The sequence below is a fragment of the Plantactinospora siamensis genome (assembly GCF_042434095.1).
Taxonomy (GTDB): Bacteria; Actinomycetota; Actinomycetes; order Mycobacteriales; family Micromonosporaceae; genus KBS50.
The window spans coordinates 1-42146 of record NZ_JBHLUE010000019.1; the positions used below are offsets into that span (position 1 = coordinate 1).

Below are 42146 nucleotides of genomic sequence, written 5' to 3' on the forward strand. Positions count from 1 at the left end.
CGACCAGCGTCCCCTCGTACAGCGGAATCGCCTCCCCCAACCGACCCGCCGCCCGGTACGCGTAGGCGAGGTTGTTCCGCGACGCCAGCGTGTCCGGATGCTCCTCACCCAACACCCGCTCACACGCGACCAGCGTCCCCTCGTACAGCGGAATCGCCTCCCCCAACCGACCCGCCGCCTGGTACGCGGCGGCGAGGTTGTTCCGCGACCTCAGCGTGTCCGGATGCTCCTCGCCCAACACCCGCTCACACGCGACCAGCGTCGCCTCGTACAGCGGAATCGCCTCCCCCAACCGACCCGCCGCCTGGTACGCGGCGGCGAGGTTGTTCCGCGACGCCAGCGTGTCCGGATGCTCCTCACCCAACACCCGCTCACGCGCGACCAGCGTCGCCTCGTACAGCGGAATCGCCTCCCCCAACCGACCCGCCGCCCGGTACGCGAAGGCGAGGTTGTTCCGCGACGTCAGGGTGTCAGGATGCTCCGCTCCTAGTCGTGCCGTGGCTGCGGCGACGATCGCTTCGCCCGACTCGATGGCCGCCGGATACGAGCCGCGCGCGGTGAAGTGGCGGGTCAAAGCGTTGTTGAGACCGAACACTCGGGCACTCAACTCATCGTCCAGCTCGTTGATCAAATCTAAAGCTTGTCTCGAATGCGGGGCGAGCACCTGCCATGCATCCCAGTCAGCGGGGTCAGCCGGATCGATCTGCTCTTTAGCGGTCACGACCAGACCCGCCGCCGCCGTCATCAGACGCGTTCGCGGCCCGTCCCGGTCAGCCCACCACCGGCACACTTCGGCCACCAGGGGGTGCACCAACAACCCGTCGCCCGCGTCCGCACTGACAGACAGCCCTTCGACCACGCCCACCGCCCGCAGGCCCGACAACCCCGCCGCCAACTCCGCACGGCCCTCTTCTCCGCCGGAGAGCAGCCCGGCATCCGCCAGCACTGCTGGGTCCAGCATCGACACCGGCACCACCGACCCTGGCGCTAGATACGACAGCACCCGAAGCACGGTGCGTGCCCGTACCCGACCCTGCCGCTCCAAGGCATCCAGAGAGATCTCCCAGGTCGACATGACCAGCCGACGCGGATCCCGCTCCCCCCACCCCGGCGCACCCTCATCCACGAGGCTCAACGACCGGTCCGTCAGCAAACGCAGATAACCGTCCAGCCCAACTGCGGCCAGCCCCGAACCCAGATACGACCCCGCCAGGTGCACCGCCAACGGCAACCGGCCCAACCGATCCGCCACCGCCACCGCCGCCCCCATCAAACCCGGCTCGTCCGTCCGACCCATCCGGTCCAGCACCATCAACGCCGCCGATCTCTGATCCAACTCTCCCAGCGGAAACCACCCCACCCGATGCCCCCACACGCGCCGATCCGCCACCCGCGTGGTCACCAGTACGACTCCATCGCCGGCAGACCGCAGCCAACCGCCGCCTCCCGCCACACTCGTGCCGCCCGGGGCCAACACCGCCGGATCATCAGCGTTGTCGACCACCAGCAACCACCGGTCCGACACCCGCTCCAACCACCGCCACACCACCCCGGCCAACGCCAGACCCGAATCGGCCTCCGTCACCTCCTGAGCCGACGCACCCGCCTCCCGGGCCACCGCCGACATACCAGCCACCAACGACGGCCGATCCACCGCCGACACCCACCACACCCGCCACCCGGCAGCCCACGCCTGCCCCGCAGCCGCCAACGCCACCGTCGTCTTCCCGCACCCACCCATCCCCGCCACCACCCGCACCCCCGAACCAGGGGTTACAGGTGCCAACACATCCCCCACCATCGCCTCACGACCCCGCACCACCACGGGCAGCTCACCCATAGGTGGATCCACCATCCCAGTCCGGACGGGCTCCGCATGCACCTGTATGGACGCCGAATCGGGCACGTCATTCGGCATCGAGACAGCGGGAGACGTATCCCGTGATCGCTGTACCGACAGCGCCGAGACCGCCAAGACAAGCAGCAGCACCGTGCCCACCAACAACGACGGAAACGGATACCGCTGAACGACGTCCAAGCCCCAAGCCCACCGCCTTTCTCCGCTCGCCGCGTTGACCGTCAAAGCGACCACCTGCGTCACGAGGATGGTGAGCATTAGCAAGGCCGCCGACAACAGCGCGGCCAGCGAAACGGACCGCCTACGCCGACCCCGCACCACCACAGTAGATCACGCTCCGCCACGATCAGGTCACCAAGCCAGACCGCCCATTGAACCGCACCCGCGCACGACCAGCCATCCCACTCACCGGGCGTACACCTCAACCGTCAATGCCACCGGTGATAGTTCGGCTGCCGATTAACCGAGCCGATCAGCTGCCGCGCCGCTGCGCGGCTTGCCATCGGCTACCGGGGCCCAGCCGCGCGGAGGACCGGCGGCACGGCAAGCCGCCCCCGGCCGGAGAGGCCGGGGGCGGTAAGCCGCACACGGCCGGACAGCCGCGCCCAACGCGCAGCCGTGCCAGCCACGTGCCAGTAACCGGTGTCTCAGACGGTCCCGAACGGTCATGATCGGGCAGCTCGACATTGTCGCTGACCAGACACTACGGACAGATCACGACAGCCGTAAACGATCTTCCTCCTCGCGGCTACCCGACGACGAGGCTGATCACCAGGCCAAGCACGGCCGTGACCGAGGCGCCGACGCCGAACCGCCGACGGCTCTCCGGTTGGGCGCCCCAGCTGCCGTCCCGGAACGGGATGGGCTCGCCCCTGAGCCGGGCGCGCAGCCAGCGCACCGTCAGGAAGCCGAGGGTGAACAGCAGGACGCTGAACAACGCGCTGGCAGCGCCGAGGATCAGCGCCTGTCCGGCCGGGGTGCCGGCGGCGGCCTCGTACGCCTCCCCGGGGTGCTGCCGGAACACGGTCGGGACTTCGACCGCGACCAGCAGGCCGAGGACGGCGACAAGCCCGAGCCAGGGCTGGCGCATGGACGGGGCCGTCAGGTCCATCGCGTCGGCGAGCAGGCAGAGGATCAACAGACCGAAGGGAAGCCAGCCGAGCACCGTCACCAGCGGCACGGGCACGCCGGACAGGACGTCGGTCAACCAGAGCATGACGCCGTCGCCCGCGAAGATGGCGCTGGCGAACAGCAGAAGCCAGAGGATCAGGTACGCGCAGCCGATCCGTCCGACGCCCGGAGCCGTCATGCCCGGTCAGGCTAGCCGGTGCGGGCAACCGGCCTGGAGCGCAATGCCGCTACCGTTCCCGGCGGCGCGCGAGGTGCGCCACGATCTCGGCGGAGAGGTCAACCGCCGCCGGCAGCACCCGCCGGATCTCACGGAACGCCTCCTCGCGGACCGGGGCGGGCAGTTCCAGGTAGGCCGAGATGGTCGACAGGTGGCCCACGTAGTCGTCGGCGCTGATCGTCAACCGCCGATCGAGCACCGACTGCCGGACGTCGGTGAACCACTCGGACCGCTGCAGCTCGGTGCCCGGCCACTGCATGGCGTGCTCCGGCGGCGTGCCGTCCGGCGACGGGATCTCGTCGGTGGCCAGGAACGGCGCCCGGGCCGCCTGGACCGCCCGCTCCACGGCCGGATCGGCCAGCCGGACGGGTCCGCCGAACGAGGCGAACACCCCGCCGGGCGCCACCAGCGCGGCCACCCGCGCCCACCGGCCTGCCGGGTTCGTCCAGTGCAGCGCCGCGGCCGCGTACACCAGGTCGTAGCTCTCCCCCGGCGCAAGGTCCTCGAACGCGGCCCGCAGCGCGGTGACGGTCGGCGGCGCCTGCCGGCGCAGTTCGGCGAGCATGGCCTCGTCCGGTTCGGTCGCCGTGACGGCGATGCCCCGGGCGGCGAACAGCCGGGTGGCCTTGCCGGTGCCGGCCCCGATCTCCAGGGCGGTCCGGACGGGCCGCTCCGCGTACGCCAGCACCAGGTCGGCGAGCGCCGGAGGGTATCCGGGCCGGAACCGCTCGTACGCCTGCGCCACCGCTCCGAAGCTCAGCGCCCGCTGCGCTGACCCGGTGCGGTGATCGTGGTTTGGGTCGACATTCATGGCCGGGGAGCGCCGTCCCAGGTCCAGCCCGTCTGGGCGGGTAGCCCCGGCAGGTCCGCGCGGCCGGTGGCCCACAGCAGGGTGGGCCAGGGGGCGTCGCCGGAGGGCGCCGCGGGGAACAACCGGCGCAGCGCTACCGCGCACAGGTCGGCCGGCGGCGACCAGGTCAGTCCCAGGCCGGCGGCCACGTCGTGCATGTGTACCAGGACCTCGACGACGCCCATGGCGGCGAACCCGGCCGGATCGGACGCGCCGTAGTTGTGGAACGACAGCCGGTCCGGCGGCGTGGCCGCGACCATGGCCGCGAGCAACGCCGCGCACGTCTCGAACACCTGCAGCAGCCCGGCCGGTCCCTCGGCGGGATCAACGAAGATCGTCAGAGCCGGGCCGCCCGGACGGCGTTGCTGCCAGCCGAACGGGACGTGGGTGCTCGTGGACGGGTTCGCCGGACCGAGTTGGGCGGCGTAGGCGAAGAGGTCGTCGCTCATGTGCTCGACCGTCTCCCAGCAGCTCCACGCCAGGTCACCGGCTGGCTGCTGCCAGTCGAGGTGGCTGGCTGTCGCCAGGGTTTCCAGGGCAAGCCCGGCAGCACGCGTCACGTCGTCGGCCCTCATCCCCACCATTACGGGGCCTCGGCGGGCCGGACGCAACGCATTTCATGCCCAGCGCCCTGGCACGGCGTCACCCGGGCGAGTCGGCCGCGGTGGCGTAGGTCGCGATGATCGCCCCCGTGCCGGTCAACCGGCTGCCGACCAGCCGCAGCGGGCTGGGGCCGCCGCCGTCACCGAACAGCCGCTTGCCGCCCCCGAGCACCAGCGGGTCGATCATCAGCCGGAGCTCATCCACCAGCCCCAGCGCCAGCAGGCTCCGCACGAGCCCGGGGCTGCCGATGAGGTGCAGGTCCCGGCCCGGCTCCGCCTTCAACGCGCGTACGGCCGTACCGAGGTCGCCGCTCAGCAGCGTCGAGTTCGACCAGCCGAGCGGCGCCCGCAGGGTCGTCGAGGCGACGTACTTCGGCAACGTGTTCAGCGGCTCGGCGAGCACCTGCTGCTCCTGCGGCGCCGCCGGCCAGTGGGCCGCGAAGATCTCGTACGTGCCGCGCCCCAGCAGGTAGCCGCCCGCGCCGCGAACGTTCTCGATCACCCAGTTCATCGACACGTCGTCGAAGTAGCGGGCATGCCACCCGCCGTGCCGGAAGCCGCCGGTCGTGTCCTCGTCGGGATAGCTGGGGGCTTGCACCACGCCGTCCAGGGTCATCCATTCGTTCGCGATCACCTTCCGCATTCCGCGGCCTCCTCCGCTCGTCGCCCGCCGCTCCACGTCAAGCGGAACGATCCGTCACCGGCTGGGACGGAGCCGGACGGCCGTCCTCGACAATCCCAAGAGAGGCGCCCCGCGCGATCAGTACGTCGGCACGGGCGGCGCGGTGGGCGGTCCGGTCAGCACCACGGCGGCCGCTGACCCACCTGATGTGAGGGACCCTTCCGTTCGGACCGCCCGGCGGCTACGGTCCACAGTGCCAGCGTTCGCTGGTGATCCGCTCGCTGTCCGCCGCAGCGCCGCGGCGGTGGAAGGGGTCGCCGTCATGACGATCAGCGACAGCAGCGCCGGCGACTCCCCCACCGGCCCGGTCAGCGCCGGCGACTCCTCTACCGGCCCGGTCAGCGCCGGCCAGGGACCGCGTAGGGTGCTGGCCCTGCACGGCTGGTTCGGCTCGGCGCGCGGCTGGGGTTCGCTGCCCAACCTGATCGACGGAGACCGCTTCACCTGGGCCTTCCTGGACTACCGCGGCTACGGCGCGCGCCGGGAGGTCACCGGTGAGCACAGCATCGGGGAGATCGCCCGCGACGCGCTCGACCTCGCCGACTCCCTCGGCTGGGACACCTTCTCCGTCGTCGGGCACTCCATGGGTGGCAGCGCGGCGCAGCGGGTGCTCGCCGACGCGCCCGACCGGGTGGAACGGCTCGTCGGCATCAGCCCGGTCCCGGCCAGCGGCGTGCCCTTCGACGACCAGGGCTGGGCGCTGTTCGACGGCGCGGCCACCAACCCAGACAACCGGCGCGCCATCATCGACCTCACCACCGGCAACCGGCTGTCCCGCCGCTGGCTGGACGAGATGGTCCGCTTCTCCCTGGAGCACAGCACCGCCGAGGCGTTCGGGGCGTACCTGTCGGCTTGGGCGCACTGCCGGGCGCGATGATCGCCCTGCTGGAGCACCCCGAGCAGCTGGCGCGGCTGCGCCGCGACCCGGCCCTGTTCGACACCGCCGTCGACGAGCTGCTGCGCTGGTGGACCCCGGTGATGGTGTTCCGGCGCACCGCCACCGCGGACACCACCGTCGCCGGGGCGCCGGTACGGGCCGGTGACAAGGTGGTGGTGTCGTTCGCCTCGGCCAACCGGGACGAGCGGGTCTTCGCCGACCCCGATCGGCTCGACCTGGCCCGCCAGCCCAACCCGCACCTCGTCTTCGGGTACGGACCCCACTTCTGCCTCGGCGCGCACCTGGCCCGGTGCCAACTCCGGGCACTGCTCGAGGCCCTGCTGAGCCGCACCACCAGCATCGGGTACGCGGGGCCGCCCGCGTACCTCCGCTCCAACTTCCAGCGCGGCGTGAAACGCCTGCCGATCCACTGGAAACGCCGCTGACCCGCTGACGGGGTCGCTCCACGTAGTCAGCCGCGGGAACCCGGCCGCTCGATCCTCCCCAGCGACATTGGGCCGACGCATGGCCAATGAGTGGACATCCGATCATGCCGATGCGCAAGGTAGCCTCTCGGGATGGTGGCCGGGCATGGGCAGGACAGCGTTCCCGACGGGCCAGTGCGGGAGAAGCGATTCGGCCAGGTCGCTCGCGCCGTGCGCGAAAATCTCAGCGTGGGAGTGGACCTTGTCTTGGTCCACAACGAGAGAGTGGTGCGGGGTCGCCAGCCGCGCGCAGCGCTGAACAGATCGATCGTCGTGACGGCAGTGGGAGCTTGGGACCGCTTCATCGCCGACACGCGTTCCGCTTTTCTTGCGGATCCGGCCGACGATTCGTGGGGCGACGGCTCGGAAGATTCCAAGACAGGGCATCTGTACGCCTTTGAGTCGCAACGCGTGCTGATGGAGGCCCGTGCATGCGAGCGCAGCTTTCTCGATGAGCTGCGCGTGTCGGCGGCCACGAGCTGGAGTGGCGTGCGGATGCAGTCAATGGAAGACCTGGTCGGGGTGGCTCCCGGTCGACTGTCGGGGCTGACTTTCGCACAGCATCTCAATCAGTGGATCACCCTGCGCAACGCGTTGGCGCATGGCAGCCTACGTCGACTACTCGCCAGAGTTGACGACCCAACAAGGTGGACCGATTCACGCATCGGGGACCCCTACGCCAGTGTGATCTACGGACGCTATCGACTGTGGCGTTCCGATGCCGAAGGGAATTCGAACGCTCCAGAGGAGCAGCGGATGGTCGGGGCGACGATCCAGTCCGGGTGCGCTCGGTCGTGCCTCGCCCTCATTGTGCAGCTCGTCGACTGGCTGATAGTGGAGGTCGGCTCATCCTTTCAGCGACACTGGGACGTCGAGGAGCTTCGGCTCCCGGCAGCATGGTTTCAACGGGGTCTGCCGGGATCGTTCCGCGGCGCCGATGAGGATGATTATGCCCATTGGACGCTCTGGGGCGGCCCGCAACTTCTCCGCCGATGGTGACTCTCGGTCGATCCCGTTAGCTTCTGCCCACGATTGTGGGCGTAGCCAGCGCCACGGCGTCGCGCCGAGCGGGCACCACGGCAGGCTCTCGAGGGGGCACGATCGGCGGTATGGATACCGCAACGTCGGCCGAGCACCCCGCGTGGTGGCGGGGGCGCACTCCGGACCTCGCGCCGGTGTGGGGACCACATACCGTGGTGCTGTCCGGTCGGGTGTCCGACGTCGACCTGACGGCCGCTCCGCTGGACGAGTCGCAGCTTCGCGCCGTTCGGTTCGATCGCGCCGAGGTGACCGGTGTCGATCTAAGCCTGGACGAGCTCGCCCTCACCACGATGTGGTCCTCGTTCGACGGGTGTGTGTTCCGGCAGCGCGGCAGGCGGCTGCATCGGGACGGGTACGAGCCGCAGGGTTCGTTCGGGAACCGGCCGTGCATCTACCGTTCATGCACGTTCGTCGGCGTCCGTCTCCGGATCCGGGCCGGCTTCCACGTGGGTGAGGCGCGCTTCGAGGACTGCACCTTCGAACGCTGCCGGTTCGAGGAGTTCTTCTCCTTCTCCGCGGATTTCGTGGGCTGCCGGTTCGTCGGCCCCATCAAGATGGCGGCGATCTACGGCACGGATCCACATACGGGGCGACGCAACGAGATCCATGGCAACAACTTTCGAGCGGCAGGGCTGTCGGACAACATCGGGCTACGGGCAGACTTTCCCGTCGAGTCGCAACTGTGGCCCGAGGGGTTTCCCGTGGGGCACCCGCCCCGAGCCTGATCTCCTAACATGCCGGACCCGTCCGGCGCGGCGCGCTGGGCAGCCGTCGAACGGGTGCATTGACCGGTACGGCCCCGCGGTGCGTCCGCGGCACCGGTCAGGTACCGGTCAGCTGACCATCACGGCGAAGACCGACGACACCGGAACCGCACCGGCGCACCGGGAGTCGTTCGACCGCGCCCGGTTGTCGCCCATGACGAAGACGGAGCCGGCCGGCACCCTTACCGCGGCGAACCGGCGCGGCCCGCAGAAGTCCGGGTTCGGCGGCTCGTCGAGCGGCGAGTTCTCCATCACGTACGACTCGGTCAGCGGCTCGCCGTTGATACTGACCTTGCCGGCGGAGTCGCAGCAGGCGATGGTTTCGCCACCGACCGCCACCACACGTTTGAGCAGCGTCTTCCCGTCTCCCCAGGCGCCGCCGGGGGAATGGATCAGGACGATGTCCCCGCGCCGAGCCTCGTACGTCCCGTTGACTCTTCTCGCGTTGACCACCTGGCCGGCCTTGACCGTGGGTTCCATGCTGACGCCGCCCTGGGTGAACTGTTCGGTGGTCTCCTTCTGGGTCGCGGCGCCGTCGCCGCAGCCGGTGACGGCCATGACGAGAAGGAACGCCATCAGTTTGCGCATTCGGCGGATCCTGCCAGAGGCGACGGTGCCATGTGGTCCGCCGTCGGGGCCGCCGTCAATTCAACACGGGCCAAACCCGCAGCTCGTCCATCGTCAGGTCGGAGTCCCCGGGTGTGGTGCGGGTGCTCCGAGCCATGTGCGTGAGGCTGTCCGCCAGCGCTACGGCGCGTTCCCCCACCGCCGCGGGCCCGGCTGAGGAACGTCGAGGTCGACCAGGAAGCCGCGGGGTTGCCACCGCGGTGCCGTCAGTCGGTCGCCAGCCCGACCGGCGTACTGGGCGGGGCTGAGGAACCGGATGCCGCCGGGTACGCGCTCCTGTTCGGGCGGCGCCGGATCCGCGCCAGAGGTGTCGGTGCGCAGACGCCCCGGGGAGGCATCGGGGACGTCGGTCAGCCGCACGTGCCCGGGGCGGCGGACCCACCCTTCGGTATCCAGGTCGCACAGGTCGTGCACCACCCGGACCCGCCGTACGACGCCGGTCGTGGCGGGCAGGTCGCCGATCAGCCCGAGGTACGCGTCGACGCCTAGGCAGCCGTCCAGGGCGACCTCACCACCGCGGTGGTCGCCCGCCCGGACCGCGAGCAGGTCGCCGGCCGTGATGAGCTGTGCCCACGGGCGGCCGTCGGCGTCTTGCAACGGGCTGACCCGGAAGACGACCTGACGCAGCACGAGATCGTCGGGCAGTTCCGGGTGGTCGAGCCAGCTAAGCCGGGTCGTCACCCGCTCGCCGAGAGACCAGGTGGCCGCGCGGGGGTGGGCGTCGAGCAGGACCGGCCAGGGCACCACCTCATCGTGCCATCCCGCCGCGCCGGCGCGCGGTGCTCCGGCAACGGAACCCTCGCTGGCACCCATCGCCGGGCAGACGGAGCTGGCGGAGCTGGCGGCGGCGGGGGCTCGACGCTGCGGTCAGGACGGCGGCGGCGCCCGGTGACCGGTGAGCCGTCGCCACAGCCAGCTGTCGGGCACCCGCCGGCCCGACACCACGTACTCGGTGACGGCGTCCACCGTGAGGGTCGTCTGCAGCGCGCGCCGGGCCTCCGGCCGGCCGACGAGCAGCAACTGGTCGCCCTCGGCCAGCGTGAGGTCGTCATCGGGGGTGAGCATGGCCTCGCCGCCGCGCTGGGCCATCAGGACCACCGCGTGCAGCCGGTGGTCGCGGTCGGCGGGACTGCGCAGCAGGTCACCGAGCCGCACCTGCCCGCCGGCCAGCCGGTGGACGACGGCGGGGGTCTCCCCGGCGTCCACCGCCACCTTCCACAGCGCCGGCAGGCGGTGGCCGCACCGTTCAGCGAGGCGTTCGATCAGGGCGGCGGCCCACGGGTCGCCGCGGTCGGGCAGCTGGCTCAGGAACTGCCACAGCAGGGGGGTGCTCAGCCGGGCGTACACCTCCTGGGCGACCACCTCTGAGGGCACCAGCAGCGCGTCGATCTGCATCGCGGAGAACAGCGCGGCGTTGGCCGAGCTGTTCTGCCGGGCCACCACGAACAGGTCCGGTGCGATGTCGCGGGCGGCGGCCAGCGCCGACAGGTTGGTGGTGTCGTTGTCGGTGGCCGCGACGAAGCCGACCGCCTCGGTCAGCCGGGCGCGGGCCAGCACGTCGGGGTCGGACGCGTCGCCGACCAGGGTCGAGTCCTCCTCGTGGCGCGCGGTATCGATGACGGTCACCTCCCACCCCTCGGCGCGCAGGTCGGCGGTCAGCTCCCGGCCGAACCGGCCGTAGCCGCACACCACCCAGCGACCGGCGTCCGGTGGCGACCCGCGCGGGGGCAGCTCGGCGCCGGGGCCCGCCTCCAGCCAGGACCTGAGCTGGTGCGCGGCGGGCGCGCGCAGCGCCAGCCGGAGCCGGTCACCGAACCGGTCGAAGGGGTTGACCACCGTCGGCGAGCCGAAGGCCAGCATGCGGCGCCCGATCGCCCGGGAGACGGTACGGGCCACGACGGGCAGCTCGGGTCGCAGCAGGGCCGCGGCCATCGTGACGGCCAGGTTTGCCTCATCGTCGTCGGTGAGCGCGAGCACCCCCTCGCAGCGCGGGTGTTGCAGCCCGGCCACCCGCAGGTGCCACGGGTCGCGCACGTCACCCGCGAGGCCGGGGACGTCGGCGTGGTAGGACTCCAGGTCCAGCCCGTCGATGTGCTGGGCGGCCATGTCGACCACGACGAACCGGCGGCCGAGATCGTCGAGGGCGCGGCCGAGGGTCCGGCCGGCCCGCCCGTACCCGGCGATCAGCAGGAACGGCTCGCGCAGCCGTGCCACCGTACGGGTGACCTGCTGCACGCCCAGGGCCTGGCGGAACCCGCGGTCCTGCAGCAGGTTCAGCAGCGAGCCGATCGCGTACGCCCAGCCGACCACGGTCAGGTAGATGGTGACGGTCACCCACAACCGCTGGGCCGTGCTGAACGCGTGCGGGATCTCCCCGAAGCCGATGGTGCTGGCTGTGTAGCTCATGAAGTAGAACGCGTCGAACAGGCCCATCCGCCACGGCTGGCCGGTTTCGGTCCGGCCGGGGATGAGCGTCAGGCCCAGCACGCTGATCGCGAAGATCACAATGAGGCTGACCAGCGGGGCGCGCAGCCGGCGCAGGATCAGGAAGATCGTCGTCGACGGGTACAGGGTGGAGTCGGTCGGGATGTCCCACCGGGCCCGGCCGCGCCGGCGCCCCCCGGCGGACCGACCGCGGCCGGTCTCCCCCGCGGCCAGGCCGGGGCGGGTCTCCCCGGCGGCCGGGCCGGGGCGGGTCTCCGCGGCGGCCCGGCGACGCCACCCGGCCGGCGAACGGCTGTTCACGGTGGCCTACCTGCGGTAGAACGACACGGTCTCGGTCACCAGCAGGACCACGGCGACGAGGTTGGCCAGCAACGCGCCCCCGGACAGCGACACCACGGCGGCGGTGCCCGCGCCGGTCAGCCCGTGCGAGGAGACCTGCGAGGCGATGACCCAGGTGACGGCCGCGGCCAGCAGCTGGAGGTCGGCCACCAGGCTGGTGGCCAGGTGGACCGCGCCGATCTGCGTACGGTCGCCGAACTTCAGCGCCGTGGCGATCAGGTTGACCACCACGGCGGCGAACAGCTCGTACACGCTGTGCAGGGCGGGGTTCGAGATGTCGCCGATGAAGAAGCCGAAGTTCAGCGTCGCCGCGAGCACGACGAAAAACCCGAAGATCACCTTCTCGAGGCTCATGAACGCTCCACAGGTCCGGAAAGGGCGGCCGGCGGCCGCCGGTGCAGACCCTACGGCCGTGCTGGCGCCCCCGCCCGGCCAACCGGGCCGGCGCGCACGATCACCCGCACGCCGCGTGGTCACCGCCGCCGCTCGGGCGCCCACAGATCCCGGGAGACCGGCCCCGGTGTTCGGGGTCGATGAACCACTCCCAGGCGAAGAGCAGGTCGTAGACCGGGCGGGGAATCCGCAGGAACGCGGCGAGGGTCCGATCGGCGCCGCCCTTGGCGGCGGTCTGGCTGGTGTGGGTCCGCAGCGCGGCCCGCTTGCGCCCGGCGTATCGCAGCACCGGGATGCGGTGGGTGATCTCCGCGCGGGCGCTGTAGGCGCGGTCGAGGCTGCCGGGGTCGAATTCGGATGGGAGGAGACGCACCTTCGATGCGAGGTCGACGCCGCGGCGGATGATGTCCCGCGGCAGGGTGGCCTCGAGGGTCCGGGGTGTCCCGGCGAGTTGGGCGGCGCGGGCGGCCACCGCGTGGACCCGGACGTGGTCGCGGTGCCCGTAACCGCCGTTGCGGTCGTTGCTGAGCAGCAGGTTTGCCCGCTCGTCGCGCAGGATCGCGGCGAGCCGCTCGGCGGCCTCCTCGACGGGGGCGTTGACAAAGCGGGTCCGGCCGGGCGGGTTGGGGTGGTTCTCCGGGCCCATCCCGCTGTCCGCGTAGCCGAGGTGCTCCACGCTGGCCACCCCGAGCGCCCGCGCGCTCTCGCGGGCCTCGGCGCGCCGCCGCACCCCGAGCCGCCGCGCGCCGGAGTCCCACGCGCCGCCGAGCCGCCCGTCCGCGATGCCGGGCGGGCCGCCCAGCTCGCCGTCGGTGGCGAGGACCATGACGACCCGGTGGCCCGCGGCGGCGGCCCGGGCCAGCGTGCCCGCGGTGAGCAGGGCCTCGTCGTCGGGGTGGGCCTGGAAGGCCACGACGGTACGCGGCGCGGGCGCGCCCCGCCGCCGTGGCGGCGCGGCGCTCACCGAGCCCGCAGCCGTCGATACCGGGCGTCGGCGCCGGTCCCCGCGGCGAGCCGGGCGGCGCCGCGGACCACGACCCTGACCAGCCGGACAGGCAGGAACGGGGCGCGGACCTCGGCGGCGAACTCGTCCATGAACAGCAGCAGGTCGACCGGGCGGGGCAGCCAGCGCGGCCGGCCGTGCTGGTCGCGCGCCAGTTCGGCGGCGACCCGGAGCAGCTCCGCCATCTGCATGGCCGGCCGGGTCTCCACCAGCACCACCGCCTCGGTGGGCCCGGCGTTGGCGAAGTGGTGCGGTACGCCGGGCGGCACCGTGACGCTCTGGCCGGGCCCGACGACCCGGCGGCGCCAGCCGAGGCGGAACCGCAGGCGTCCCCGGATCACGCTGAAGCGCTCCTCCTGTCCCGGGTGGACGTGCCCGCTGGGTACCCGTCCGCCGGGGGCGAGCCGGAGTTCCCACGCCAGCAGCTTTCCGCCGGACTGGGCGGCCGAGACGCGGATCCGGATCCGTTCGCCGCTGACGGGGTTGTCGATGACGGGCCCGGTGAAGTCGTCGGTGCTGGACATGCTCCGATGGTGCCCAGGCCGGGCGGCGCACCGCGTCCCGCGCCCGACGACAACGCGGGGACACGCTGTTCGTAGCCGTGCCGGGCGCGGTGACCGGCGCGTACGCCGGTGGACGTAGCCGGGCTGCGACCGCGGGCGTACCGGCGGAAACCGCGGCCGCCGACGCAACCGCCCGGCCGGAGCGTACGGGTCGTCCCCGCCGGCGCCGCAGGGCGACAACCGACCGAGCCGTCAGGACCGGGCGAGGATGCGGGCGAAGGCGTCCAGGTAGTCGCTGTCGCCCTGCCGGTCGCGCAGCACCCAGTACTCGGCGCCCCAGAACAGGTAGGCGCTCAGTTCGGTGCCGGCGCGGCGCGCCCAGCGCAGGCAGTCGGTGTAGGTGTGGATGAGGCGTTCCGGCGGGCAGCTGGCGGGGGTCCCGGCGTCGGGGCTGGGTGGCACGGTCACCGATTCCCACGGTTCCGCCTGGCCTTCGGTGACCATCACCGTCCGCCCGGAGCCGATGACCCGGGCGAGCAGGCGACGCCGCCGCCACGCCGGCAGCACGCCGGTGGCGCCGTCTAGGTAGGCGCTCCATCGGCCGATGCTGCCCACGGCGTGCCGCGGGTAGTGGTCGATGCCCACGATGTCGGCCAGCCGTTCGGCCACAGCCACCGAGTCGCCCTGGTCCCTGGTTCGCCACCACTGGTGCGCGAGCACCGCGGTCGAGGTGGGCAGGAAGCCGTTCAGCAGGATGGGCCGGGCCGGATCCGCGGCCCTGACCGCGTCCACCTCGTGCCGCACGAAGGACTCCGCGAGCCGCCAGGAGTGCTCCATCCCGAGCGGGTCGACCCCTTCGTGCTCGACCTGCCAGGCGACGATGGCTTCGCGGTCCCGGTAGCGCCGCACCAGCCGGGTCAGGTGTTCGGTGGCCGCTGCCAGCAGGGCCGGGTGGGAGGCGCCGTCGATGAGGCGGCCCTCGGGAAGGTCGCCGTCGAGGCGGTGGCGGGGGACGAAAAACTCGGGGTAGCCGAACGATTTGACCGGGCCGAGGCAGACGATCACCCGTTTGCCGGCGCGTTCGGCCGCGTCGACCTGCCAGTCCAGCTCCGCCGGGTCGAAGCCGCCGGGCGCGGACTCGACGCGGTCCCAGTAGGCGCTGATCCGCAGCATCTCGAAGGGGTAGGCCAGCAGCGTTTCCAGGGTCTGCCCGGGATCGAGGCCGAGGTCCTCGCACTGCCTGGGCCGGAAGCTGATGCCGAGCTTCGTGCCTGCGCGGCGCCCCACGGGCGCCCGGCGCCACTGCCCGGTCGACTTCCGGGCGGTCGGACCCACCCGCAGCTCGCTCAGCAGCGGGACCGCCGCCCCGAGCAGGCCGGTCGCGATCGATGCCCGGCGAAGGGCGGTGGTGCGGCTCATCGCCGATCCTTTCCTGGTTGGGCCTGCCGGAGGTCGCCGGGGCGGGTGAGTCGGGCAAGGAGTTCGGCGATGTCGGCCGCGGCGGCGGGGCGGCCGAGGCGTGCGGCCGAGGCGCGCATCCGGTCCAGCGCCGCCGGGTCGGACCGCAGCTGGTCGACCTGGGTTCGAAGCTGCCGCCGGCCGCGTACCGGACGCGCCGCGCCGGCTCGTACCGTGATCTCGGTGTTGCCGTTTTCCTGCCCGGGCAGGTGGCCGGCCAGCAGCATGGGTGTCCCGCAGGAGGCAGCCTCGGCCACCGTCCCGGGCCCGGCCTTGGTGACCAGCAGGTCGGCGCCGCGCAGCCAGTCGGCCATGTTGGACACGAAGCCGGTCACCGTCAGCCGGCCCCCGCTGGCGGCGACCAGGCCGTCGAGGCGAGCCCGGGTCCTCTCGTCGCGGCCACAGACCGCCACGACGTCGACGTCGGGGACACCGGTGATGATCGTGCGGGTCCACGCGGTGATCCGGCGGCCCCCTTCGCCGCCGGCCGCGACCAGGACGACGAAGCGGTCCGGGCGCAGTCCCAGCGACGCGCGCAGCGTCGCCCTGGCGTCCGGGCCGGCCGGGCCGGCGCGAAACTGTGCGCCTACCGGGATTCCCAGGGCCGCGCACCGGGCGGGCGCCGTTCCGGCGTGTCGGCCGGCCTGCCGCGCCAGCGCGGGGGTGGGTGTCACCACCCGGTCGACGGCCGGGTGCCACCACCCGCGGTGGGCGGTGCCCAGGTCGGTGACGACGCTCACCAGCGGTGCCCCGGAGGCGCAGTCGCGCCGGGCGGCGACCGCGGGTGAGACCAGCAGCGGGTGCAGCAGGATCACCGCGAGGGGCCGGTGCCGGACCAGCGCCGCGGCGATCGGCGCCCGCGCGTACCGGGTCAGCGCGCGGCGCAGGATCGGCAGGGTCACCGTGGTGTTGGTGGCGTGGAACAGCAGCCCCCACAGCGGAGGGCTCCAGCGCACGAGCGGGCCGTACCGCCGGCAGGTCCACCGCAGCGCCCGGTGGGCCTCGACGCCGGTGAGCGGATCGCAGACGACCGTGACGAGCCGGCCGGAAAATCGACTCTGCAGCGCCTGCCGGAGCGCCTCTGCGGCGGCGCGGTGACCGCCACCGGTGTCGGCGGTCAGCAGCAGGATCGTGCCCGGCGCGGTCGGGTATGGACCGGTGGTGGCCGGCGTCGGCGGCGCGACCGGGCCGGGCCGGTCGCGCCCGGTTGGTCTCGGCCGGAGCAGGTGTGACACAAGCCGCGACGCTATGCGGCGCCGGGCCGCCCCTCATCCGCGCCGGCGCGACACTTCGGGTACGCCGCCGGGCGTACCCGGGCACGGCCGATGGGAGACGTTCGCGCTCGGCCGGTGGCTCTTCCCAGCCGGCGGGTCAGGTCGGTCGCCCCGGCCGGTCCCGGTCGCGCTGACCGGGGCCGACGGGGCGTACCGGCAGTCCGTTTACCCGCAGTTGCGGATCCACTCGACCGGGGTCCAGTCCTGGGTGCCTACACCGGTGGCGGTGAACGACCTGATGACGTTTTGACCGACGTCATAGAAGGTCACCCTGACGTTGTCCACCTGAGCGTTGTTGTAGAAGCCGCCGGAGGGGCCGGCGAACCAGTTGTACAGGTGGTACTGGTGGCAGGCGAACAGGTCGAAGACCTTGTAGCCGCCGAAGGGCAGGGTGGGATCCCACACCATGGCACAGAAGTTGCCGCTGTCGCAGGGCGTGTGGAACGGGTCGGTCGTGTACCGGATCTGGGCGGCCGCCGGGCTGATCGTCGGGGACACCGCGGCGCCTCCCGGACCACCACCGCCGCCCGGCCGGCCCGGCCGCCCGGGCCGCCCGCCCGGACGGCCACCGCCGCCGGGATGGCCGCGGTCCGCGAGGGTTACGCGGCTGGCTGACGCGCTGCCGAACTGCGTACGTTGGTGGGCGGAGGCCGGGACCGCGAGAATTACCATGCCGGCCAGGAACACGCCCAGCAGGGCGAGTCCACGGGTCAGCGCGAGGAGCGGCCGGACCCCGGGTTTGGGTGCGGATCTGGTGAACATCTGATGCTCCTTCCGCGGCGCGTTCGCCGCGCTGGCCGACCTTCGTCCACGCATGCGTCGACGAGCCGGATGATTCGACACGGGGGCGAGACGGAACGCCGGTCCGGCCCCGATTACTCGACCGGGCCCGCCGCGCAACGCGGCTGATCCGCTATTGACAGTTCACGATCGACCAGACCGGAAACCAGTTCTGGGTCCCGATACCTTTGGCAGTGAACGACCTGATCGGCGGTCCGCTTTGAGGATAGAAATACACGGTGGGGGCGGGGGAACCCGTCTGCTGATTGTTGTAATAGCCGGTGCCCAGCCACTGGGTCAGGTAGTAACGCTGACAGGTGAACAGGTCGAAGACCTTGTAGGTCCCCGCGGGCCTCGTGGGGTCGAGCACGAAGACGCAGAGGTTCCGGCTGGCGCAGGTCGTGCGCGTCGGGTCGGTCGTGTACCGGATCTGGGCGGCCGCCGGATTGATCGTCGGGGACACCGCGGCGCCACCCACCCCGCCGCCGCCCGGCCGGCCGGGACGGCCGGGACGCCCACCCGGACGGCCCCCGCCGCCCGGATGGTGTCCGCGGTCCGCGAGGGTCACGCCGCTGGCCAGAGCGCCGCTGGCCTGGGCTCGCTGGTGCGCGGAGGCCGGGGCGGTGAAGGTGAGAACGCTGGCCAGGACCACGCCCAGCAGCGCGAGAGCGCGGATCAGCGGGATGACGGCCCGGGCCACCGGGTTGCGCGAGGATCTGGTGAACATGTGACGCTCCTTCCGCGGCGCGTTCGCCGCGCTGGCCGACCTTCGATCCACATGCATCGAACAAGCCGGATAATCGACACGGTAGAGCGCCGGAAGCATCCATAACCAGGCTCTCTCGCAACCCTGATCGGACAATTTCCAGATTGCCGAAAAGTTACAGAAGTGGGCCCGAGTCGGCCTCGCTTTCACCATTCCGGGGACGTGACCGTGATCCTGCGGAATCAGGAGTCTGCGATTGGTCGCCACGCTGTTTGTTGGGTTAGCCGCGGCCGCGAGCCACGAAATAGCGGGGCGTCCGGTCGCCCCGGTCGCGCGTGCGGTCCGGGCACCCCCGGCGGCGCGCCACTGGGTGCCCGGTCAGACCGCGTCACCCGTGGCCGTGACCGCTCACCTGACGATGCGAACGCGAGAAGGGGTCAGCACCGGCGCCTCACCGCGGCGTGGCCGGCGCCGCCCGCATCGGGTCGACGGCCATCGGCGACAGCGCCTGCCAGGTCACCGGCACGTCCCGCATCACCAGCGCGCTGTCGAGGAGGGCCGTGCCGGTGGGAAACAGCCGCTCGTCGTCGAACAGGCTGGACCGGGCGGCGATGATCTCCAACGGTTCCACGCTCCAGTGGTCGGTCCGCAACCGCATCCCGTCGAGGCGGTCCCCGCCCCGGGTGGCCGAGTAGCCGTCCGCACCCCGCTGGAAGAAGGCGGACGCCTCGGCGAGATCGGCGAACAGGCCGCTGCCGGTGAGCCGGTCGCTCAGCCGGCCGTACACCTGCACCTGACCGGTCCGGTCGACGCTGGTGAAGCCCACCCGCAGCTCGGCGCGGCTCTCCCGGACCTCGAACCGGGCCCGGTGGTGCTCCCCCGGGAACACCCGGCCACCGGCCAGCACGTTGACGGTCGACGCCGTGTCCCGGCGCGGAATGTAGACGCCGCACCGCGTCCCGGCGGGGGTGTCCCACTCGACGGCGAACCGGTGTGCGGCGTTCTCGCTGCGCAGCCCCAGCCTCTCCGGCACGCCCCGAGGGCGGATCCGGCCGAGACGCAGCAGGCAGACCCCGCCGACTGCCCAGCCGTTCACCACCTGCGGCCGCAGCGGCGCCGGCAGCATCGGGGCGACAGTCCCGGGGTCGACGCGGTAGTTGAGCAGCAGCCGACGCTCCACCACCCCGACCAACGTCGGCGGCCTCACGCCGCACCGCCCTCGCTGGCGCGCCCGCGACGGTGCCGCAGCAGCACCTGCTCCGGGCAGACGGCCGACAGGAACCGGTTGAGGCAGGCGGCCAGCCGCTCCTCGACCAGCGAATAGTGCAGCCGGTTGGCATCCCGCCGCTCACGCACCAGGCCGGCCGACTTCAACACGCCCAGGTGCCGAGAGATCGACGGCCCGCTGATCGGAAAGCGGGCGGCGATCTCGCCGGCGGTCAGCTCGCCCGGGCGCAGGTCTTCGAGGATCTGGCGACGGGTCGGGTCGGCCAGCGCCCGGAAGACGCCCGCCTCCTCCTCGGCACTCAACGCGGTCATGCCCTCGTTTTTAGCACATTAGCTAAATACCGAACAAGCCCCGCTCTGGCACTGTCAGGCGGTGGCGCAGGAGCCGCCGTTGAGCGTGAAGCTCGTCGGCGCGGCGTCGCTGGCGGTCCACGTGCCCTGGATGCCGAACGAGACGCTCCTGCCGGCCGCGATGCCGCCGTTCCAACCGGCGCTGTGGACCGTGACGGCGTTGCCCGACTGCGTGTAGCTGGCGCTCCAGGCCGAGGTGATCCGCTGGTCGCCGGGGAAGCTGAAGTCCAATGTCCAGCCGTCGACCGCGGCGCCGGTGGTGTTCTTGATCGTGACGGTCGCGATGAACCCGCCGCGCCATTCGGACAGCCTGTGGTAGCTGACGGCGCAGGTGGGGGTCGGCGGTGGCGGGGTCGTCGGCGTCACCTCGGGCGCGTCGACCGCGTTGGACGCGATCGACAGGTTGCCCGCCGCGTCCCGTGCCCGTACGTAGAACTGGTTGCGCGGGCCCGCCTTGGGTGCCGGCGGCACCGGATACGTGGTGGTCGTGGCGGTGCCGACCAGCGTGGAGGTGTACCAGCCGTCGAAGTGATAGACGTTGTAGCCGGTCACCGCGATGTTGTCGGTGGACGGTGTCCAGGACAGCGTCCCGTTCTGGACGCTCAGGGTCCCCGGGGCGGTCGGCGGCACGGTGTCCGGGCCGGTGTCGGTGGCTGGGGTCATCACGGTGAACTCCTTCGACCAGGACGAGGTCTGCACCTCGTCCCTGGCCTGCACCCTGATGTGGTATTCGGTGGTCGGCCGGAGTTGGAGCGTGGCCGTGGTGACGTTGCCGACCATCGTCATCGGGATCGTGTCCAGGAAGGGCTGGGCGTACATGATGTTGTAGGCCTGGATGGGGCAGCAGCCGGGGGTCGAGGCGGTCCAGGTCAGGGTGACCGAGGTCGAGGTGACGCTGGTCGCGGTGAGGTCCGTGGGCGCCGTCGGTGACAGCGGCGTGCTGGGTGGCGTCGACGGCGGGGCGCTGGTTTCCATGAGCGTCGATCCGGTGTCAGCGCCGGCCGCGGGGGCGGTGGCCAGCCCCACGGCCGCGACCGGTAGCGCGACGGCGGCCGCGACGAACGGCCACATGCGACGGAACAACGATGCGCGACCGGTCTCCAGCATTCGTCGACAGTCCCGCAATAAATCGATGTACGTCAAGGTAATGCTCGACAGCTGAGACGCGCACGGGTGTCGCCGCCCGTTCCGGTGACACGGGCCCTGACCATGAACGGAGTGTGGTATGCAATGCCCTAGGCTCCGCGCGCCGGCTCGCCCATTGGAAGGGGTGGGCCCATCCGCTCCCCTTGCCCGGACGGGCCCACCCCCGCCCTGCGACCGCAGCCTCTGTGGAGCAGTACGGCGGCAGAGCGGAAAGTGATACGTTTCTATTCGATGCTGGTCGCCGGCACCTGGACTCCCGATCGAGCGCCGGTGCCCGTGGCGTGTTCGCCGAGTCCTCCGGGCGGCGCCGTCACAGTGGGCGGCCCAGCGACGTCCCAGCGGAGACGCAGTCACGGTTCAGGGGAGGCAACAACCATGCGGAAACTGAAGCTCGTCGCGGCCGCCGCGCTGTCCACGGCGCTCGTGGCGTTGAGCCCGACACCGGCGCACGCCGCCACCAGCGCCACGTTCTACAACGACTACCTGCTGGTCTACGTCGACGCCGGACAGACGTACCCGTACGTGAAGGTCTGCGACCGCAAGTCCGACGGCGAGCGGGTGGAGGTCGAGGCCTGGGGCGCCTGGCACACCCTGTTCGCCGCCGCGGAGGACGCCAACGGCAACAACGGCACCTCGGACTCGGCCTGCGGCATCGGCTACTTCTCCGCCCGCCCGGACCACAACGAGCGGATCTACATCCAGGGCTGGCGGCAGGACGGGGCGAACGGCACCCCGCACAACTGGCTCGACGGCGCGTTCACGTTTACCGGCTGACCGCGCCGCCGGCCGACCGCGCCGCCGGCCAACCCGGCATGACCCCGTGTGCCCCGCCCGCGCCGCGGGCGGGGACGTCACCGGGCACAGCCAGATCGGCGCCGCGTGCGGTCGGCAGGTAGTGACGACTGTCTATGCTATGGTGCGATATCCGTGGGACGTGGTTGCCGCCGTCCCGCGGCCTGCCGGGGTGACCGGGCCACCCCGGCCGTCCCCGTATCGTCACCGGCGCCGCGCGCCGGGGACGAAAGCATGTGTCAGGAGTCCGAAATGCGCATCACCCCACTCCGCCCGCCCGCGCGCGCTCGTGCGCGGCGCGGCCTCGGCGCGGCCGTCGTGCTGGTGGTCGGCGTCGGCATGGTCGCCGCCACGGCCACCCAGGCATCCGCAGCGACCGGATGCCAGGTCACCTACCAGGTCGTCAACCAGTGGCCGGGCGGCTTCCAGGCCGGCATCACCATCAAGAATCTCGGCGACCCGGTCACCAGTTGGCGGCTCGGCTTCGCCTTCGCCAACGGCCAGACCGTGCAGAACGGCTGGGGCGGCGTGTTCTCCCAGTCCGGTTCCGCCGTGACGGTGGCGAACGAGGGCTACAACGGCGCGCTCGGCACCGGCGGCACCGTCAGCCCCGGCTTCAACGGCGTCTGGAACGGCGCCAACCCGGCGCCGACCGCGTTCACGCTCAACGGCGTCACCTGCGGTGGCGCGGCGCCCAGCAGCGCCCCGCCGTCGAGCACGCCGAGCGGCCCGACCCCGTCGCCCACCCGGTCGACCACGCCCAGCCCCACGCCAACCTCCAGCACGCCGCCGACCGGCACTCCCGTCTCGATCCACGGCAAGCTGCACGTCTGCGGCAGCGGGATGTGCGACGAGCACGGCGCGAAGGTGCAGCTGCGCGGCGTGAGCAGTATGTGGCTCAACTGGGAGAGCCAGCCGTACGCCGAGAACCTGTCGGCGCTGCGGTGGATGCGCGACAACTGGCATCTGCAGGTGATCCGCGCCGCCATGGGCGTGGAGCCGTCCGGGGCGTACCTGAGCAACCCGAGCAAGGCCCGCGGGCAGGTGGAGACGATCATCAACAACGCTGCCGCAGCCGGGGTGTACGTCATCGTGGACTTCCACGCCGACCACGCCAACCAGGAGCAGTCGCAGGCCGTGGCGTTCTTCTCCGACCTGGCTCAGCGCTACGGCAACCTGCCGAACGTGATCTGGGAGGACTGGAACGAGCCGAACGGGGCGAACAGCTCGTGGAGCGCCGTCAAGGCGTACCACCAGGCCGTCGTGCCGGCCATCCGGGCGGCCGACCCGGACAACATCATCGTGCTCGGCACCCCGACCTGGTCACAGGACGTGGACGTGGCGGCCGGCAGCCCGGTGTCCGGCACGAACCTGATGTACACGCTGCACTTCTACTCCTGCTCGCACACGGCCTGGCTGCGCAGCAAGGCCGACACCGCCATCCGGGCCGGGCTGGCGCTGTTCGTCACCGAATGGGGCGCCAGCAACGCCGATGGTGGCCTGGACGGCACCGCCTGCTACCCGGAGGCCCAGACCTGGATCGACTGGATGAAGGCCAACAACATCTCGTGGGCGGCGTGGAAGCTGGACGTCGGCACCGACACCACCAACCTGCTCTCCGCCGGCGCCCCGGTGACCGGCGGCTGGGACAACTACCTGCACGGCCACGCCTCGTTCGTGGTATCGAACATGAAGTGATCGCGAGCGTGCCGTCGCACCGAAGGTGGTGCGGCGGCACGCTTTGCTCGTGGACAGCCACATTCATAGGATCGGCTCCCATGGAACCGATACGGACCGTGGTCGTGTTCGACGCCGCAGACCTGCAGGCTGAGAGCGCGTTCTGGGCCGGGATGCTCGGTGGGCACGTCTTCGAGGACGAACGGTTTCACAGTGTCATCGACGCGGCCGGTGAGTGGCGGATCGGCGTCCAGCTCGCGCCGGGGCATGTTCCCCCGGACTGGCCAGACGGCGCGCCCCAGCAGGTGCACCTGGACCTGCATGTTCAGGACCCCAGGTCGGCGCACGAACAGGCGATGAGATCCGGCGCCCGCCTGCTGCAAGCCGGTGATATGGAAAGCGACGAGGGCCACCAGGTGTACGCGGACCCGGCTGGCCACCCGTTCTGCATCGGCTGGGGCCAGCCCTCCCGAGAGGCGCTGGCGAGGTTCGTCCGGGAGAGGTTGGCGTAGCCGGATCCTTCCGGCTTCGGCCCCTCCCCGCGATGGCCGCACCGGTCGGGCAGGCGTCCCGGAGCGGCGTGCTCGCCGCCCGATGGCCGCCGGTCCGGGGCAGCGGGGAGCCGGGGCCGTCGCTACGGTGCGCTGGATGGACAACTCTGCCCCGCCGGTGGTCGGCATCGTGCACCGGGCGTCCGGCTCGGCCATCCGGCTGCGCCCGGTGGCCGAGGACGATCTGGAGATGATGCGCCGGTTCGCGGTCGAGCCCGGGCTGGTCGGGCTCGACTGGGCCGGCTTCCGTGACGCCGCCGCGCCGGCCCGCCGCTTCGCCGAGGACGGCTATCTCGGTGATCGGACCGGCGGCCTGGTCGTCCAGGTCGACTCGGCGGCGGACGCCCGGGCGGGCTATCTCAGCTATCTGCAGGGCCAGTACGGCGGACGGGCGCCCTATTGGGAGATCGGCATCGTGCTGCTGCCCGAATGGCGTGGCCAGGGCATCGGCTGGCGAGCCCAGGCGCTGCTGTGCGACTACCTGTTCAGCCACACCCCCGTGCAGCGCATTCAGGCCAGCACCCACGCCGAGAACACCCCCGAGCAGCGGTCGTTGGAGAAGGCCGGCTTCCAGCTGGAGGGGGTCGTCCGCGCCTGCGAGTTCCGGGCCGGCGCCTGGCGCGACGGGTGTCTCTACAGCCGGCTGCGCGACGACCCGTCACCGCTGTGACCGAACAGCCCAGCCCTCGCGGCGCCGTGCCGGGGCGGGCACCGCGGCGGTACGACGGGCAGCGGGGTCCGGGCGTCTCCGCTCAACCGATGGCGTACGGGTCGTAGTCCAGGTCCTCGTCCGCATCGAGGCCGCGCTCGGCCATATAGGACTCGGCGTCCCCCGTGCGGCCCTGGGCCAGCAGGCTCCGCACCACGACGATGGGCGCCTCCCAGTGGAAGTCGTCGCCGGCCGTGAGGGGCGCCGCCAGGGCCTCGGCGTCGACCGGACGGTCCATCTTGAGCGCCAGCCAGGCCCGGTGTAGGCGGTGCTCGACCGGTTCCTGCGCGCGGGCCGCGGTCAGGGCCGCGACCGTCCGCTCGGCGCGTTCCCATCCCGCTGCCGGATCGCCGGCCACGCTCAGGGCTCGGCCGACGTGCACCGACATCTGCGCCGCCTCGTCGGAAGCCAGAGCGTCGGCTTCGATGAGCTGGTCGAGCCGGTCCAGCACGGGCTGCCACTGCTCGGACTGCGGGCCGATCCGGCCGATCGCCTTGCGCAGCAAGCGCGCCTCACCGGCCGTGTCGCCGCGTCGCCGGTGAATGTCGGCGGCTCGTTGCAGGTGGCCGGTGAGGTCCAGGTCGGGGACGCGGTCGGCGATCTCCTCGACCAGGGTCTCCCGCGGCAGCGCGGCGGGCAGCGCGGGCGCGTCGAGCAGTTCGGTGGCCAGCGCCGCCGCGTCGGAGCGCTGCTGGTAGTTGCGAACGTACAGCTGGAACAGCAGGTGCAGGGCGCGCAGTCGCTCCTGCGCCAGCCCGGCCCGGGCCAGGGCGCGGGCCGCTTCCTCGGCGGTCTCGGCCGCATCGCCCAGCAGGTCCGCGTTGCGCAGCAGGTACGCGAGGTCGAGCTGGGCCAGCGCCGCGCCGGCCGCGTCGCCCGCGGCGGTGCGTTCGGCGACGGTGTTGACGAGGCCGTCGATGCGGTCGTCGCGCTTCTTCGCGCGGATCGGCCGGCCGGCCAGGACGGTCAGCGGCAGTCGGTCCAGGAGCGGTTCGGCCGCCATGCACGCCTCGGTGCGCCGGCTCTGGTAGGTGTTGCCGTTGCGCGCGTCGAACTGCGCGGACAGCGCCCGGGTCCGCGCGGTCACGTCGGCCAGGACGGACCGTACGGTGGCGGGCGCCCTGGTGGTGCCGTCGTCGCCGCGTACCCGGACCGGACGGTCGCCGGCGCCGGTCTCGGCGAGGCGCCGCAGCACGAGCGCGGCGGCGGCGGTGAACTCCATGGCGGCGTACGGCGACGCCGGGCGGTCCAGCCACGGCAGGTGGCGTTCCACGATCGGCAGCGCGTGTTCCTCGTTGCCGGTCAGGCCGCAGAACTGCAGGTGCAGGGCGATGGAGGCCAGGTAGTGCCGGCCGTCGCGCAGCTGCCGGTAGGCGACGCGGTGCGCCTCGACCGCCTCGGCGGTGCGGCCGGTGTGCAGGTACGCCGGCAGCAGGTCCGACAGGATCGCCTTGGGTTGTTCGACGCAGCCGCCGCGGGTGTACGGCGCGCCCGCGCGGACCGCGTCCTCGTACCGGCCGCGGGCGACGTGGTGCTGGACGAGGCTGGAGGGCACGCAGGCGGCGCAGTCGGACAGGCTGTCGCGTTTCGCGTCGACCATCCGGTCGAACCAGCGGTCGGCCTCGTCGAGGTCGCCCAGGTGGTGCGCCACGAGACCGCGGTGCTGGTAGACGGCGTGCAGGCTGTGGTTGCCCTGCCGGTACCGGCGTTCCATGTCGTCCAGCAGGGCCACGGTGCGTTCCAGCGGCACGGCGGGGAACTGCGGCAACTCCCACACGATCCACTTGTACTTCCACAGCAGGTCGTGCTCGGACCCGCCGGCGAACTCCGGGTGCCGGTCGAAGGTGGCCACGCACCAGGAGAACGCCATGAACGCCCGGGTGTAGTCGCCGCCCATGTGAAAGTCCCAGATCGCGTTCATCCGCGCCCGGAACGCGAATTCGGTCGCCCCGGCCGCGTCGGCGTGCCGCATGACGGTGTCGAAGGCCGCGCTGCGCGCCGGACCCGGCGGGTGCCGGTACACCTCGGCCATCATGTCGCGCAGGTCGTTCTCCGACGTGCTCATCGGCCGGCGCCCATCGCCCGGGACAGCAGGCCGAGCAGCGACTGGTTCATCGCGGCGGTCGCGGCCGGGGTGAGCGGCTGCCGGGCCAGCAGCAGGGCCTGGGTGAACAGCCCTTCGACCGCGTACCCGGCCAGTTCCTCGTCGCCGGTGCTCATCGCCTGGCGGGCCAGCGGGTTGCGGTGGTTGAAGACCAGCTGCGGCCGGTTGTCCTCGTGCCCGGCGATGAACGCGTCGAACACCGCCTCGAACACGTCCGTCGACTGCTCCCGGCCGCGGCGCAGGTCCAACTGCAGCGCGGCGTCGCCGTCCAGCAGGTACAGGGCGGGCACGCTGGGTGGGTCGAAGCGTCGCACCACGACCCGTACGCCCTGCCGGTCGAGGATCCGCTGGGCGGTGGCGATGAACGGCTCGACGGCCGCGGCGGCGTCCGGTTCGAGGGTGTCCAGCCGCAGCGCCAGGTCCGCGGGGGTCAGCGGTTCGACGGCCACGTCCGGCAGCGCCTCGCCGAGCCGGCTGACGAGCTCGGCCTCGTACACGTACCCGGCGTTGACCAGGGGCACGTTCTGCGCCGCCGAGACCGAGGCCATCTGCCGGAACTCGTCGACCGACGCGCTGTAGCGCACCAGGCCGTAGCGTTCGGCGAACTCGGCCAGGGTGAGGGCGCCGACGTTGGTCTCGAACGGCCACCACTGGTACACCAGCCGCAGCGTCTCGTCGTCGTGCAGGGCCAGCGCCTTGACGCCGAGGTGGTGGATGCGCAGAAACTCGTGCAGCCGCCGCGGGTCGGAGGCGCCCAGCCCGGCCAGCCAGCCGCGCAACTGGTCGGCGAGGGTCTGCCGGACCTGCTCCAGGAGGCTGTCGTCGTACAGCGCCTCACGGCTCGCGGTCGGGCGCAGTTCGGTGGTGTCGACCACGCACCGGACGAAGAACGCCCACTCCGGCAGCAGCCCCTCGATGCCCTCGGACAGCAGCATCTGCTTGAGATAGACCCGGTGGGCGACCCGGACGGCCGGGTTCGACGGGGTGGGCAGCACGAAGGCGACGCCGCGCAGCCCGGCCTCCGGGGCGGCCAGTTCGATGACGTCCAGCGGGGTGAACCCGAACGCCTGCTGCGCGTACGCGGCCAGCCGGCCGGCCCGGGCGGACGCGGACTCGGCCCGGTTGGTGTCCCACGGCGCCGGCCCGCTGGTCAGGACGGTGTCACCGACCCGGACGGCGACCGGCAGCATCGAGCCGTACAGCGCGACGAGTTCGGTGACGGTGCGCTCGCGGAGCCAGTGCTCCTCGCCCCGGCGCGGGACGAGCGTCACCGTGGTGCCCTGCGCGGCCCGGCCGTTGCCGTCGGCGGCGACGGTGGTCTCGTAGCTGCCGTCGGCGCGGCCGACCCATTCCACGGTCGGACCGTCGCCGGTCCGGGTCCGCACCCGGATCTCGTCGGCGACCAGGAAGCACGAGAGCAGGCCGATGCCGAACTGGCCGAGGAACTCGTGCCGGGCAAAACCCAGGTCGTCGCGCTTGGAGCTGCGGCCGATGGTGGCCAGCAGCTCGTGCACCTGCTCCTCGGTGAGTCCGATGCCGGTGTCGGTGATCCGCAACGTGCCGTCGCCGGTGCGTTCCGCGGGTTCGAACCAGATGTCGCCGGGCGCGTCGGGCTCGGCGAGCCGGCGGGCGGTGATCGCGTCGACGGCGTTCTGCAGCAGCTCCCGGACGTAGACCCGGGGTGTGGCATACAGGTGGTGGCTGAGCAGATCCACGATGCCGCGCAGATCCACCCGGAACGCATGCGTCAACGAACTTCCTTCCCCCGTGATGAAGACGACCGCAGGCTAGCGGAGCCGCAGCCACCGCCGCTATCCGGTTCGTGGTCCGTCGAGCCGGCGAACGTCGCACCCGACCTGCGGCCCCAACCGCGGCGCGGCGCCCCGTCGGGTGCCGCCAGAACCACCGTCCGACTGGGGTCTGGCAGCGCCGGGGCGTCACAACGAAAACCGCGTTGAGCCTCGGCGACGGTGTGCATAGGGTGTCCTTCTTGATTGGTTTCCCCCATCCCGGCGACCGGGATGGCGACCAGGCCGCCCCGAGCGGCCGGAGGGGACGTCCTCCAACACTCCCGCGCATGTTCGCGGATGCGATGGTTCCCGCCGTAGGCGAGGACGCCCGTGTTGGAGGACGACAACTCCCGAACCAGTCCACCACCTTGGTGTCACTGCCGTCGCAGCGTCGGACATTCCGGGACGACCCGTGACCGTGCCGGCACGCGTGTCGGGCGGTGGGGGCGTCCCCGTGGGGGTCCTTTTCGGGGTCCCGCGGCCCGTCCGCCTTCATGTGGACCCCACCTGCGCCTAACCGCCGCTGACAGCCCAGCTCAGCGGCGGGTCGACCGTTACACCGGCGACCCAGAAGACCCATCAGGGTCTCCTCCCCGCGAGGGAGAAAAGGATTGTCGCTCACGCAGGAGAGATGCCATGGCCAATACGACCGACCAGGTGCTACGGGTGCAGCATCAGCTCACCGAACGGGACTGGCGGCTGCTCGACTGGCTCTACGACCACTCGGTGCTGACCAGCTTCCAGATCGCGCACGCCCTGTTTCCCAGCCGCAACTACGCCCAACGCCGACTCACCCAGCTGACCGGCCTGGGTCTGCTGGAGCGGTTCCGCCCCTTCCGCCTGCAGGGCGGCACCTACCCCTACCACTACGCGCTCGCGCACCTCGGCGAGCTCATCATCGCCGCCGCGCGCGGAGACAACCCACCCCGCCGTACGGCGACCGCGGCCCGACTGCACCGCATCGCCACCAACCGCAACATCGAGCACCGGCTCGGCATCAACCAGTTCTTCACCGATCTGGCCGGTCACGAGCGGCTTCACCCCGGATCCCGGCTGCACCACTGGTGGCCCGACACGAGCCTGCGCAAGTTCTTCAGCCCACCCGGGACGACGGCCTACGGCAGCGTGAACGCCGACGGCCTGGGTGTGTGGTCGGAGAACGACCGGACGGTGGCCTGGTACCTGGAGCACGACACCGGAACGGAAAGCCTGGGCGTACTCGTCGACAAGCTCGCCAGCTACGGGCAACTCGCCTGGCGGGGCGGCCCCCGCTGGCCCGTGCTGTTCTGGCTGCACTCGACAGCCCGCGAGGCGAACCTGCACCGGCGTCTCATCGACGCGAAGCCCACCGTCCCCGTAGCCACCGCCGCCCGGGACCGGCTCGAGGGTCGCAGCCCCGCGGAGGCGGTATGGCACCTGCACCGGTCCCGCTGCGCCCTGCTGCGCCTCGCGGACCTGCCGATGCCGGGCCCGGTCGACCCCGCCGATTTTGCCCGTACCGGATCGGCGAGGCTGTCATGACCGGCGGTGTCAGGTCCTGTCAGGACGTCGTGACAGGTGGTGTCAGGTCCCGTCATGCCGCCGTGACAGGTGGTGTCAGGTCCGGTCAGCGTGTCATGGCCGGCGGTGTCAGGTCCGGTCAGGGGCGAGAGCGCTGCTGTCAGATCCCGCATCGGCCGATCGAGGTGATCGAGGTGGTCGGCTCGCCTGCCACCAGTGCTGAGGCCGCCACCCGTGGGCGGCCCGGTGGCGCCCGGTGAGCGCCACGGATCGGGCCATCACGGCGGCCGCCTGCACCACGGTCGTCGTCCTGGCCGGCGTCGCCGGTGCGATCTCCTATTCGCACATGGCCGAACTGGCGCGGCTGCACGGTGAAATTGGCTGGCGGGCCCACGCCTTTCCCATCTCGGTCGACGGGATTGAGATCGTGGCGTCGCTGGTGCTGCTGGCTCACCACCGCGCCGACAGCCGAGCCGGCTGGCTCCCCTGGACCGCGTTGACGGCGGGCACGGGGGCGAGCCTCGCCGCGAACATCGCGATCGGCGCGTCTGATCCGATCGGCCGGCTGGTGGCCGGCTGGCCCGCGATAGCGCTCCTGCTCGCGATCAAGCTACTGGCCGGGCTGCTTGACGCGACGCCGATCGACGTCGCTCCTACCGCACCCTCCACCGGTACGGCTGACGGGCGGGCCACCACCAGCTCCGGTGGTCCCCCGGTCCCCGATCCCAATCCGGTGGTCCCGGTCCCCTCGGTCCCGGTCCCCCACCTCCCGGTCCCCGCGGTTCCGGTCCCGGCCATGCCGGTCCGAGCAGTTCCGGTCCCCGCCGTGCCGGGTGGGGCCCGCCATGGTCCCGCCCCGAGTCGCCGGTCTGGTCCCCGGCGGCCCGCGCCGGTCACCGGGCTGTCCCGGCCGGGCCGAAATGGCCGGGCAGAGGCATCGGTCCCCGATGGGGACGGGCCGCCCGGTGCCGAGGAACTCGTCGAGGCCGCCCGGGCTGTCCGGGACCAGCTGACCGCTGCCGGGGACCGGGTCAACCGACGGAACCTCGCCGCCGGCCTACGGGCTTCGGGTCACCGGATTCGCAATGACCGCCTGAGCCAGTTGCTTGTTCTGATCAGGGACGACACCGTAGCCGCGGCGGTCGATAGTCCGGCCCGGCGCTCCGCCATCCCGCCGCCGGCAGGAGGAGGTGGGGTCAATTGACCGGCTACAGGGGAGAAAACCTCGCCGCGGCCCGGATGCTGGCCCTGAGGCGATCACTGCTCAGCTGGCCGGGTGGCGAAGTTGACGAGCGGCGCCAGCCGCAACGCCAAGCCGGTCTGGTGGGCCTCGGCTCGACATTGACCTTACCGGGGGACCCGTGCGGTCACCGGTCAGGATCCCGGGTCCGGGCGCTCGGCCGGCCTGCGGCCGATCCAGGACGCCACCCGGGCGATGGCGATGTTCTCCTTCCCGGCGGCCGACCTCGACGTGGACCACCGCGACGTGGCGGCCCAGCAGCGCCTGCTGCGCGACCGGATGAAGGACATGGGCTGGCTGACCCCGCGCATCCTCGATCATCTCGACGACACCCCGGACTTCTACTTCGACCAGGTGGCTCAGGTGGTGATGGACCGCTGGTCGCACGGCCGGGTCGGGCTGCTCGGCGACGCGGCGTTCAGCTCGTCGCCGCTGTCCGGGCAGGGCACCGGGCTGGCCCTGGTCGGCGCGTACCTGCTGGCCGGCGAGCTGGCGGCGGCCGGGTGGGACCCGCGGGCCGGGTTCGCCGGCTACGAGCGACGGATGCGGCCGTTCGTGGAGGCCAACCAGGAGATCGGCCGGCTGCACGCCCGCATGCTCGACGCCGCCGAGCCCGACACCAGTCTGGGAGCCACGCCGGACGCCAGGCCGGGTCCGGAGCTCGACGGCGAGTGGCTCACCGACCTGGTCGAGCGGGCGATCAACGGCGTCGAACTGCCCGACTACGCGGGCGTACCGGCCTCCGAGGCCCCGGCCGGGCCCTCATCACCTAATCGGGCAGGTCGTAGGCGCTCTCGTTGACGGATCCGGGCACCGCGGCGCGTACCGATGTCGTCTCCGGGCCTACCCGTACACCGCGCGAGTTCCTGGGCAGCAGGTCGGGCAACTGGTGACCGCGCTGGTCCACAAGTACCGAACGATCCTCGCCGGCGGCGAATGCGTGGCGCTCGCCCCACTGCCGCAGGGCCACGACGACGGCGAAGAGGTCACGTCCGGCCGGGGTGAGCGCGTAGAGCTGCCGTTTTCCGGTCGGTGCCGTCCGCCGGTCGAGGATGCCGCGCTCGGTCAGCCGGCGCAGCCGATCGGTGAGGATGTTGCGGGCGATGCCGGTGCGTTGCTGGAAGTCGGTGAAGGCGCGCGCGCCGTCCATGGCGTCGCGGACGATGAGCAGGCTCCATCGATCGCCGACGAGGTCCAGGGTGCGAGCGACCGGGCAGGTCGGGTCGGTCCAGGTCACGTCGTCGGAACGGATCTCCATCACACCTCCCAGGAGTTGCTGATTGCAACCATTCTGCCGTACGGTCGGAATGGTTGCAATCTGCTACTGATTTAGGGAGCCGGGATGGAGCTGACGTTCGGTCGCAGAGCGCTGTTCGCCGTTGTCTGCGCGGTCGCCGTGGCGACCGTCTACGCGGCACAGCCCGTGCTCGCCCAAGTCGGCGCGGACCTTGGCGTGCCCGACGCCGAGCTGGGGTGGATCGTGGCCGCCGGACAGCTCGGTTACCTGGCGGGGCTGGCCTTCCTCGTCCCGCTGGGCGACTTGATCGATCGGCGCGGGCTCATGGTCGGGCACCTCGGGCTGGCCGCGGTCGGTACGGTGCTGGCCGCGGTCGCCGGCCGCACGTGGCTGCTGCTGCTCGGGCAGGCCATCGCCGGCCTGTTCGCGGTCGTCGTCCAGACGACCGTCGCCTACGCCGCCGCCCTGGCCACACCCGACGAACGCGGCCGCGTCCTCGGCACGGTGACCTCCGGGGTCGTCGTCGGCATCCTCGGTGGTCGCGTGGCGGCCGGCGCCCTCGCCACGGCGTGGGGCTGGCGCGCTGTCTATAGCGCGCTCGCCGCGCTGCTGATCGGGCTGGCGCTGCTCGTGCGGACGTTCCTGCCGCCGGATCCGCGCACCGACCATGCCAGCTACCGGCAGGCGCTCGCGTCGCTGGGACGGCTGTTCGGCGACCAGCTGTTCGTCTCGCGGGGGCTGATCGCGTTCTTCCTGTTCGCCTCGTTCGGCACCCTGTGGAGTGGCCTGGCACTCCCCCTGGGATCGGCCCCGTGGCAGCTGAGCACGGCGCAGATCGGCCTGTTCGGAATCGCCGGCCTCGCCGGTGCGCTCGGCGCCGCCCGGGCTGGACGCTGGGCCGACGCCGGACTCGCCCATGCCGTGACCGGCGGGGCACTGGTGCTGCTCGCCGCCGCCTGGCTGGCCATCGCCCAGGCGTCGTGGTCGCTGTGGCTGGTCGGCGCCGGCGTGCTCGTGCTCGACTTCGCCGTGCAGGCCGTGCACGTGAGCAACCAGCACCTGCTCACCGCCGCCTACCCGGACCGCACCAGCAGCGTCATCGGCGGCTACATGATTTTCTACTCCCTCGGGTCGGGCCTGGGAGCAACCGCCACCACCACGGCCTTTGCCGCCACGGGGTGGACCGGCTCCAGCATCCTCGGCGCCGCCTTCGCCGCCTGCGCCCTGCTGGTGTGGACGTTCAGCCGCCGATCCGCTCCCCGCGGCGCAGGTCTGCGCCACTCGCCGTACCGGACGGCGCCGGCCGCCGCGTGCGGCGCGGCCGGCGCATCGGGTCAGCGGGAACGATGTGGCGCTCGTCAGGCGTGAACGACGGCGGCGAGCAGCCGCCGGAACGTCTGCGCGTCGGCCGGGGACAGGGGCGCCAGGAAGTTCCGCTCGACCTCCATCGTCGTGGCCAACGCCGCGGTCAGGGTCTCGCGACCGTACGCGGTGAGGGCGACGACGTTCTTGCGACGGTCGTTGGCGGCGGGGCTGCGACTCACCAGCTTCTTGGCCTCGAGCTCGTCGATCAACGCGACCATGGTGGTGCGATCCAGGTCGAGGCGGCGGGCGACCTCCTGCTGGGACTGCGCCTCCTGGTCGTCGATGGCGATGAGCACCGCGCACTGCCGGCCGGTGATGCCGTGCGGCCGCATCGCCGCCGCGGTCAGCTCGGCGTGCCGCAGCTGGGCGTGTTTGAGCAGGTAACCGAGCCGGTCGGCGATTCGCGGTGTTGGCACCCGGCCAGTTTAAGCTTAGGCTGATCGTCAGTCTTACTGACGATTTGGAGAGCTGACGAATGCCGGTGAGTTTCGGGATCAAGACCAGCCAGCTGGGCCTCACGTACGAGCAGATCCAGCGCACCTGGCGGGAGGCCGACCAGCTCGACGTGTTCGAGCACGCGTGGCTCTGGGACCACCTGGTCCCGTTGCGCGGCGACGTCGACGCCGACGCGCTGGAGGCATGGACGCTGCTCGCGGCCCTGGCCGCCCAGACCAGCCGGCTGCGGCTCGGAGTCATCGTCACCAGCAACCGGCTGCGCTCCCCCACCCTGCTGGCCAAGATGGCCGCCACGGTGGACGCGATCGCCGGCGGGCGGCTCGACTTCGGCATCGGCGCCGGCGGCAGTCGGGTGGCCGGCCCGAACCCGGCGGTACGAGAGTTCGCCGCGTACGGCTTTCCGCTGGTGACGCCCGGGCGGGCCGTACGCGACCTGGCCGAATCCCTCGACGTGATCACCCGGATGTGGACCAGTGAACAGCCGTTCGACTACGACGGACCCTGGCTGAGGCTGCGCGGCGCGGTCTGCGCGCCCCGGCCGGTCCAGCGGCCGCACCCGCCGATCATGATCGGCGGATCGGGCGACCGCCTGCTGCGGCTCGTGGCCGAACACGCCGACCTGTGGAACTACCCCGGCGGGCTCGACGACGGCTTCGCCGACCGCGACGCCCAGCTGGTCCGGCAGTGCCGGGCGATCGGCCGGGACCCGGCCGCCATCACCCGGTCCATGCAGCTGATCGTCCGCGCGGCCGAACCCGACGCCGCCGCCAAGGCCCGGGCCACCATCGAGCGGATGATCGACGCCGGCGTACGGCACATCGTGCTCGCCGCGGTGCTCGGCGACCGCGGCGTGCGGTGGCTGGCCGACGAGGTCGTCCGGCCGTTCAGCTGAACCGAGCCGCGGCGCTGCTGCGCCTGCGGCGCGGGTCAAAGTCCTCGGTCGCGCCGCAGGCCGGCCAGGGGCTTTGACACGCGCCCTAGGCTCGCGTCGTGAACCATCCCGATATCGAGGCGTGGGATGCCTGGCGCCCGATCCAGCTGGCGCAACGCCTTCGCGACCTGCAGATCCCCTGGTACGTCGGGGCCGGCTGGGCGGTCGATCTGTTCCGCGGCGAGCAGACCCGGGCCCACGACGACCTGGAGGTCGCCGTCCCCGCGGCGCATTTCGGGCTCCTGCCGCCGCTGTTTCCCGAGCTCGACTTCTGGGTGCCGGTGGGCGAGGGCGTGCTGGCGCCGTTGACCGCCGACACGTTGGCTGGCGACTCGCATCAGACCTGGGCCTGGGATCCGGCGGCCGGAAGGTGGCGCTTCGACGTCTTCCGCGAGCCCCACGACGGGGATGTCTGGATCTGCCGCCGCGACGAACGGCGGATCCGCCGGCCGTACCGCGAGATCATCCGGCGTAGCGCCGAGGGCATCCCATACCTGGCCATCGAGGCCGTTCTGCTGTTCAAGGCCAAACACGCGCGCGACAAGGACGAGGCCGACTTCGCCGGCGCGCTCCCGCTGCTGTCCCGCGCGGAACGCGGCTGGCTGGACGCGACGCTCGGCCTGGTCCACCCGGGTCATCCATGGCGAGCCAGGCTGCGGGCCTGCTGAGCGAGGGGAATCACCCCGACGCGAACAGCACGGCCAGGGGCGCCTGCACGATCGACCGCACCACGTTCATCGGACGGGACCTCCGTCGACCAGGCCGAGCTGCCGCAGCTGGGTGAACAGGTCGACGACGCCCCAGATCTCGGCGATCCGGCCGCCGGCGAACCGTACGACGAAGATCTCGTCGTACCGGACCGCTCGTCCGGTCGGCGGCATCCCCCGGTACGGGCCGAGGTTGGTGCCGGTGACCGTGTTCCGGAAGACGATCTTGTCATCCTCCGCGATCGTGTCCTCGACCGTGACGTGAATGTCGGGGAACGCGCGCAGCAGCGCCGCCCAGATGAACTTGAGCGCCGCGGCGCCCGTCGCCTCGACCGGCGCCGGCGCGTGGAACAGGACGTCCGGCGCCAGTTCGTCGACCACCCTGGCGATGTGGTCGATGTCGCCGGAGTTCGTGGCCTCGTGGAAGCGCTGGAATACCGCCAGGTTGCTCGTTCGGGTGTCAGTCATACCAGTACGACTGGATGGGAATCGGTTTTGTGAGGTCCGACCGATCAGCGCGGACGCGGCGAACCGCCCGGCATGGCCGTGCGCATCGCGGTCCGGGTTGACGTTGTCGCGGCGTCAAGGTGTCTGCTTGGAGGCATGCGGATCGGAGAACTCGCCGAGCTGGTTGGGATCAGCACCCGGACCATCCGGCACTACCACCGGGTCGGCCTGCTGCCCGAGCCCGCCCGACGGGGAAACGGCTACCGGGACTACTCGCTGCGGGACGCCGTCGAGCTGGCCCGGGTCCGTCGCCTGGTCGAGCTGGGGCTGAGCCTGGCCGAGGTCGGCGACGTGCTGGCCGGCGACGCCGGCCGGGACCTGGCCGAAATACTCCGCGAGCTCGACGCCGATCTGGCCGCGCAGGAGTCGGACATCCGCCGACGCCGCGCCCGGCTGGCACAACTGCTCCGGCAGGCGGAGGAGGGGCTGCCCACCGCGCAGGCCCCGGTCTCCCCCGGCCTGGCCGGGCTCTTCGGCAGCATGGCCGAGGTCACCGCCGGTCGCCCTGGGCCGGAGTCGGCGATGGCGGCGAAGGACCGCGAGGTGATGGCGCTGCTGGAGACCGTGGGGGGCGCCCACGACACTGATTGGCTCGACATGCTCACCCAGGGCATGGCCGACGACCCCCGGGCGATCGAGCAGGCCCAGGCGGTGTACGCGCTCCTCGATGAGCTGGCCGGTGCGGCCACCGACGATCCGCGGGTGGAGACCGCCGCCCGGCTGATCGTGGCGTCCATCCCCGAGTCGGCCCGGCGAGCGATCCAGATCCCCGACGGCGTCTTCGAGGAGACCGGCGACGGCTTCGCCGCCGCCTTCTACGCGGACTTCGCCCCGGCCCAGGCGGCCGCCATCCGCCGCGCCCTCACGCTGCTGCGGCAGTCGTACCCGACCGATCGCCCCGACAACGAACAGGAGATCGCACCATGACATCCGAGACCACCTCGCCCGCCGCGAACATCGAGCTGTTGCGCGCCGCCTTCGCGGCGTTCAACGCCGGCGACGCGGACGCCTGCATGGCGTTCACCGCCCGGGACATGATCATCAACCTGGCCGAGCTGCCCGAGCCCCAGCAGGGACAACAGACCTGGCGGGAGGGCTTCGAGATGATGCGGCAGGCCTTCCCGGACCTCCATGCACACATTGAGGACATCGTGGCCGCCGACGACCGGGTCGCGCTGCGGCTGCGGTTCCGCGGCACCCACTCCGGCGAGTTCCTGGGCATCCCACCAACGGGCAACCCCATCGAGTACGTCAGCCACGAGTTCTACCGGGTGGCCGACGGGCTCATCGCCGAGGAGTGGATATGCTCCGACATGGCCACCCTGCTGCGCCAACTCGGCTGACGGGTGGCCACGGCCGGCCGGCCGGCAGCCATCGGGCGCGGCGCCCCTCGGCAGGGGCGCCGCTGGCCGAGCCCTTCATCGGGGGCGGTGGCCGAGCCCTTCATCGGGGCGGCGGTGGCGGAGGACCGTGGCGTAGACGAAGACCACCGGCGCCGCGACGGCGACCACCCAGGCGGCGATGAGCGGCAGTCCCGGGTGGGCGCGGCCATGAACGCCGGACAGTCCCGCGGAGTTGAACCGCAGCGACCGGGTCATGTGGTGCCACCGGAACACCTCGAGCACCATGAGGAACCAGCTGCCGACCCAGAGCAGCCCGCTGGTCCAGCGGATCAGTCGCATCCGGTGGCCTCCCGTCCCGCTCGGCTCCGGAGACCCTGTCGAGGCTACCTCTCGCCCTCGACTTCGGGGGATCCCTCGGATCCGGTGTCGGTCTCGCTCACGGGCTGGTCGTCAGCCTCCGAGCCGGCCGCGTAGTCGCTGCGGTACAGCCCGTCGAGCCGGCGGTCGAGTTCCGGCGCGTGGTGGTCGTGGTCGCGCAGCACCTCGCGCAACAGCTCCGGCTCGTGCGTGGCGGCCGCCTCCAGGAACGCCGCCAGCCCTTCGGGCGTGCCCGACACCGCCGGGCTGATCGCGGCCACCAACGGGCCCGGCCCCTTCGGGCCCACCGGCACCGACTTGGCGTACCGGTTGTTGAGGTCGGTGAGCAGCTTGTGCGCCCGCTCGTTCGCGGCCCGCTCCCGGTCGAAGAAGTCCTTCGGCAGGTACGTCAGCTGGCCGTCGACCGGCAGCTTGAACGCGGTGTGCAGCCACTGGCCGGACGGCCCGAGCTTCTCCTGCGCCACCAGGAACGCGACGTAGTTGCGGTCCTCGGGCCGGCCGGTCAGCTTGATCGACATCCGGTCCGCCGTCCAGGTGAGCTGCCACTGCAGCTGCACCTGCTGCTCCCGGCGGATGTCGCGGTGCTGCCCGCCGGTGGCAGCCGGGTCCACATCGTCCAGGATCACGTCGGCCAGGTCCCGGGCGGCCGGACCGTTGAGAACCGCCGAGGCGCCGACCAGCTTCCCGAACGCGGCCGGGTCCACCCCACCGCCACCGCCGCCACCGCCGCCCGTACCGCCGGATCCGGCTGAGCCACCGGCGGCGCCCGCGCCGCCGACGGCGCCGGCGATGGCCGCGGCGTCGCGCAGCCCCATCCGGGCCTGCTCCTGCCACACCGGCGCGGCGCTCACCGTGGCGGTCGGGATCCACCAGTCGAAGGTGTCGGCCAGCAGGGTCGCGGTGCCGGACGCCTGGCGGGTCTGCACCGGGCTCGCGCCGGCGATCAGCTCCACCTCGGACGTCGGCGTCGACGTGTGCAGCTCCAGCGCCATCACGGTCCGGGTGGTCCCGCCCAGCTCGGTGATCTCCTTGGGCCGGTACTGGGGGTGCTGCATCTGGGACCAGTCCGGCTCCAGCCAGGTGGATCCGCTCGCCGAGGGCATGGTGCAGAGCGTGATCCGGTACGGCAGGGGACGCTCCCGTTCCAGCGGCTGGGTGACCACGTCCACCCCCAGCCGGGTCACCCGGGACTCCCGATCCCCGGTGGCCTCGATCGGCTCGCTGAGCAGCGGCCGGACGGTCACCGACACCGGAGCGTGGGTGGCCGAGGCGTGGCTCACGAACACCCTTCCGGTGACGGTCTCGCTGCGGTCCGGCTCGGTGGCGTTGTGCCGCAGCAGCGCCACCAGGTGCGCCAGGTTGAGGTACCCGCTGCTGAACAGCAGGTCCAGATAGTCCTGTTCGGCCTGCGCGTTGGCGGCCGCGATGCACTCGTCGATGTTGAGAATCGGGTAGATGGGCTCGTCGGTGACCGGCTCGGTGGCCCGGCCCAGCACCGCCGGCGCCGTCCAGCGCGCCCACATCGGACCCAGCCGGTCGGGAAGCTGGTTGAGCGGGTACGTGTTGGTCAGCCAGCCCGGGGTGATGCCGAGCGACTGGAAGATGACCCGGGCCTCGGCCTCCAGCGCGTCCCAGTAGTCGTTGGTGTGGGCCCGCAGATCCATCGCCCCGGCCGACCAGCGGTAGCAGAGCGGCCCGACCCGGGGCGGCCCGAAGATCGGGTCGATGACCTCGCTGGCGCGCAGCGGGGTGAAGTTGCCGTCCACGTGCACGGTGCGGCCGAGCCCGGTGGCCCGCATCTGCTCGGTCAGCCCCTCCAGCGCGTCGGCGAAGCCCAGCAGGTAGTCGTCGAACTCGCCGGTGGAGCGGTACTCCGGGGACATGGCCTTGATCAGGGTCAGGTACGACAACACCCCGTACGTCACCCCGGGCACCATGGCGCGGTGGTCGAAGACCAGCTCGGCCTGGTCGTAGAAGCGCGCGTAGTTCTCCGGGTGCAGGGTGTTCGGAGCGGGCACCCCGACCGGCATGTGGTACATGCCGGGCCACGGGATCCACGGCCAGACCCGGGTGTAGTCGTCCCGGTTGAAGCCGGACAGCCAGGTGGAGGCGTCCAGCAGCCGGCCCACCGCGTCCGCGGCCTTCTGGTGGGCGTTGTGCACCTCCAGCAGCTTGACCTGCAGGTTGGCCTGGTTGACCACCCCCATGCCGAGCTCTTCGAGGTAGCCGTCCACGGCCAGCAGCGCGTTGTGCAGGTCCACCCGCATGTTGCGGACGTCCTGCAGCTGCCAGCGGATCTCCATGCCCTTGAGCCGCCGGTCCAGGTCCTGGTAGCGCCGCTCGACCAACTGTTCCACCGCGGACGGCCCGTCCTTGAGCAGCCCCAGGATCTTCGCCACGTCGACCGCGAAGCCGACCACGGCGACCACCTTGCCCAGCACGCTCGCGATCTCGCCGATGGCGTGCAGGAGCTTCATCGTGTCGTCCAGGACGCCGAGCCGGCCCAGCTTCTCCCGCGTCTTCGGGTCCGACGGGTCCGGCATGCCCTTGGCGATGCCGTCGAACACCTTCTTCACCGTGTCCGGGCTGACCGGGAGGCTGCCGTTGGAGACGGTGTAGGTCGGCAGCGCGGTGTCCGGGCCGGGCCGGATCATCCCGTTGCTGTCCAGGTACAGCCCGGCACCGATGCGTACGAGGAAGGCCGCGTCGCTCATGGGTTGAGGGTAGGAGCGGGCGGCGGCGCGGTGAGTCGGACAGCCGACGCTGCGGCCGGTCGGCTCGGCGGCAGCGCCGGCCGGCACGCTAGGCTCTGCCCATGGCGATGGCTGATCCGAATCGGACGGAGTTGGCCGAGCCCGACACGGAATTGGCCGCGCCCGGGGCGGGCCGCGCCGATTTCGATCTGGAGGCGTACCTTCGCGCCAGCGACGGCCTGATGCCGTCGGCACTGACCGGGATCAGCGCGGCGTGGATCGGCGGGCTGGTCGCCGCCTGCACCGGAACCGCCCTCGCCGTGGTCGGCCTGACCCTGCCCTGGGCACAGGTCCGTGACGCCGCCCAGGGCAGGAGCTACCCGGTCTTCCTGACCAGCTTCAACCCGTACCTGGGATCCGGCGCGGCGGCCCTGCTGGTGATGTCGGCGATGCTGGCCGGGATCAGTTTCGGGTCCCGGAGCCGGCTCGGCGCCGTGCTGCGTTCGGTCACCGTGGTGGCCGCGACCATGTGGACCACTGCTCTGCTGGCCGCCACCCTTTACCTCACCCGGGGACGGACCATCACCGTGGTGGACCTGTGGCTCGGCAACGCCGTCCGGATCACCGTACGCGGCGTCGCGCTGTCCGTCGGAGCGCTCCTCTACTGCGTCGGCACGGCGCTGCTGGCCGGCGGCACCCTCGGGTCCGTCCGGCTGTCCGACCAGCTACGCCGGGTACCGCTGGCGGCCCGGGACACGGCCATGATCCGCGGCCTGCGGACCGGGTCGCGCTGGATGATGACCCTGTTCGCGCTGGGGCTGGCAGCGGCCTCCGTCGCGCTGCCCTGGCAAACCCAGGCCATCCCATCGGACCCGGCGGACGACGTGCCGGTGGTGGTGACCGGGCACGACCTGCACCTGTGGCAGCAGACGTACCGGATCGGCCTGGTCGCCGGCATCCTGCTGTACGCGGCCGCACTGGTGGCGGCGCAGGCCAGGCTCCGCGGCGCCGCCACGGCGCTGCGCGCCGTCGGCGTGATGGTGCCGGCCGTCGTCGCGACGGTCCTGCTCGTCGGCCTCGTGGCCGTGCGGCAGGGGGACGCCGTGGCCGGCCGGCCGGTGAACTACCTGGACCCGACGCCACACCTCGGATCCGGCTACCTGCTGGCGATCGCGGCGATGGCCGCGCTGCTGTGCGGCGTCGCGCTGATCGGTTCCGCCGGCCCGCCGGCGTCGATCGCCGCCATGGCCGACGGCCAGCCGACCCTGGACGAGGACGATGGCTAAGCGGCAGCGCCCGGGCCGGCGGCCCGCCGCACCCGCCAGGGCCGGGACGCCGGGACCGCGCACCGGGGCGGCGGACCCACCGGCCGCCCCCGCCGATCATTCCCCCGCGCCGGTGGCCGAC

42 protein-coding genes are annotated in these 42146 nt (G+C 72.1%); 17 read left to right on the forward strand and 25 right to left on the reverse strand.

Features of this window, described 5'->3' with window-relative positions; all coding sequences use genetic code 11:
* From ACFFHU_RS22335 to ACFFHU_RS22355, 5 genes are all read right to left on the reverse strand, one after another.
* Positions 1-2101: tetratricopeptide repeat protein (locus tag ACFFHU_RS22335; protein ID WP_377341910.1), on the reverse strand; the 2101-nt coding region annotated here is incomplete at its 3' end.
* A 505-nt stretch (positions 2102-2606) separates the two neighbouring features.
* Positions 2607-3167, reverse strand: a complete 561-nt coding sequence (locus tag ACFFHU_RS22340) for a hypothetical protein (RefSeq protein WP_377341912.1) — start codon at positions 3165-3167, stop codon at positions 2607-2609.
* A gap of 49 nt (positions 3168-3216) precedes the next feature.
* Complete coding sequence (locus ACFFHU_RS22345; RefSeq protein ID WP_377341913.1) at positions 3217-4017, reverse strand: class I SAM-dependent methyltransferase; 801 nt, start codon at positions 4015-4017, stop codon at positions 3217-3219.
* A complete protein-coding gene (locus tag ACFFHU_RS22350) occupies positions 4014-4631 on the reverse strand; it encodes a hypothetical protein (RefSeq protein ID WP_377341914.1) in 618 nt (205 codons plus the stop codon). The genes ACFFHU_RS22345 and ACFFHU_RS22350 overlap by 4 nt, the downstream gene beginning before the upstream one ends.
* Positions 4632-4698: 67 nt before the next feature.
* The gene (locus ACFFHU_RS22355; RefSeq protein ID WP_377341916.1) at positions 4699-5301 is read right to left on the reverse strand and encodes a dihydrofolate reductase family protein; all 603 of its coding nucleotides are present in this window, start codon (positions 5299-5301) and stop codon (positions 4699-4701) included.
* A gap of 301 nt (positions 5302-5602) precedes the next feature.
* Between ACFFHU_RS22355 and ACFFHU_RS22360 the strand changes: the two genes are divergently transcribed.
* From ACFFHU_RS22360 to ACFFHU_RS22375, 4 genes are all read left to right on the forward strand, one after another.
* Entirely contained in the window at positions 5603-6217 is a 615-nt protein-coding gene (locus tag ACFFHU_RS22360) for an alpha/beta fold hydrolase (RefSeq protein WP_377341918.1), read from the forward strand.
* Entirely contained in the window at positions 6193-6663 is a 471-nt protein-coding gene (locus ACFFHU_RS22365; RefSeq protein WP_377341921.1) for a cytochrome P450, read from the forward strand. The genes ACFFHU_RS22360 and ACFFHU_RS22365 overlap by 25 nt, the downstream gene beginning before the upstream one ends.
* A gap of 132 nt (positions 6664-6795) precedes the next feature.
* Complete coding sequence (locus ACFFHU_RS22370) at positions 6796-7701, forward strand: hypothetical protein (protein ID WP_377341922.1); 906 nt, start codon at positions 6796-6798, stop codon at positions 7699-7701.
* 110 nt (positions 7702-7811) lie between these two features.
* On the forward strand, positions 7812-8468 hold the full coding sequence (locus tag ACFFHU_RS22375; protein ID WP_377341923.1) for a hypothetical protein: 657 nt from the start codon (positions 7812-7814) through the stop codon (positions 8466-8468).
* Between the two features lie 108 nt (positions 8469-8576).
* Here ACFFHU_RS22375 and lepB read toward each other — a convergent pair whose 3' ends face one another.
* The 13 genes from lepB to ACFFHU_RS22440 form a co-directional block, all read right to left on the reverse strand.
* Positions 8577-9095 (reverse strand): signal peptidase I, encoded by a 519-nt coding sequence (gene lepB, locus ACFFHU_RS22380; RefSeq protein ID WP_377341925.1) that lies wholly within the window; start codon positions 9093-9095, stop codon positions 8577-8579.
* A gap of 159 nt (positions 9096-9254) precedes the next feature.
* Positions 9255-9878, reverse strand: coding sequence for a hypothetical protein (locus ACFFHU_RS22385; protein ID WP_377341927.1), 624 nt, complete (start codon positions 9876-9878; stop codon positions 9255-9257).
* 123 nt (positions 9879-10001) lie between these two features.
* The gene (locus ACFFHU_RS22390; protein ID WP_377341930.1) at positions 10002-11879 is read right to left on the reverse strand and encodes a potassium channel family protein; all 1878 of its coding nucleotides are present in this window, start codon (positions 11877-11879) and stop codon (positions 10002-10004) included.
* A 6-nt stretch (positions 11880-11885) separates the two neighbouring features.
* On the reverse strand, positions 11886-12272 hold the full coding sequence (locus tag ACFFHU_RS22395) for a DUF6394 family protein (protein WP_377341932.1): 387 nt from the start codon (positions 12270-12272) through the stop codon (positions 11886-11888).
* Positions 12273-12372: 100 nt separating this feature from the next.
* Entirely contained in the window at positions 12373-13275 is a 903-nt protein-coding gene (locus tag ACFFHU_RS22400; RefSeq protein WP_377341933.1) for a PIG-L deacetylase family protein, read from the reverse strand.
* Positions 13272-13838: a cupin domain-containing protein gene (locus ACFFHU_RS22405; RefSeq protein WP_377341939.1), complete on the reverse strand. Its 567-nt coding sequence runs from the start codon at positions 13836-13838 to the stop codon at positions 13272-13274. Before ACFFHU_RS22405 ends, ACFFHU_RS22400 begins: the two co-directional genes overlap by 4 nt.
* A gap of 231 nt (positions 13839-14069) precedes the next feature.
* A complete protein-coding gene (locus tag ACFFHU_RS22410; RefSeq protein WP_377341940.1) occupies positions 14070-15236 on the reverse strand; it encodes a hypothetical protein in 1167 nt (388 codons plus the stop codon).
* Positions 15233-16510, reverse strand: coding sequence for an MGDG synthase family glycosyltransferase (locus ACFFHU_RS22415; RefSeq protein WP_377341942.1), 1278 nt, complete (start codon positions 16508-16510; stop codon positions 15233-15235). The genes ACFFHU_RS22410 and ACFFHU_RS22415 overlap by 4 nt, the downstream gene beginning before the upstream one ends.
* Before the next feature lie 204 nt (positions 16511-16714).
* A complete protein-coding gene (locus ACFFHU_RS22420) occupies positions 16715-17311 on the reverse strand; it encodes a hypothetical protein (protein ID WP_377341944.1) in 597 nt (198 codons plus the stop codon).
* A gap of 151 nt (positions 17312-17462) precedes the next feature.
* Entirely contained in the window at positions 17463-18056 is a 594-nt protein-coding gene (locus ACFFHU_RS22425) for a hypothetical protein (RefSeq protein WP_377341946.1), read from the reverse strand.
* Positions 18057-18486: 430 nt separating this feature from the next.
* Positions 18487-19242, reverse strand: coding sequence for a DUF2071 domain-containing protein (locus ACFFHU_RS22430; RefSeq protein ID WP_377341947.1), 756 nt, complete (start codon positions 19240-19242; stop codon positions 18487-18489).
* Entirely contained in the window at positions 19239-19574 is a 336-nt protein-coding gene (locus ACFFHU_RS22435; protein WP_377341949.1) for a metalloregulator ArsR/SmtB family transcription factor, read from the reverse strand. The genes ACFFHU_RS22430 and ACFFHU_RS22435 overlap by 4 nt, the downstream gene beginning before the upstream one ends.
* A gap of 54 nt (positions 19575-19628) precedes the next feature.
* Positions 19629-20720, reverse strand: coding sequence for a cellulose binding domain-containing protein (locus tag ACFFHU_RS22440; protein WP_377341951.1), 1092 nt, complete (start codon positions 20718-20720; stop codon positions 19629-19631).
* A 414-nt stretch (positions 20721-21134) separates the two neighbouring features.
* Between ACFFHU_RS22440 and ACFFHU_RS22445 the strand changes: the two genes are divergently transcribed.
* The 4 genes from ACFFHU_RS22445 (at position 21135) to ACFFHU_RS22460 (ending at position 24449) form a co-directional block, all read left to right on the forward strand.
* Entirely contained in the window at positions 21135-21533 is a 399-nt protein-coding gene (locus tag ACFFHU_RS22445) for a hypothetical protein (protein ID WP_377341953.1), read from the forward strand.
* Positions 21534-21803: 270 nt separating this feature from the next.
* Complete coding sequence (locus ACFFHU_RS22450) at positions 21804-23249, forward strand: cellulase family glycosylhydrolase (protein WP_377341955.1); 1446 nt, start codon at positions 21804-21806, stop codon at positions 23247-23249.
* 80 nt (positions 23250-23329) lie between these two features.
* Positions 23330-23740, forward strand: a complete 411-nt coding sequence (locus ACFFHU_RS22455; RefSeq protein WP_377341956.1) for a VOC family protein — start codon at positions 23330-23332, stop codon at positions 23738-23740.
* A 136-nt stretch (positions 23741-23876) separates the two neighbouring features.
* Positions 23877-24449, forward strand: coding sequence for a GNAT family N-acetyltransferase (locus ACFFHU_RS22460; protein ID WP_377341958.1), 573 nt, complete (start codon positions 23877-23879; stop codon positions 24447-24449).
* Between the two features lie 82 nt (positions 24450-24531).
* Here ACFFHU_RS22460 and ACFFHU_RS22465 read toward each other — a convergent pair whose 3' ends face one another.
* Both ACFFHU_RS22465 and ACFFHU_RS22470 read right to left on the reverse strand, forming a co-directional pair.
* A complete protein-coding gene (locus ACFFHU_RS22465; RefSeq protein WP_377341960.1) occupies positions 24532-26553 on the reverse strand; it encodes an ATP-binding protein in 2022 nt (673 codons plus the stop codon).
* Positions 26550-28343, reverse strand: coding sequence for an HSP90 family protein (locus ACFFHU_RS22470; RefSeq protein ID WP_377341962.1), 1794 nt, complete (start codon positions 28341-28343; stop codon positions 26550-26552). Before ACFFHU_RS22470 ends, ACFFHU_RS22465 begins: the two co-directional genes overlap by 4 nt.
* Before the next feature lie 675 nt (positions 28344-29018).
* Between ACFFHU_RS22470 and ACFFHU_RS22475 the strand changes: the two genes are divergently transcribed.
* From ACFFHU_RS22475 to ACFFHU_RS22485, 3 genes are all read left to right on the forward strand, one after another.
* A complete protein-coding gene (locus ACFFHU_RS22475; RefSeq protein ID WP_377341964.1) occupies positions 29019-29903 on the forward strand; it encodes a replication-relaxation family protein in 885 nt (294 codons plus the stop codon).
* A gap of 235 nt (positions 29904-30138) precedes the next feature.
* Positions 30139-31086: a DUF2637 domain-containing protein gene (locus tag ACFFHU_RS22480; RefSeq protein WP_377341965.1), complete on the forward strand. Its 948-nt coding sequence runs from the start codon at positions 30139-30141 to the stop codon at positions 31084-31086.
* A gap of 231 nt (positions 31087-31317) precedes the next feature.
* A complete protein-coding gene (locus ACFFHU_RS22485) occupies positions 31318-31923 on the forward strand; it encodes an FAD-dependent monooxygenase (RefSeq protein WP_377341967.1) in 606 nt (201 codons plus the stop codon).
* Here the strand turns inward: ACFFHU_RS22485 and ACFFHU_RS22490 are convergent.
* Positions 31892-32380 (reverse strand): winged helix-turn-helix transcriptional regulator, encoded by a 489-nt coding sequence (locus ACFFHU_RS22490; protein WP_377341969.1) that lies wholly within the window; start codon positions 32378-32380, stop codon positions 31892-31894. The two genes, ACFFHU_RS22485 and ACFFHU_RS22490, sit on opposite strands and share 32 nt — an antisense overlap.
* A gap of 84 nt (positions 32381-32464) precedes the next feature.
* On the opposite strand from ACFFHU_RS22490, the gene ACFFHU_RS22495 reads away from it, so the two are divergent.
* Positions 32465-33727 carry an MFS transporter gene (locus tag ACFFHU_RS22495; RefSeq protein WP_377341970.1) on the forward strand — a complete coding sequence of 421 codons (1263 nt, stop codon included), beginning with the start codon at positions 32465-32467 and terminating at the stop codon, positions 33725-33727.
* Here ACFFHU_RS22495 and ACFFHU_RS22500 read toward each other — a convergent pair.
* Positions 33718-34140, reverse strand: coding sequence for a MarR family winged helix-turn-helix transcriptional regulator (locus ACFFHU_RS22500; protein ID WP_377341972.1), 423 nt, complete (start codon positions 34138-34140; stop codon positions 33718-33720). The two genes, ACFFHU_RS22495 and ACFFHU_RS22500, sit on opposite strands and share 10 nt — an antisense overlap.
* A 65-nt stretch (positions 34141-34205) precedes the next feature.
* Here ACFFHU_RS22500 and ACFFHU_RS22505 point away from each other — a divergent pair, with 65 nt between their 5' ends.
* Both ACFFHU_RS22505 and ACFFHU_RS22510 read left to right on the forward strand, forming a co-directional pair.
* Positions 34206-35072 carry an LLM class flavin-dependent oxidoreductase gene (locus ACFFHU_RS22505; protein ID WP_377341973.1) on the forward strand — a complete coding sequence of 289 codons (867 nt, stop codon included), beginning with the start codon at positions 34206-34208 and terminating at the stop codon, positions 35070-35072.
* 98 nt (positions 35073-35170) lie between these two features.
* A complete protein-coding gene (locus ACFFHU_RS22510; protein ID WP_377341974.1) occupies positions 35171-35779 on the forward strand; it encodes a nucleotidyltransferase domain-containing protein in 609 nt (202 codons plus the stop codon).
* 66 nt (positions 35780-35845) lie between these two features.
* Here ACFFHU_RS22510 and ACFFHU_RS22515 read toward each other — a convergent pair whose 3' ends face one another.
* Positions 35846-36286, reverse strand: a complete 441-nt coding sequence (locus ACFFHU_RS22515) for an ester cyclase (protein WP_377341975.1) — start codon at positions 36284-36286, stop codon at positions 35846-35848.
* Between the two features lie 135 nt (positions 36287-36421).
* On the opposite strand from ACFFHU_RS22515, the gene ACFFHU_RS22520 reads away from it, so the two are divergent.
* Entirely contained in the window at positions 36422-37252 is an 831-nt protein-coding gene (locus ACFFHU_RS22520; RefSeq protein WP_377341977.1) for a helix-turn-helix domain-containing protein, read from the forward strand.
* Positions 37249-37668, forward strand: coding sequence for an ester cyclase (locus ACFFHU_RS22525; RefSeq protein ID WP_377341979.1), 420 nt, complete (start codon positions 37249-37251; stop codon positions 37666-37668). Before ACFFHU_RS22520 ends, ACFFHU_RS22525 begins: the two co-directional genes overlap by 4 nt.
* A gap of 75 nt (positions 37669-37743) precedes the next feature.
* Here ACFFHU_RS22525 and ACFFHU_RS22530 read toward each other — a convergent pair whose 3' ends face one another.
* Together ACFFHU_RS22530 and ACFFHU_RS22535 are read right to left on the reverse strand one after the other, a co-directional pair.
* Complete coding sequence (locus ACFFHU_RS22530) at positions 37744-38007, reverse strand: hypothetical protein (RefSeq protein WP_377341981.1); 264 nt, start codon at positions 38005-38007, stop codon at positions 37744-37746.
* 44 nt (positions 38008-38051) lie between these two features.
* Positions 38052-40760 carry a hypothetical protein gene (locus tag ACFFHU_RS22535; protein WP_377341983.1) on the reverse strand — a complete coding sequence of 903 codons (2709 nt, stop codon included), beginning with the start codon at positions 40758-40760 and terminating at the stop codon, positions 38052-38054.
* A gap of 107 nt (positions 40761-40867) precedes the next feature.
* On the opposite strand from ACFFHU_RS22535, the gene ACFFHU_RS22540 reads away from it, so the two are divergent.
* On the forward strand, positions 40868-42025 hold the full coding sequence (locus tag ACFFHU_RS22540; protein WP_377341984.1) for a hypothetical protein: 1158 nt from the start codon (positions 40868-40870) through the stop codon (positions 42023-42025).
* The last annotated feature ends 121 nt before the right edge of the window (positions 42026-42146 follow it).

Excerpts from the sequence above, each read along its gene's own strand:
- ACFFHU_RS22340 (WP_377341912.1), bottom strand. The coding sequence starts at position 3,167 with ATGACGGCTCCGGGCGTCGGACGGATCGGCTGCGCGTACCTGATCCTC.
- ACFFHU_RS22345 (WP_377341913.1), bottom strand. The coding sequence starts at position 4,017 with ATGAATGTCGACCCAAACCACGATCACCGCACCGGGTCAGCGCAGCGG.
- ACFFHU_RS22350 (WP_377341914.1), bottom strand. The coding sequence starts at position 4,631 with ATGAGGGCCGACGACGTGACGCGTGCTGCCGGGCTTGCCCTGGAAACC.
- ACFFHU_RS22355 (WP_377341916.1), bottom strand. The coding sequence starts at position 5,301 with ATGCGGAAGGTGATCGCGAACGAATGGATGACCCTGGACGGCGTGGTG.
- ACFFHU_RS22360 (WP_377341918.1), top strand. The coding sequence starts at position 5,603 with ATGACGATCAGCGACAGCAGCGCCGGCGACTCCCCCACCGGCCCGGTC.
- ACFFHU_RS22370 (WP_377341922.1), top strand. The coding sequence starts at position 6,796 with ATGGTGGCCGGGCATGGGCAGGACAGCGTTCCCGACGGGCCAGTGCGG.
- ACFFHU_RS22375 (WP_377341923.1), top strand. The coding sequence starts at position 7,812 with ATGGATACCGCAACGTCGGCCGAGCACCCCGCGTGGTGGCGGGGGCGC.
- lepB (WP_377341925.1), bottom strand. The coding sequence starts at position 9,095 with ATGCGCAAACTGATGGCGTTCCTTCTCGTCATGGCCGTCACCGGCTGC.
- ACFFHU_RS22395 (WP_377341932.1), bottom strand. The coding sequence starts at position 12,272 with ATGAGCCTCGAGAAGGTGATCTTCGGGTTTTTCGTCGTGCTCGCGGCG.
- ACFFHU_RS22405 (WP_377341939.1), bottom strand. The coding sequence starts at position 13,838 with ATGTCCAGCACCGACGACTTCACCGGGCCCGTCATCGACAACCCCGTC.
- ACFFHU_RS22410 (WP_377341940.1), bottom strand. The coding sequence starts at position 15,236 with ATGAGCCGCACCACCGCCCTTCGCCGGGCATCGATCGCGACCGGCCTG.
- ACFFHU_RS22420 (WP_377341944.1), bottom strand. The coding sequence starts at position 17,311 with ATGTTCACCAGATCCGCACCCAAACCCGGGGTCCGGCCGCTCCTCGCG.
- ACFFHU_RS22425 (WP_377341946.1), bottom strand. The coding sequence starts at position 18,056 with ATGTTCACCAGATCCTCGCGCAACCCGGTGGCCCGGGCCGTCATCCCG.
- ACFFHU_RS22435 (WP_377341949.1), bottom strand. The coding sequence starts at position 19,574 with ATGACCGCGTTGAGTGCCGAGGAGGAGGCGGGCGTCTTCCGGGCGCTG.
- ACFFHU_RS22440 (WP_377341951.1), bottom strand. The coding sequence starts at position 20,720 with ATGCTGGAGACCGGTCGCGCATCGTTGTTCCGTCGCATGTGGCCGTTC.
- ACFFHU_RS22445 (WP_377341953.1), top strand. The coding sequence starts at position 21,135 with ATGCGGAAACTGAAGCTCGTCGCGGCCGCCGCGCTGTCCACGGCGCTC.
- ACFFHU_RS22450 (WP_377341955.1), top strand. The coding sequence starts at position 21,804 with ATGCGCATCACCCCACTCCGCCCGCCCGCGCGCGCTCGTGCGCGGCGC.
- ACFFHU_RS22455 (WP_377341956.1), top strand. The coding sequence starts at position 23,330 with ATGGAACCGATACGGACCGTGGTCGTGTTCGACGCCGCAGACCTGCAG.
- ACFFHU_RS22460 (WP_377341958.1), top strand. The coding sequence starts at position 23,877 with ATGGACAACTCTGCCCCGCCGGTGGTCGGCATCGTGCACCGGGCGTCC.
- ACFFHU_RS22465 (WP_377341960.1), bottom strand. The coding sequence starts at position 26,553 with ATGAGCACGTCGGAGAACGACCTGCGCGACATGATGGCCGAGGTGTAC.
- ACFFHU_RS22475 (WP_377341964.1), top strand. The coding sequence starts at position 29,019 with ATGGCCAATACGACCGACCAGGTGCTACGGGTGCAGCATCAGCTCACC.
- ACFFHU_RS22485 (WP_377341967.1), top strand. The coding sequence starts at position 31,318 with ATGGCGATGTTCTCCTTCCCGGCGGCCGACCTCGACGTGGACCACCGC.
- ACFFHU_RS22490 (WP_377341969.1), bottom strand. The coding sequence starts at position 32,380 with ATGGAGATCCGTTCCGACGACGTGACCTGGACCGACCCGACCTGCCCG.
- ACFFHU_RS22495 (WP_377341970.1), top strand. The coding sequence starts at position 32,465 with ATGGAGCTGACGTTCGGTCGCAGAGCGCTGTTCGCCGTTGTCTGCGCG.
- ACFFHU_RS22515 (WP_377341975.1), bottom strand. The coding sequence starts at position 36,286 with ATGACTGACACCCGAACGAGCAACCTGGCGGTATTCCAGCGCTTCCAC.
- ACFFHU_RS22520 (WP_377341977.1), top strand. The coding sequence starts at position 36,422 with ATGCGGATCGGAGAACTCGCCGAGCTGGTTGGGATCAGCACCCGGACC.
- ACFFHU_RS22525 (WP_377341979.1), top strand. The coding sequence starts at position 37,249 with ATGACATCCGAGACCACCTCGCCCGCCGCGAACATCGAGCTGTTGCGC.
- ACFFHU_RS22530 (WP_377341981.1), bottom strand. The coding sequence starts at position 38,007 with ATGCGACTGATCCGCTGGACCAGCGGGCTGCTCTGGGTCGGCAGCTGG.
- ACFFHU_RS22535 (WP_377341983.1), bottom strand. The coding sequence starts at position 40,760 with ATGAGCGACGCGGCCTTCCTCGTACGCATCGGTGCCGGGCTGTACCTG.
- ACFFHU_RS22540 (WP_377341984.1), top strand. The coding sequence starts at position 40,868 with ATGGCTGATCCGAATCGGACGGAGTTGGCCGAGCCCGACACGGAATTG.